49 protein-coding genes (1 of these 49 cut by a window edge) are annotated in these 56,987 nt (G+C 63.2%); 32 read left to right on the top strand and 17 right to left on the bottom strand.

Features of this window, described 5'->3' with window-relative positions; genetic code table 11:
• The 10 genes from N4T19_RS16720 to N4T19_RS16675 all read left to right on the top strand — a co-directional run.
• Positions 1 to 979: the 3' portion of a LysR family transcriptional regulator gene (locus N4T19_RS16720; RefSeq protein ID WP_116925381.1), read on the top strand. 8 nt of this gene lie to the left of the window's left edge; 979 of the gene's 987 nt are visible here — the last part of the coding sequence; its start codon lies beyond the left edge, outside the window; its stop codon occupies positions 977 to 979.
• Between the two features lie 291 nt (positions 980 to 1,270).
• On the top strand, positions 1,271 to 2,389 hold the full coding sequence (locus N4T19_RS16715; protein ID WP_260718571.1) for a LacI family DNA-binding transcriptional regulator: 1,119 nt from the start codon (positions 1,271 to 1,273) through the stop codon (positions 2,387 to 2,389).
• A 118-nt stretch (positions 2,390 to 2,507) separates the two neighbouring features.
• Complete coding sequence (locus N4T19_RS16710; protein ID WP_116925379.1) at positions 2,508 to 3,179, top strand: amino acid ABC transporter permease; 672 nt, start codon at positions 2,508 to 2,510, stop codon at positions 3,177 to 3,179.
• Between the two features lie 18 nt (positions 3,180 to 3,197).
• Positions 3,198 to 3,839 carry an amino acid ABC transporter permease gene (locus N4T19_RS16705; RefSeq protein ID WP_260718570.1) on the top strand — a complete coding sequence of 214 codons (642 nt, stop codon included), beginning with the start codon at positions 3,198 to 3,200 and terminating at the stop codon, positions 3,837 to 3,839.
• Between the two features lie 184 nt (positions 3,840 to 4,023).
• A complete protein-coding gene (locus tag N4T19_RS16700; protein WP_409935120.1) occupies positions 4,024 to 4,815 on the top strand; it encodes a transporter substrate-binding domain-containing protein in 792 nt (263 codons plus the stop codon).
• A gap of 303 nt (positions 4,816 to 5,118) precedes the next feature.
• Positions 5,119 to 5,874 carry an amino acid ABC transporter ATP-binding protein gene (locus tag N4T19_RS16695; protein WP_021027999.1) on the top strand — a complete coding sequence of 252 codons (756 nt, stop codon included), beginning with the start codon at positions 5,119 to 5,121 and terminating at the stop codon, positions 5,872 to 5,874.
• A 151-nt stretch (positions 5,875 to 6,025) separates the two neighbouring features.
• Positions 6,026 to 6,838 (top strand): sugar phosphate isomerase/epimerase family protein, encoded by an 813-nt coding sequence (locus N4T19_RS16690; RefSeq protein WP_260718569.1) that lies wholly within the window; start codon positions 6,026 to 6,028, stop codon positions 6,836 to 6,838.
• 49 nt (positions 6,839 to 6,887) lie between these two features.
• Positions 6,888 to 7,838, top strand: a complete 951-nt coding sequence (locus tag N4T19_RS16685) for a sugar kinase (protein ID WP_182344387.1) — start codon at positions 6,888 to 6,890, stop codon at positions 7,836 to 7,838.
• Between the two features lie 23 nt (positions 7,839 to 7,861).
• Positions 7,862 to 8,851 (top strand): 2-hydroxyacid dehydrogenase, encoded by a 990-nt coding sequence (locus N4T19_RS16680; RefSeq protein ID WP_182344385.1) that lies wholly within the window; start codon positions 7,862 to 7,864, stop codon positions 8,849 to 8,851.
• A 114-nt stretch (positions 8,852 to 8,965) separates the two neighbouring features.
• Complete coding sequence (locus tag N4T19_RS16675) at positions 8,966 to 9,712, top strand: siderophore-interacting protein (protein ID WP_260718568.1); 747 nt, start codon at positions 8,966 to 8,968, stop codon at positions 9,710 to 9,712.
• A gap of 9 nt (positions 9,713 to 9,721) precedes the next feature.
• Here N4T19_RS16675 and N4T19_RS16670 read toward each other — a convergent pair whose 3' ends face one another.
• Positions 9,722 to 10,597 carry a GntR family transcriptional regulator gene (locus N4T19_RS16670; protein ID WP_232539490.1) on the bottom strand — a complete coding sequence of 292 codons (876 nt, stop codon included), beginning with the start codon at positions 10,595 to 10,597 and terminating at the stop codon, positions 9,722 to 9,724.
• Between the two features lie 242 nt (positions 10,598 to 10,839).
• On the opposite strand from N4T19_RS16670, the gene N4T19_RS16665 reads away from it, so the two are divergent.
• The 9 genes from N4T19_RS16665 (at position 10,840) to N4T19_RS16625 (ending at position 20,894) form a co-directional block, all read left to right on the top strand.
• Positions 10,840 to 11,991, top strand: coding sequence for a C45 family autoproteolytic acyltransferase/hydolase (locus N4T19_RS16665; RefSeq protein WP_260718567.1), 1,152 nt, complete (start codon positions 10,840 to 10,842; stop codon positions 11,989 to 11,991).
• A gap of 5 nt (positions 11,992 to 11,996) precedes the next feature.
• Positions 11,997 to 12,941 (top strand): ABC transporter permease, encoded by a 945-nt coding sequence (locus tag N4T19_RS16660; RefSeq protein ID WP_116925371.1) that lies wholly within the window; start codon positions 11,997 to 11,999, stop codon positions 12,939 to 12,941.
• Positions 12,938 to 13,756: an ABC transporter permease gene (locus tag N4T19_RS16655; RefSeq protein ID WP_116925370.1), complete on the top strand. Its 819-nt coding sequence runs from the start codon at positions 12,938 to 12,940 to the stop codon at positions 13,754 to 13,756. The genes N4T19_RS16660 and N4T19_RS16655 overlap by 4 nt, the downstream gene beginning before the upstream one ends.
• Positions 13,753 to 15,429: a dipeptide ABC transporter ATP-binding protein gene (locus N4T19_RS16650; protein ID WP_260718566.1), complete on the top strand. Its 1,677-nt coding sequence runs from the start codon at positions 13,753 to 13,755 to the stop codon at positions 15,427 to 15,429. Before N4T19_RS16655 ends, N4T19_RS16650 begins: the two co-directional genes overlap by 4 nt.
• 28 nt (positions 15,430 to 15,457) lie before the next feature.
• Positions 15,458 to 16,321: an alpha/beta hydrolase family protein gene (locus tag N4T19_RS16645; protein WP_260718565.1), complete on the top strand. Its 864-nt coding sequence runs from the start codon at positions 15,458 to 15,460 to the stop codon at positions 16,319 to 16,321.
• A 51-nt stretch (positions 16,322 to 16,372) separates the two neighbouring features.
• The gene (locus tag N4T19_RS16640) at positions 16,373 to 17,935 is read left to right on the top strand and encodes an ABC transporter substrate-binding protein (RefSeq protein WP_260718564.1); all 1,563 of its coding nucleotides are present in this window, start codon (positions 16,373 to 16,375) and stop codon (positions 17,933 to 17,935) included.
• Between the two features lie 89 nt (positions 17,936 to 18,024).
• Positions 18,025 to 19,461: an amidase gene (locus N4T19_RS16635; protein ID WP_182344372.1), complete on the top strand. Its 1,437-nt coding sequence runs from the start codon at positions 18,025 to 18,027 to the stop codon at positions 19,459 to 19,461.
• Positions 19,462 to 19,473: 12 nt separating this feature from the next.
• The gene (locus tag N4T19_RS16630; protein ID WP_116925365.1) at positions 19,474 to 20,109 is read left to right on the top strand and encodes an FMN-binding negative transcriptional regulator; all 636 of its coding nucleotides are present in this window, start codon (positions 19,474 to 19,476) and stop codon (positions 20,107 to 20,109) included.
• Entirely contained in the window at positions 20,106 to 20,894 is a 789-nt protein-coding gene (locus tag N4T19_RS16625) for a peptidoglycan DD-metalloendopeptidase family protein (RefSeq protein WP_260718563.1), read from the top strand. The genes N4T19_RS16630 and N4T19_RS16625 overlap by 4 nt, the downstream gene beginning before the upstream one ends.
• Here N4T19_RS16625 and N4T19_RS16620 read toward each other — a convergent pair whose 3' ends face one another.
• Both N4T19_RS16620 and N4T19_RS16615 read right to left on the bottom strand, forming a co-directional pair.
• A complete protein-coding gene (locus N4T19_RS16620) occupies positions 20,895 to 21,194 on the bottom strand; it encodes a hypothetical protein (protein WP_116925363.1) in 300 nt (99 codons plus the stop codon). It abuts the gene before it with no gap.
• Positions 21,195 to 21,265: 71 nt separating this feature from the next.
• Positions 21,266 to 21,514 carry a DUF2061 domain-containing protein gene (locus N4T19_RS16615; RefSeq protein ID WP_260718562.1) on the bottom strand — a complete coding sequence of 83 codons (249 nt, stop codon included), beginning with the start codon at positions 21,512 to 21,514 and terminating at the stop codon, positions 21,266 to 21,268.
• 352 nt (positions 21,515 to 21,866) lie between these two features.
• On the opposite strand from N4T19_RS16615, the gene N4T19_RS16610 reads away from it, so the two are divergent.
• From N4T19_RS16610 to N4T19_RS16595, 4 genes are all read left to right on the top strand, one after another.
• Complete coding sequence (locus N4T19_RS16610; RefSeq protein ID WP_260718561.1) at positions 21,867 to 23,426, top strand: DUF4178 domain-containing protein; 1,560 nt, start codon at positions 21,867 to 21,869, stop codon at positions 23,424 to 23,426.
• A 68-nt stretch (positions 23,427 to 23,494) separates the two neighbouring features.
• Positions 23,495 to 23,713 carry a DUF350 domain-containing protein gene (locus N4T19_RS16605; RefSeq protein ID WP_021027983.1) on the top strand — a complete coding sequence of 73 codons (219 nt, stop codon included), beginning with the start codon at positions 23,495 to 23,497 and terminating at the stop codon, positions 23,711 to 23,713.
• A gap of 353 nt (positions 23,714 to 24,066) precedes the next feature.
• Complete coding sequence (locus N4T19_RS16600; RefSeq protein ID WP_052330132.1) at positions 24,067 to 25,554, top strand: polyamine aminopropyltransferase; 1,488 nt, start codon at positions 24,067 to 24,069, stop codon at positions 25,552 to 25,554.
• A gap of 42 nt (positions 25,555 to 25,596) precedes the next feature.
• Positions 25,597 to 27,318, top strand: coding sequence for an FAD-dependent oxidoreductase (locus N4T19_RS16595; RefSeq protein ID WP_260718560.1), 1,722 nt, complete (start codon positions 25,597 to 25,599; stop codon positions 27,316 to 27,318).
• Between the two features lie 141 nt (positions 27,319 to 27,459).
• On the opposite strand, the gene N4T19_RS16590 is transcribed toward N4T19_RS16595, so the two are convergent.
• Positions 27,460 to 28,452 (bottom strand): Bug family tripartite tricarboxylate transporter substrate binding protein, encoded by a 993-nt coding sequence (locus N4T19_RS16590; protein WP_260718559.1) that lies wholly within the window; start codon positions 28,450 to 28,452, stop codon positions 27,460 to 27,462.
• 236 nt (positions 28,453 to 28,688) lie between these two features.
• On the opposite strand from N4T19_RS16590, the gene N4T19_RS16585 reads away from it, so the two are divergent.
• The gene (locus tag N4T19_RS16585) at positions 28,689 to 29,474 is read left to right on the top strand and encodes an enoyl-CoA hydratase/isomerase family protein (RefSeq protein WP_116925358.1); all 786 of its coding nucleotides are present in this window, start codon (positions 28,689 to 28,691) and stop codon (positions 29,472 to 29,474) included.
• A gap of 34 nt (positions 29,475 to 29,508) precedes the next feature.
• On the opposite strand, the gene N4T19_RS16580 is transcribed toward N4T19_RS16585, so the two are convergent.
• The 7 genes from N4T19_RS16580 to N4T19_RS16550 all read right to left on the bottom strand — a co-directional run bounded on the left by N4T19_RS16580 (position 29,509) and on the right by N4T19_RS16550 (position 35,980).
• A complete protein-coding gene (locus tag N4T19_RS16580) occupies positions 29,509 to 30,324 on the bottom strand; it encodes an amidohydrolase family protein (protein WP_116925357.1) in 816 nt (271 codons plus the stop codon).
• Positions 30,321 to 30,896 carry a carboxymuconolactone decarboxylase family protein gene (locus tag N4T19_RS16575; protein ID WP_182344362.1) on the bottom strand — a complete coding sequence of 192 codons (576 nt, stop codon included), beginning with the start codon at positions 30,894 to 30,896 and terminating at the stop codon, positions 30,321 to 30,323. The genes N4T19_RS16580 and N4T19_RS16575 overlap by 4 nt, the downstream gene beginning before the upstream one ends.
• 76 nt (positions 30,897 to 30,972) lie before the next feature.
• Positions 30,973 to 31,941 (bottom strand): LysR family transcriptional regulator, encoded by a 969-nt coding sequence (locus N4T19_RS16570; RefSeq protein ID WP_116925355.1) that lies wholly within the window; start codon positions 31,939 to 31,941, stop codon positions 30,973 to 30,975.
• 33 nt (positions 31,942 to 31,974) lie between these two features.
• Positions 31,975 to 32,829 carry an alpha/beta fold hydrolase gene (locus N4T19_RS16565; RefSeq protein ID WP_260718558.1) on the bottom strand — a complete coding sequence of 285 codons (855 nt, stop codon included), beginning with the start codon at positions 32,827 to 32,829 and terminating at the stop codon, positions 31,975 to 31,977.
• A 4-nt stretch (positions 32,830 to 32,833) separates the two neighbouring features.
• Positions 32,834 to 33,859, bottom strand: coding sequence for a Bug family tripartite tricarboxylate transporter substrate binding protein (locus tag N4T19_RS16560; protein ID WP_260718557.1), 1,026 nt, complete (start codon positions 33,857 to 33,859; stop codon positions 32,834 to 32,836).
• 79 nt (positions 33,860 to 33,938) lie between these two features.
• Positions 33,939 to 35,006 (bottom strand): mandelate racemase/muconate lactonizing enzyme family protein, encoded by a 1,068-nt coding sequence (locus N4T19_RS16555; protein WP_260718556.1) that lies wholly within the window; start codon positions 35,004 to 35,006, stop codon positions 33,939 to 33,941.
• 5 nt (positions 35,007 to 35,011) lie between these two features.
• Positions 35,012 to 35,980 (bottom strand): Bug family tripartite tricarboxylate transporter substrate binding protein, encoded by a 969-nt coding sequence (locus N4T19_RS16550; RefSeq protein WP_260718555.1) that lies wholly within the window; start codon positions 35,978 to 35,980, stop codon positions 35,012 to 35,014.
• A 175-nt stretch (positions 35,981 to 36,155) separates the two neighbouring features.
• On the opposite strand from N4T19_RS16550, the gene N4T19_RS16545 reads away from it, so the two are divergent.
• From N4T19_RS16545 to N4T19_RS16530, 4 genes are all read left to right on the top strand, one after another.
• Positions 36,156 to 37,394 (top strand): CaiB/BaiF CoA transferase family protein, encoded by a 1,239-nt coding sequence (locus tag N4T19_RS16545; RefSeq protein WP_116925351.1) that lies wholly within the window; start codon positions 36,156 to 36,158, stop codon positions 37,392 to 37,394.
• A 71-nt stretch (positions 37,395 to 37,465) separates the two neighbouring features.
• Positions 37,466 to 38,071, top strand: a complete 606-nt coding sequence (locus N4T19_RS16540) for a glutathione S-transferase family protein (protein ID WP_260718554.1) — start codon at positions 37,466 to 37,468, stop codon at positions 38,069 to 38,071.
• Between the two features lie 146 nt (positions 38,072 to 38,217).
• Positions 38,218 to 38,955, top strand: coding sequence for a hypothetical protein (locus tag N4T19_RS16535; protein ID WP_116925349.1), 738 nt, complete (start codon positions 38,218 to 38,220; stop codon positions 38,953 to 38,955).
• 355 nt (positions 38,956 to 39,310) lie between these two features.
• Complete coding sequence (locus tag N4T19_RS16530) at positions 39,311 to 39,529, top strand: hypothetical protein (RefSeq protein ID WP_260718553.1); 219 nt, start codon at positions 39,311 to 39,313, stop codon at positions 39,527 to 39,529.
• A 677-nt stretch (positions 39,530 to 40,206) separates the two neighbouring features.
• On the opposite strand, the gene N4T19_RS16525 is transcribed toward N4T19_RS16530, so the two are convergent.
• Together N4T19_RS16525 and N4T19_RS16520 are read right to left on the bottom strand one after the other, a co-directional pair.
• Positions 40,207 to 40,665, bottom strand: coding sequence for a hypothetical protein (locus N4T19_RS16525; protein WP_260718552.1), 459 nt, complete (start codon positions 40,663 to 40,665; stop codon positions 40,207 to 40,209).
• A 360-nt stretch (positions 40,666 to 41,025) separates the two neighbouring features.
• Entirely contained in the window at positions 41,026 to 45,264 is a 4,239-nt protein-coding gene (locus N4T19_RS16520) for an RHS repeat domain-containing protein (RefSeq protein WP_260718551.1), read from the bottom strand.
• 502 nt (positions 45,265 to 45,766) lie between these two features.
• On the opposite strand from N4T19_RS16520, the gene N4T19_RS16515 reads away from it, so the two are divergent.
• Positions 45,767 to 46,609: a siderophore-interacting protein gene (locus N4T19_RS16515; RefSeq protein WP_260718550.1), complete on the top strand. Its 843-nt coding sequence runs from the start codon at positions 45,767 to 45,769 to the stop codon at positions 46,607 to 46,609.
• A 13-nt stretch (positions 46,610 to 46,622) separates the two neighbouring features.
• On the opposite strand, the gene N4T19_RS16510 is transcribed toward N4T19_RS16515, so the two are convergent.
• The 3 genes from N4T19_RS16510 to N4T19_RS16500 form a co-directional block, all read right to left on the bottom strand.
• Positions 46,623 to 47,096, bottom strand: a complete 474-nt coding sequence (locus tag N4T19_RS16510; RefSeq protein WP_182344344.1) for a lysozyme inhibitor LprI family protein — start codon at positions 47,094 to 47,096, stop codon at positions 46,623 to 46,625.
• Between the two features lie 41 nt (positions 47,097 to 47,137).
• On the bottom strand, positions 47,138 to 49,813 hold the full coding sequence (locus tag N4T19_RS16505) for a penicillin-binding protein 1A (protein ID WP_409935208.1): 2,676 nt from the start codon (positions 49,811 to 49,813) through the stop codon (positions 47,138 to 47,140).
• A gap of 311 nt (positions 49,814 to 50,124) precedes the next feature.
• Positions 50,125 to 50,913 (bottom strand): 3-hydroxybutyrate dehydrogenase, encoded by a 789-nt coding sequence (locus N4T19_RS16500; protein ID WP_182344342.1) that lies wholly within the window; start codon positions 50,911 to 50,913, stop codon positions 50,125 to 50,127.
• 199 nt (positions 50,914 to 51,112) lie between these two features.
• Between N4T19_RS16500 and N4T19_RS16495 the strand changes: the two genes are divergently transcribed.
• The 3 genes from N4T19_RS16495 (at position 51,113) to N4T19_RS16485 (ending at position 52,900) form a co-directional block, all read left to right on the top strand.
• Complete coding sequence (locus N4T19_RS16495; protein ID WP_021027176.1) at positions 51,113 to 51,583, top strand: FKBP-type peptidyl-prolyl cis-trans isomerase; 471 nt, start codon at positions 51,113 to 51,115, stop codon at positions 51,581 to 51,583.
• A 115-nt stretch (positions 51,584 to 51,698) separates the two neighbouring features.
• Positions 51,699 to 52,259: a GNAT family N-acetyltransferase gene (locus N4T19_RS16490; RefSeq protein ID WP_116925345.1), complete on the top strand. Its 561-nt coding sequence runs from the start codon at positions 51,699 to 51,701 to the stop codon at positions 52,257 to 52,259.
• 278 nt (positions 52,260 to 52,537) lie between these two features.
• Positions 52,538 to 52,900 (top strand): HPF/RaiA family ribosome-associated protein, encoded by a 363-nt coding sequence (locus tag N4T19_RS16485; RefSeq protein ID WP_021027174.1) that lies wholly within the window; start codon positions 52,538 to 52,540, stop codon positions 52,898 to 52,900.
• A gap of 3,458 nt (positions 52,901 to 56,358) precedes the next feature.
• On the opposite strand, the gene N4T19_RS16480 is transcribed toward N4T19_RS16485, so the two are convergent.
• A complete protein-coding gene (locus N4T19_RS16480; RefSeq protein WP_260718548.1) occupies positions 56,359 to 56,889 on the bottom strand; it encodes an acyloxyacyl hydrolase in 531 nt (176 codons plus the stop codon).
• Positions 56,890 to 56,987: the final 98 nt, after the last annotated feature.

Genomic DNA, 56,987 nt, shown 5'->3' with positions numbered 1-56,987 from the left:
GCCTGCCCGCCCTCCCGTGTTTGCCTCCCCGCCCCACCCCCCAGCTGCAGCCCGCCGTGCCCGCGCGGTGCTGGGCCAGCTCAGCGATATGGATTTGCGGCTGCTGCAGGTCTTCAAGAGCGTGGTGGAATGCGGGGGCATGTCGGCCGCTGAGCTGGAGCTCAACATTGGCACGTCGACCCTGAGCCGCCACATGAAGGACCTGGAGACCCGCCTGGGCATGGTGCTTTGCCGGCGCGGGCGCGCGGGCTTTGCGCTGACGCCGGAGGGCCACCAGGTCTACGAGGCCACCTTGCAGCTGCTGGGCGGCGTCGATCTGTTCCGCAGCCGCATTGACGATATCCATGCCCGCATGGGCGGCAATCTGGAGATCGCCATCTTCGACAAGACGGTGAGCAACCCGCAGGCCCAGATCCACCGCGCGATTGCGCAGTTCCACGGCCAGGCGCCGGATGTGAACCTGCAGTTGCATGTCAGCTCGATCAACGCCATTGAGCGCGGCCTGATGGATGGGCGCTTTCATGTGGGCATCATCCCGGCGCACCGCAGCTCGGCCAGCCTGGTCTACCGCGATCTGTTTGCCGAGAACATGCAGCTGTACTGCGCTGCCGGCCATGACCTGTGGGAGCAGGCGCATGAAGACCTGGACTGGGAGCAGCTGCGCAGCTACCCCTTTGCCGGCCTGGGCTACCACTCGCCCAATATGGAGCTGAGCCACAGCGTGCGCCTGCCGCGCGCGGCCACCGGGTTTGACCAGGAGTCGATTGCCACCTTGATTTTGTCCGGGTGTTTTTTGGGCTTTCTGCCGGACCACTATGCCGCCAGTTTTGAAAACCAAGGTTTGATGCGGGCTGTGCGGCCAGAACGCTTCCAATACCGCTGCCAATTCGTGGCCATGTGGCGCTTATCGCCTGCGCCGAGCCGTGTGGCGCAGGCCTTCATCGACTGCCTCCTCAACGCCCACACAGCACTTGACTAAGTTGCTATGAAATTAACTTATCCACAGAAACCGGCTTCCCGGTGTGCATTTCTTCTCTAGAGGGAGATTGCAGGGAGTTTCTCACGCAACAACGGGAACATTGCACAAAATTATCCACAGGGTGAGAATCGGAAAACTGCCGCTTTTGTACTGCAGCAAACGCCTGGTGCCAACCGGGCCCCCGGGGTCGCACCTGCGCGACTGCCTCCCTCCGCCCGCAGGCCGGCCAATGCGGCAGGCGTGCGGTTCGGCGCTACCATCGCTACCGTAACGACCACCCTGGACTGCCCCGTGCCCAAGCCTGCGCCCCCTGCCACTCCCCAGCGCCCCAGCCCACCGGGCGCAGCCAAGCCTGCCGCCCCCAAGGCCCGGGCCACGATTGCCGATGTGGCGCTGGCGGCCCAGGTCTCCAAGGCCACGGTGTCGCGCTACCTCAATGGCCGCACCGACATCCTCACCCCCGACATGGCCAAGCGCGTGCAGGAGGCCATTGCCAGCCTGCAGTACCGGCCCAGCCCGATGGCGCAGGCGCTCAAGCATGGCCGCACGCGCCTGATCGGCCTGGCCGTGGCTGATGTGACCAACCCCTTCTCGGTGGCGGTGCTGCAGGGCGCAGAAAAGGCCTGCCAGGCCGCTGGCTACCTGCTGGTGCTGTTCAACCTGGGCAATGAGGCCGGGCGCGAGCGCGATGCCATGCATGCGCTGTCGGCCTACCAGCTCGACGGCATGATCCTCAACCGTGTGGACACCAGCGCCCAGCTCTGGCAGGACGCGCAACTGCACGGCAAGCCCATCGTGCTGGTGGATCGCTTCCAGGAAGGGATGGACGCCGATTTTGTGACCGTGGACAACCCCGGCGTGGTCCAGATCGCGATGGACCACCTGCAGCAGCAAGGCTTTGACGAAGTGCTGCTGGTGACCGAGCCGATTGCCGATGTGAGCTCGCGCACCGCGCGCCAGCAGGCCTTTGCCCGCTACCTGCAAGGCCAGGCTGGCACGCGGCGCGGCAAATCCGCCGGCATGCAGGGCAATGTGTGGGAGAGCACACCGCACAACGCCAGCGCCTTGCAGCAGCACCTGCAGCAGTGGCAACAGCAGGCGCTGCAAACGGGCCGCCACCCCGCCGTGCTGGCCGGCAATGCCGTGGCCAGCCTGCGCGTGGCCACCGCCGTGCACGCGCTGGGCTGGGTGCCCGGGCGCGAGCTGGGCATCATCGGCGTGGACGAGACCGACTGGGCCGCGCTGGTGGGCCCGGGCCTGAGCACCGTGGCCCAGCCCACCGATGCACTGGGCCAGGCGGCAGCCACCTGCCTCATCGAGCGCATCCAGGGCCTGCAAAGCCCCGCCCGCACCGTGGAGTTACCAGGCACCATCATTGTGCGCGGCTCGACAAAATCTCCAAACCATTGATTCACAACCACTAAAAACAGCGTTACGCACCAAACTAGGGCAAACCCTAGTAATCGTTCCGTAACCTTGCGCTAAACTGCGGCGCTACTGAAACCGGTTTCAAAAGCGCCGCATCGCCATGAACTACACGTTCCAATTCGACCAGGTCCTGGCAGCCTGGCCGCAGCTATTGCAGGGCACCTGGGTGACCATCCAGCTGTCTTTTCTCGCCATGGTCATCGGCCTGGCCGTTGCTATCGTCTGCGCCTGGGGCAAGACCTCCGGCCCGGCGCCGCTGCGCTTTGTCATCAATGCCTATATCGAGCTGATCCGCAACACGCCCTTTTTGGTGCAGTTGTTTTTCTTCTTCTTTGCGCTGCCGGCCATCGGCCTGCGCTGGTCGCCGCAAACCGCCGCGCTGGTGGCCATGGTGGTCAACCTGGGCGCCTATGCGACCGAGATCATCCGCGCCGGCATCGAGTCCATCCCCAAGGGCCAGATCGAAGCGGGCCTGGCACTGGATCTGAAGCGCTGGGAGATCTTCCGCTTTGTGATCCTCAAGCCCGCGCTCAAGACCATCTACCCGGCGCTGACCAGCCAGTTCATCCTGCTGATGCTCAGCTCGGCCGTGGTGTCTGTGATCTCGGCCGACGACCTGACCTCGGTGGCCGCCAACATCCAGTCCGAGACCTTCCGCAGCTTTGAGGTCTACATCGTCGTGGCCGCCATCTACCTGCTGCTGTCGCTGGCCTTCAACCTGCTGTTCAAGCTCATCTACCAGATGGCCTTGAACTACCCAGACCGCCGATAAGCCCCCTCGGAGAGAAATATGCGTACTTTTGGTTGGCCCGAGTTGTGGTTCATCGTGGAAGCGACCAAGTGGACCGTGGCCCTGTCCCTGATCGCCTTTATTGGCGGCGCCCTGGTGGGCCTGGTGATTGCGCTGTCGCGCACCTCCGAGAACGGCCTGGCGCGCGGCATTGCCACCGCCTTTACCCAGATTTTTCAGGGCACGCCACTGCTGCTGCAGCTGTTCCTGGTGTTCTTTGGCGCGCCCATTCTGGGCTTTGAGATCAACCCCTGGGTGGCAGCCGCTGCTGCGCTGATTTTGAACAGCGGCGCGTTCCTGGGCGAAATCTGGCGCGGCTGTATCCAGGCGGTGCCACGCGGCCAGTGGGAAGCGGCCGAGGCCTTGTCGCTGTCCTACTTCTGGCGCATGCGCGCCGTTGTGCTGCCCCAGGCGATGAAGATTGCCGTGGCCCCCACCGTGGGCTACCTGGTGCAGATCATCAAGGGCACGTCGCTGGCGGCCATCATCGGCTTTACCGAGATCACGCGTGCCGGCCAGATCATCAACAACGCCACCTTCCAGCCGATGCTGGTGTTCGGTGTCGTCGGTGCCGTTTACTTCATCCTGTGCTGGCCGCTGTCCCTCTGGGCGGGCCGCCTTGAGAAGCGCCAAGCCAGATGAACACCCCGCTGAGTCGCTTACGCGCCTTCCCCCCAGGGGGGACGACGCCCTTGCTGCGGGGCGGCCCTTGCTCGGCGTCCCGCCGATGGGCCCTGCTGCAACAACGCGGGTGCTTCTGACGATAGGCCTGTATTCATTCCTTTTCCCTTCTTGCTGCGTTATTAAACCCTTAGGAGACATGAGCATGCAGATTTCCCGCCGCACTTTCACCTCCGCTGCTGCCGCCCTGGCTGCCAGCGCCCTGTTGCCCCTGACCGCATCGGCCCAGTCGCTGGCCGATCTGAAGAAAAAGGGCAAGATTACGATCGGCATGCTGGTGGACTTCCCGCCCTACGGCATCCTGAACGGCAGCAACCAGCCTGACGGCTACGACGCCGATGTGGCCAAGCTGCTGGCCAAGGAATGGGGCGTGACCGCCGAGATCGTGCCCGTGACCGGCCCCAACCGCATCCCCTTCCTGCTGACCAACAAGGTCGACATGCTGATCGCCTCGCTGGCCATCACGCCCGAGCGCGCCAAGCAGGTGCTGTTCTCCAAGCCTTACTCGGCCGCATCGATCGTGCTGTTTGGCGCGACCAAGACCGCCATCAAGGGCCCGGAAAACCTCAAGGGCCTGCGCGTGGGCGTGGCACGTGCCTCCACCCAGGACGTGGCCGTCACCAAGGCTGCGCCAGAAGGCACGCAGATCCGCCGCTTTGACGACGACGCATCGGCCATGCAAGCGCTGCTGTCGGGCCAGGTCGATGCCATCGGCTGCTCGGTGACCGTGGCGGCCCAGATCGCCAAGCGCGCACCTGCTGGCCAGTTCGAGAACAAGTTCCAGCTGCTGCAGCAGAACATGGCCGTGGCCCTGCGCCCAGGCCAGGACGAAGTGGCCGAAGCCGTGAACGCCTTTATCGCCAAGAACACCGCCAATGGTGAGCTCAACAAGCTGTACCAGAAGTGGTTGGGCGCTGACCTGCCAAAACTGGACTAACCCAGAACGGGCTACCCCCTGAGGTGCTGCGAGCCTTCCCCCAGGGAGGCTCTGCAAGACCCTCGCCCCATGGGATGGACGCGGATCGGGATGAGACGCAAGGCGTCTTTTGCAGTCAATAGCGAGCTATTGACAAGGAAGACAACACAGCGAATCGCCCGAGCCCGCGTTCAGACCAGGGCAGGGAGTTTTGCAGAGCCTCCCTAAGAGGGGGACGACGGCACCGCTGCGGGGCGGCCCTTGCTGGCTGTCTCTTAGCTCGGGCATGCCAGTGTTGCAATCATCTTGAAAAACGACTGCTTTATGACGACCCCTTCGCAAGCACCCATCATTCGCCTCCAAGGCGTCGAGAAATGGTATGGCAACTTCCAGGTGCTGACCGATATCAACCTCGACGTGCGTGCCGGCGAGCGTATCGTCATCTGCGGGCCTTCGGGCTCGGGCAAGTCGACGATGATCCGCTGCATCAACCGGCTCGAAGCCATCCAGAAGGGCCAGATCACCGTGGACGGCACGGACCTGACGGGTGACAGCAAGGCGATCGACACCATCCGCAAGGAAGTGGGCATGGTGTTCCAGCAGTTCAACCTGTTCCCGCACCTGACGATTGTCGAGAACTGCATGCTGGCGCCAATGCGCTCGCGCGGCCTGAGCAAGGCCGAGGCGCAGGAGCGCGCGATGCACTACCTGACGCGGGTGCGCATTCCGGACCAGGCGGACAAGTACCCCAGCCAGCTGTCGGGCGGCCAGCAGCAGCGCGTAGCGATTGCCCGCGCGCTGTGCATGGCCCCCAAGATCATGCTGTTTGACGAGCCCACCTCGGCGCTTGACCCCGAGATGGTCAAGGAAGTGCTGGACACCATGATCGGCCTGGCTGAAGACGGCATGACCATGCTCTGCGTGACCCATGAAATGGGCTTTGCCCGCAGCGTGGCCGACCGCGTGATCTTCATGGCCGACGGCAAGATCATCGAGCAAGGCCCACCGGCCGCGTTCTTTGACAACCCGCAGCACCCCAAGACCCAGCAGTTCCTGGGCCAGATTCTCAGCAACCATTGATGGTGTGGCGGCGCGGGGGGCGCGCCAGCGCCACGCCCCTGGGCCCGTACAACGCCCATGCCGCAACCGAACACTGTGCACCACGACTTCCTTGATCGCTGCTAGCGCCCCGCCGGCCGGCGGGCGCCAACGGCCACTACAGATAACAACCATGGCCTTGTCTTTGCAAAACGCGGGCTCGCCCGCGCTGATCTCCCTCACCTCCTTTGGCAATGCCGAAGTGCGCCGCCACGGCCAGCTCTACTTTGCCCGGCTCTCGCACCGCGCAGGCGCCAACGGCTATGAAGTGCGCGAAGAGCTGCTGCTGAATGCCGCCCAGGAACTGCCCGCGCTGGCCGCCTATGGCCGCGCGCACCAGCTGGACCTGGTCTACTCCTGCCCCCAGCCGCTGTTTGCGATGGACGGCAGCCTGAACACCGCCGCCGTGCAACACGCGATAGCCGCCAGCCATACCTTGGGCGCCACCTGGCTCAAGATGTCGATCGGCGGCTTTGCCAGCCAATCGGTCGCACATTCGGCCCAGGGCTTTGCGGCGCTCAAGAGCGCCATCGATGGCGCGGGCCTCACCTTGCTGATCGAGAACGACCAGACCACGGCCGCCGGCACCGTGCAGGCACTGCAGCGCTTCTTTGCCGCTGCCGATGCCGCTGGCCTGAGCTTGCCGATGACCTTTGACATGGGCAACTGGCACTACCTGGGCGAATGCGCGCTGCAAGCGGCCCAGCTGTTTGGCAGCCGCGTGGCCTATGTGCATGCCAAGGGCGTGCAACGCCTGCCCGCCAAATGGGTGGCCGTGCCGCTGGCTGAATCGGCAGCGGCCTGGCGCGCCATTTTGCGCGCGCTGCCCAGCGATGCACCCCGCGCCATCGAGTACCCGCTGATCGGCGACGACCTGGTCGCCGTCACCCAGCAGGAGCTGGCCGTGCTGCGCGACGCCACGGCACTGCAGGCCAAGGCCTCCTGATCAGCTCCCAACAAACCAACAGCTACCAGCACCCAAGAGAGACACGGCCATGACCACCAAGACCTTTGATGTCGCCACCTTTGGCGAAGCGATGATGCTGCTGATTGCCGACCGCGCCGGCCCGCTGGAGAACGCCGAGTTCTTTACCAAGCGCATTGCAGGCGCCGAGATCAATGTGGCCACCGGCATGGCACGCCTGGGCTTCAACACCCACTGGGCCAGCCGCCTGGGTGCCGATTCGATGGCGCGCTACCTCATCAACCAGATGAAGAGCGAAGGCGTGCACTGCGAGCATGTGGTGCTGGACCCGGCGCAAAAGACCGGCTTCCAGATCAAGGGACGCAGCGATGACGGCAGCGACCCACAGGTGGAATACCACCGCAAGGGCTCGGCCGCCAGCCTGATGACCCCGGCCGACATCGATGAGCCCTGGTTGGCCTCGGCCCGCCACCTGCACGCCACCGGCGTGTTTGCCGCGATCTCGCAGACCAGCCTGGCCACTGCCCAGCGCACGCTGCAAATCGCCCGCGCAGCGGGCAGCACCATCTCCTTTGACCCCAACCTGCGCCCCACCCTGTGGCAGGACGAGGCCACGATGCGCCGCGAGATCAATGCGCTGGCTGCCGGCGCGGACTGGGTCTTCCCCGGCCTGGCCGAAGGCGAGCTGCTGACCGGCCACAAAACGCCTGAAGCGGTGGCCCGGTTCTACCGCGACCAGGGCGCAAGCCTGGTCGTCGTCAAGCTGGGCGAAGCAGGTGCCTACTACGATGACGCCCAGGCCGGTACCGGCTATGTGGCCGGCTGCCCGGTCGAGAAGGTGGTGGACACCGTGGGCGCCGGCGACGCGTTTGCGGTGGGCGTTATCAGCGGCCTGCTCGACGGCCGCTCGGTGGCCGATGCCGTCAAGCGCGGCTGCTGGATTGGCGCGCTGCAGGTGCAGGTGCTGGGCGACTCCGAAGGCTTGCCGACCCGCGAAGCTTTGACCGCCGCCGGCTATTGATTTCAACGCATCCAGGAGCAGCAATGAGCAGCAACCGCCACCAGATTTTGGTTTTTCGTGAACTGCCCGAGGACCAACTGGCCCGCCTGCAAGCCGCGCATGACGTGACCGTGGCCAACCCGCGCATCGCAGCGCAGCGCGATGCGTTTTTTGCAGCGCTGCCCCAGGCCCAGGCACTGATCGGCTCGAGCTACCCGATCACCGATGCGCTGCTCGATGAAGCACCGCAGCTGCGGGTGATCTCCAGCATCTCGGTGGGGGTGGACAACTACCCGCTGGCATCGCTGCGCGAGCGCGGCATTGCGCTGTGCCACACGCCTGGCGTGCTGACGGAGACGACGGCCGACACCATCTTTGCGCTGCTGATGGCCACCAGCCGCCGCATTCCGGAGCTGGCGATGTATGTGCGCTCGGGCCAATGGCAGCGCAATATTGGCGAAGAGCTGTTTGGCTGGGATGTGCATGGCAAGACGCTGGGCATTCTGGGCATGGGCCGCATCGGCATGGCGCTCGCCCGGCGCGCGGCGCTGGGCTTTGGCATGCGCGTGCTCTACAACAACCGCAGCGTGGTGCCCGAGAGCGAATTGGGCACGCTGGCCGGCCAGGTGCATTATGTGGCGCGCGATGCGCTGCTGCGCGAGGCAGATTTTGTCGTCTCCGTGGTGCCATCGACCCCCGAGACCAAGCACCTGCTGGGGGCTGACGCCTTTGCGATGATGAAGCCCAGCGCCATCGTCATCAACGGCTCGCGCGGCGCGATCGTCGATGAGGCCGCCTTGCTGCATGCGCTCGATACCGACCAGATCCGCGCAGCCGGCCTGGATGTGTTTGCCACCGAACCGCTGCCGGTCGAATCGCCCCTGCGCACCCATGCCAAGGTGGTGGCGCTGCCGCATATCGGATCGGCCACGCACGAGACGCGCCACGCGATGGCCGAGATGGCGACCAGCAACCTGCTGCAGGTGCTGGCGGGTGAGAAGCCTGCAGGCGGGTTTGATCTGAGCCAGGCCTGAGCTGAGGGAGACGGGCCAAGCGCAGGAGCGCCCGCATAATGGCCGCTCGGCATTCTGGTGTCCAGCACGGCGCCAGCGGCCACCCACTTTCTCGTCTTGTCTCCTGACTGCGGCATGCCTTCGACTCTCCAGGTTCTCTCCCTCGCCTCCCCCTCTGCCGGCTACCGCCGCATCCGCTTTGCCGGCGCGCAGCTGGCGCCTTTTTGCCAGCACGACAACATCCACTGCCGCCTGGTGTTTCCATCGCCGCAACGCGACGGCGCCAGCAGCACACGCGTCTACACCGTCCGCGCCTTCGATGCCGATGCGCAATGGCTGGAGATCGATTTCTTGCTGCATGCCGATGCCGGCCCGGGCGCCTGCTGGGCCCAGCAGGCGCAGGTCGGCGACTGTGTCGAGATCCTCAAACCCGGTGGCCGCACGGCCCGCATTGCCGACTGGATGGTGCTCGCTGGTGACGACAGCGCGCTGCCCGCACTGGCCCGCATCGCAGAGCGGCTGCCTGCCAGCACGCGCGGCCATGTGGTTTGCGAGATAGCCGACCCGCAGGACGCGATCGACATACGCCTGCCACCCGGCATGCAGTGGCATTGGCTGTACCGCGCAGGCGCAGCTGCAGGCACCGGCGAGCAGCTGCAGCGGGCGGTGCAAGCACTGGATTGGAGCGCCGCACAAGCCATTGAAGGCGCCAGCCGCTTTTTATGGGTAGGCGCCGAGTTTGCCACCGCGCAGGCGCTGCGCGCCTGGGCAGTGGACAGCCTGGGGCTGGGCAAGCAGGAGCAGCTGATCGTGGCCTACTGGCGCCGGGGTATGAGCGAGAACGAGCTGCGCGCGCCCAAGGCGGACCTGGAAAAAACCTAGACCCTGTTTTTAGATCTCCGCCGAGCGCGAAATATGCCGGCGCAGCAGCGCCGCGGCATAGTCGGCATCGCCTTCCTTGAGCGCCTTGAGAATGCCCAGGTGGTCGGTGCAGGCCTGGCGGATGTGCTGCTCGCTCAAATGGCTGAAATGCGCAAACTCCGAGATCTTGCGCAGCGAGTTCTGCCGGCGCACCGACTCGATCAAAAAGCGGTTGCGCGACCAGGACACCAGGGTTTCGTGGAAATTCGCATTGGCCTTGAACCACACATCCTGGCGCAGCTGCTCAACGGGCATCTGCAAGATATCTGACTGCTCGCGGAACAGCTGCTGCAGCTGCTCGGGATCGGGCGCAAAGTCCGCCATCTTGAGTGCGCCGCACTCGACGATGAGCCGAAAATCATAGCTCTCATGCACGGCCTGGGGGTTGTCCAGGCTCTCGGTAAAACGCCAGCCATGGCCGGGCAGGCGCTCGGTCAGGCCCTCGGCGGCAAAGCGCATCAGCACGCGGCGCACGGCGCCCCGGGTCACGCCAAACAGCTCCACCAGCTGCGCCTCGGAGACTTCGCCGGCCAGCTGGCCGCTGGCGCGGTGGTTCATGATCTGGCTGTACAGCGCCTCGGCCTCAGAAGGGGGCACCAGCTGTTCCAGCGCATCGTCGCCATCGGGAACGCGTTCGACCCGAAAACCCCGGCCCGGGTGGTAGGCCACCAGGCCCTGGGCCGTCAGCAGCATCAGCGCCTGGCGCACCGGCGTGCGCGAGACCTTGAGCTCATCGGCCAGGTGCAGGTCGGAGATGCGGTCGCCCACGCGCCAGCGGCCGCCATGCATCAGCGCCGTCAGCTGGCGCGCGACGTCGATCTGCAAAGAACTCAGCGATTGCTTCAAACCGATTCTCCCCTGGGTAGTGCTGCTGCGGCCCGCGCCTGCGCAATGCGGCGGCAGTGGCGGTGGCGCGCAGCATCTTGTTTTTGCCGGCCAGCCCCGAGCATACGCGCCAGGCTTCCCGTCTTGGCAGCATCCTTCATCGTAGTTTCCCTAAGTTTTGTTTGATTCTATAAAAAACAAATTGACAGTCAATGACCACGAAATTAATGTATTAAAAGTTCACAAAACACAAAAGGAAAAAGATGTCGCCGTTTCCACTCGTCACGCTGTCTGGCGCCCCCCAAGCCCGTGGGCGCCAGTATGGCGCGGCGCTCAAAGACCGCATTGCCCGCAGCGCAGCCCTCTACGGCGGCGCGCTGGAGAAGTACGGCATCAGTGCCGCACACAAGGCCGCGCTGATCGCCGAGTACGCCCAGAAGATCGCCGCCTTTGACGAGAACTACCTCGAAGAAATGCGCGGCATTGCCGAAGGATCGGGCGTTGCGCTCGACGACATCGTGATGATCAATGCCCGCACCGAGGCGGTGGCCCTGGCGCGCGCCCAGTCCACCAAGCCCGTCGATGACGAGCTGGACGACGGCTGCACCGGCGCCATGCTGCTGCCCGAGCGCAGCGCCTCGGGCAACCTGATCCATGGCCAGAACTGGGACTGGCGCGCCGAATGCGCCGAGACAGGCGTGGTGCTGCGCGTGCGCCAGGACCATGGCCCCGACTACCTGACCTTTGTCGAAGCCGGCGGCCTGGCCCGCAGCGGCCTCAACGCCGCAGGCATCTCGATCACCGCCAACTACCTCGAATGCGAGCGCGACTACACCAAGCTGGGCATTCCGCTGGGCCTGATCCGCCGCAAGGTGCTGGAGCAGGAACACTTTGCGCTGGCCGCCAAGGCGGTGGCCACCACGCCCAAGTCCTGCTCCAACAACATCATGGTGGCATCGGCCGCCGGCTTTGGCATTGACTTTGAATGCGCGCCCGACGAGGCCTTCCCGCTCTACCCCGAGGACGGCATGATCGTGCACGCCAACCACTGGGTCAGCCCGGTGGCGCTGGCCAAGCTGCGCGACACCGGCATCCCCCATGTGCCCGAGAGCTTTTACCGCGACTGGCGGGTGCGCAAGATCCTGCAGGAGCAAGGCCGCCTGCTGACGCGCGAATCGCTGAAGAAGGCGCTGTTTGACGACTTCCTCTCGCCGTATGCGGTATGCCGCCCACCGCGCCCCGCCGATGGGGGCAACCTGACCGCCACCGTCGCGATGATCGTCATGGAGCCGGCGCTGGGCATCATGGAGATCGCGCCGCTGCCGGCCATCAACCGCCAGTTCACCACCTACCGCCTGCATGGCGATGGCGCGGCTGAACCTTCTGCCGCCGCCGCTGCGGCGCTGGAGCACTGAGCGCCATGTGGAAATTCGCTGCCACCCGCATCGGCATGGCGATTCCGACCTTGGTGATCGTGGCGCTGGCCGTCTTCATTCTGGTGCGCCTGATCCCCGGTGACCCGGCAGCGCTGATGCTGGGTGACTCGGCCGATGCCGCATCGCTGGCGGCCCTGCGCGAGCAGCTGGGCCTCAACGCCAGCCTGCCCACGCAGTTCCTGGTCTGGTCCGGCCATGTGCTGCAGGGCGACCTGGGCCAGTCCATCTCCAACCGCCAACCGGTCGCCGCGCTGATCTGGGAGCGCTTTGCCGTCAGCGCCCAGATCGTGCTGCCTGCCGTGCTGCTGGCTACGCTGGTCGCCGTGCCGCTGGGCATGCTGGCCGCCTGGCGCCAGGGCCGCCTCACCGACCTGGCGCTGGTCGCCACCGCCACCTTGCTGCTGTCGCTGCCAGCCTTTTGGATGGGGCTGCTGCTCTTGATGTTCTTCGCGCTCAAGCTGGGCTGGTTTCCGGTGGTCGGCTTTGTCGCCTTTGGCGAGAACCCGCAGCAGGCGCTGCTCTACCTGGTGCTGCCCATCACCACCTTGCTGCTCCATGAGATCGGTGTGATCCTGCGCATGACCCGCGCTTCCACGCTGGAGGTGCTGCACCTGGACTACATCACCCATGCCCGCGCCAAGGGCCTGAGCGAGATGACGGTGATGCTGCGCCATGCGTTCAAAAGCGCCTTTGGCCCCACCTGGACCCTGCTGGGCCTGATTCTGGGCAACCTGCTCGCCGGGGTGGCGGTGATCGAGACCGTGTTCACCATTCCCGGTCTGGGCCGTCTGCTGGTTGATGCGATCTTTGCCCGCGACTATCCGCTGATCCAGGGCTGCCTGCTCTTCATCGCCAGCATCTATGTCCTGGTGAATCTCTTTGTGGACCTGCTCTACCCCATCTTTGACCCCAGGGTGGCCGCATCATGAACCGCCGCTCCCTCTCCTTCTGGCTGGGCGCTGGCCTGGTCTCCGTGGTGGTCGTCGTGGCCTTGCTGGCCACGTTCTGGACGCCGTATGACCCGCTCAAGCTGGACTTCAAGACCCGCCTGGCAGCGCCCGGCTGGCAGCACTGGATGGGCACCGACGAGCTGGGCCGCGATGTGCTCAGCCGCCTGATGCGCGGCACGGCCACCAGCATCCGCATCAGCCTCAGCACCGTGTTTCTGGCCACCTTCTTTGGTGTTCTGATTGGCGCGCTCAGCGGCTACCTGCGCGGCTGGCCCGACCGCATCCTGATGGCCATCAACGATGCGCTGCTGGCCTTCCCGGGCCTGTTGATGGCGCTGGGCCTGCTGGCGGTGTTTGGCGCCAGCACCAGCGGCATCATCATCGCGCTGGCACTGGCCTATGCGTCATCGGTGGTGCGGGTGGTGCGCGGCACGGTGCTGGGCCTGCGCGAGCGTGATTTTGTGCGTGCCTCGCGCGTCATGGGCAACTCCGAGACCTACACCTTGCTGCGCCATGTGCTGCCCAACTGCATTGCACCGGTGATCGTCATGGCCACCTCCATGTGTGGCTGGATCATCCTGGCCGAGAGCTCGCTGAGCTTTCTGGGCCTGGGCGTGGCGCCACCGGCACCCACCTGGGGCAACATGCTGGCGGGCAGCCGCTCCTATGTCAGCCAGGCGGCCTGGCTGGCGATTTTCCCAGGGCTGGCGATCTCGCTGGCACTGCTGGGCATCAACCTGCTCGGCGACGCCCTGCGCGACCGGCTCGACCCACGCATGCGGAGGCGCGTATGACCCCATCCCCTACCCTGCTGCAGATCCAGAATCTGAGCCTCTCGGCCGGCGCCGGCAAACTGGTGGTGCGCAATGCATCGCTGCAGCTGGCCGCTGGCGAGATTGTCGGCATCGTCGGCGAATCGGGCTCGGGCAAGACCATGCTCAGCCGCGCCGTGATGCGGCTCACGCCCCATGCCATCAGCCGCAGCGCGGGTGACATCCTGCTGGACGGCCAGTCACTCTACGCGATGAACGAGCGCCAGCTGCGCGCTGTGCGCGGCCCGCGCGTGGCCATGGTGTTCCAGGAGCCAATGACCTCGCTCACGCCCACCCTGAGCATTGGCGAGCAGCTGCTCGAAGGCCTGCGCATGCACCTGCCCCAGGCGCGCGAAGAGCACATGCCGCGCATCCACGCGATGCTCGAGCGCGTGGGCCTGCGCGATACCCAGCGCATCCTGAGCGCGTTTCCGCATGAGTTCTCGGGCGGCATGCGCCAGCGCATCATGATCGCCTCGGCCATGCTGCTGCGCCCGGCGCTGCTGATTGCCGACGAGCCCACCACGGCGCTGGACGCCGTGGTGCAGCGCGAGGTGATGGAGATGATGCTGGAGCTGACGCGCGAGAACGGCACCGCTGTGCTGCTGATCAGCCATGACCTGCCGATGGTGGCCCGCTACGCGGACCGCATGGTGGTGATGAAGCAGGGCGACATCGTCGAGACCGGCCCCACCGCCCAGGTGCTGGCCGCCCCCGCGCATGACTACACGCGCCAGCTGCTGCGCACCCTGCCCCAGCGCCGCGCACCGCGCCAGATCGACCGCACGGCCCCGCTGATGTCGGCCCGCGACCTGGTGCTGGAGTTTGGCGGCCGCCAGCGCTGGTTCCGCAAGGGGGCACCGGCGCGCGTGCTCAAGGGCATCAGCCTGGATATCTTCCCCGGCGAGGTGGTGGCCGTGGTCGGCGAATCGGGCTCGGGCAAGACGACGCTGGGCATGATCCTGTCGGGCCTGCTGCAGCCCACCAGCGGCAGCCTGCGCTACAAGGGCCAGCCCTTGCTGCCGGGCAGCCCGGGCTTCAAGGACTACCGCTACAACTGCCAGATGGTCTTCCAGGACCCCTACTCATCGCTCGACCCGCGCATGACGGTGCAGGCCCTGGTGGCCGAGGCGCTGCGCATGGCCGAGGGCCTGAGCGCCAGCGACAAGCGCGAGCGCGTCCAGCAGGCGCTGGCCGATGTGGGGCTGGGCGGCGATTTTGCGACACGCTACCCGCATGAGCTCTCGGGCGGCCAACGCCAGCGCGTGGCCATTGCCCGGGTGCTGGTGCGGCGCCCCGCGCTGATGATTGCCGACGAGGCGGTCTCTGCGCTCGATGTGACGGTGCGCGCCCAGGTGCTGGACCTGCTGGCCGAGCTGCAGCAGCGCTATGGCTTCTCGTGCCTGTTCATCAGCCACGACCTGGGCGTGGTCGAGCAGATTGCCGACCGGGTCATCGTCGTGCAAGGCGGGGTGATTGCCGAGCAGGGCACGCGCGACGCCGTGTTTGACCAGCCGCAGAACCCCTATACGCGCCAGCTGCTCGATGCCATCCCGATGCTGCAGGCAACGCCCGATGGCGGCGTACACCTGCGCTGGCGCCATGCCGAGGGCCGGACCAACGCCCCTGCGGACAACGCCGCCTACCCTGCCTAAAAATTCAGCAATTTACCTGGAGTCCTCTATGTCATCCCTTCCCGCCCGCCAGGGCCACGGCATCAAGCTGAGCTACTACGACTTTGGCGCCACCACCTTTTTTGCCAGCCAGTTCGACCAGCGCTTCAGCTACTGCCTCTACGTGCCCAAGAACTACAGCGAAAGCGAGGACAAGCTCTATAACCTGGCGGTGATCGTGCACGGCACGGGCCGCACCGCCAGCCAGTACCGCGACCGCTTTGCCGACTTTGCCGACCGCAATGACTGCATCGTGCTGGCGCCGCTTTTCCCCGCCGGCATTGGCGTGGCGGGTGACCTGGCCAACTACAAGCGCATTCTTTTCCATGGCATCCGCTATGACCAGGTGCTGCTGTCCATGGTCGATGAGGTGGCGGCCAAGTACCGCGTGCGCAGCCAGCGCTTTTTGATGTATGGCTTCTCGGGCGGCGGCCAGTTCTGCCAGCGCTTTTTTCTGCTGCACCCCGAGCGCCTGCAGGCCGTCTCGATTGGCGCGCCGGGCGTGGTCACCCTGCTCAACACCGACTACGACTGGTGGGTGGGCGTGCGCGATATCGAGCAGCGCTTTGGCCGCACGCTCAACCTGGCCGCGATGCGCGAGGTAGCCGTGCAGACCATCATCGGCACGGCCGACACCGCCACCTGGGAGATCACCATTCCGCGCGACAGCGCGCTGTGGATGGATGGCGCCCAGCTGCAGGGCGACAACCGCATCGAGCGCATCACCGCGCTGGCCGACAGCTTTGCCGCGCATGGCATCCGCGTGCAGCGCGACACCATGCCCGGCATTGCGCACGAGCCCTTCAAGGTCATCGAGCCGGTCGAGGCCTTCTTGCAGCAGTGCCTGCGCACGCCGCAAGCTGCCTCGGTGTAAGAACCTGTTCCAAGCCCCCACGCCACCGTCCCCACCACCACAAGGAAGACCATGCCCACCAGCCGCTCTCTTTGGTCGCCCGCGCTGCTTGCCGCAGCCTGCGCGCTCAGTGCCCACAGCCAGGCCGCCGGCGCCCCCGATATGCTGCGCGTGGCGCTGCATGCCGATATCGCCAGCGTCAACCCCGGTGTCAACCGCGACGCCAACTCCGACATGGTGATGGCCCATGTGGTCGAGGGCCTGGTGGCCTATGGCGAGGACCTGACCATCAAGCCCATGCTGGCCAGCAGCTGGAAGGCCAATGACGACAGCACCAGCTACGACTTCAAGCTGCGCCCGAATGTGCGTTTTCACAATGGCAAGACCTTGTCGGCCGCCGATGTGGTGTGGAACTTCAAGCGCTACCTCGATCCCAAGACCAACTTCCAGTGCATCAACCGCTACAACGGCAAGATCGGGCCGGCGCTGCAGGAGGTGAAGGCGGTCGACGCGCAGACCGTGCGCTTCAGCTTCTCGGCGCCTGCGCCCAACTTCTTGATGACCCTGGCCACCATACAGTGCACGCCCTGGATCATCCATCCTGACTCGGTAGCTCCCAACGGCAGCGTCAGCCAGGTGATCGGCACCGGCCCCTATAGCTTTGCCGAGAAGCAGACCGGCCGCTACACCGAGCTCAAGCGCTTTGCCGACTACAGCGCGCTGCCCGGCGCGCGCGATGGCTATGCCGGCAACAAGCAGGCCAGCATTGCTACCTTGCGCTTTGTCACCGTGCCGGACGCCAGCACCCGCTCCAACGGCGTGCTCTCGCGCGACCTCGATGTCATCGACGATGTGGACCCCGACACCATCAAGGTGCTCAAGGACAAGGGCGTGCAGGTGGAGGTGCAACCCACCCCGAGCTGGGTGGTGCTGCAGCTGCAGACCGAGGCGCCGGCGCTCAAGGATGTGCGCATGCGCCAGGCGATTGCCAAGGCGCTGAGCCTGCCCGATGTGGCCGAAGCCGCTGGCAAGGGCCTGTTCACGCCCAACCCCTCGGTGATATCGCCGCTCAGCCCCTACTACGACCAGCGCAGCAAGGCCTGGCCCGGCTATGACCCGGTGGGCGCCAGCGCACTGGCCAAGCAGGCGGGCTACAAGGGCCAGCCCATCACGCTGCTGGTGGCCAACCGCCAGGAGCGCGTGCAGCTGGCCACCATCTTGCAGGCGCTGCTGGGCTCAGCCGGCATCAACATCGACATCAAGGTGCGTGACTGGGCCTCGCAGCTCGATCTGTACGGCAAGGGCCAGTACGAGCTGGCCATCTTTGCCTACTCGGCGCGGCTCGATCCCTTGCTGATGTATGAATCGCTGATCGGCGACAAAAAGGCCGAACCCACCCGCCAGTGGGACGATGCGCAGGCCTCGGCCTTGCTCAAGCAGGTGGCGATGGAGCGCGACCCGGCCCGCCGCAAGGACCTGTTCAACCAGCTCCATGCGCTGATGGCCAAGGAGGTGCCGATCATCGGCCTGTACAACCTGCCCGTCGTCACCGCGATGGCGCCCAGCATCAAGGGCTACAAGGGCTGGCCCGCCGGCACGCATCGCTTCTGGGGCGTGATCCGCGCCGCGCCCTAAAGCCGCCTCTGCGCGTGGCCAGAACTGCCTGGTTCTGCCACGCGCCCGCCTCTTTCCCCGCATTCCGCTCTCTGCGTTTCACACCCTGTATGTCTTTTTCTGCAACCGACTACCGCCTGGCCGACGCCACGGCACTGGCCCAGGCCATCCGCGCTGGTGCGCTCACACCCCAGGCAGCCGTGGACCATGCCTTTGCCGCCATCGAGCGCTGCAACCCCCAGCTCAATGCCGTGATCCTGACGATGCGCGCGCAGGCCGAGGAGCAACTGCGCCAGCTGCCGGCCGACGCGCCGCTGCGCGGCGTGCCGGTGCTGCTCAAGGACGACTGCCCCAGCTATGCCGGCGCGGCGATGTCCTATGGCTCGCGCGCGGCGCTGGGCCATGTCTCGACCACTGACCACACCCTGGTAAGGCGCTACCAGCAGGCGGGCATGGTCATCGTCGGCAAGACCAATCTGCCCGAGTTCTCGGCCAATGTGGCCACCGCGCCCAGCCTGCATGGCCGCACCCTGAACCCCTGGAGCGCGGCACACAATGTGGGCGGCTCCTCGGGGGGCTCGGCCGCCGCGGTGGCCGCGCGCATGGTGCCGCTGGCCTATGGCAATGACGGCGCGGGCTCGATCCGCATTCCGGCAGCCTGCACGGGGCTGTTTGGCCTGCGCCCCTCGCGCGGCCGTGTGGCCTGCGGCCCCGTCTCCAGCGAGAACTGGGGCGGTCTGGTGAGCCACCATGTGCTCACGCGCAGCGTGCGCGACTCGGCCCTGATGCTGGACCTCACTGATGCGCTGGAGCCCGGCTCGCTCTATGCCGCGCCCGCCAAGGCCGAAGCCTTTAGCCAGGCGCTGCTGCGCCCGCCCGGGCGGCTGCGCATTGGCGTGCTGCAGGATGCGGACCCGGCCCAGGCGCTGGATGGCGACATCCTGCAGCGCCTGCAGGACACGCGCCGCCTGCTGCAGGAGCTGGGCCATGCGACCGAAGAGGCGCACTGGAACTTCTCGCACAGTGATCTGGCCGCTGCTTTTAGCCGCATCATTGCCGCCTACACCGCGCTGGAAGTGGATGACCTGGTGCGCAGCACCGGCAGGCCAGCGACGGCGGAGTTCTTTGAACCGGTGAACCTGGGCCTGGCCGAGCAAGGGCGGCGTCTGGGCGCTGTCGAGCTGTTGGCCGCGCGCAATACCTGCAACAGCATCGCCCGGCGCCTGGGCGAGATGTTTGGCCGCTATGACCTGCTGCTCTGCCCGGTAATGCCGACCCTGCCCCAGGGCCTGCAGGCGCTCGATGTGCGCCAGCCCGATGCGCAGCACTTCATGCAGGAGTTCATGGATGCGACCGTGTTCACCCGCCCGGCCAATGCGGCCGGCGTGCCCGCGATGAGCGTGCCGCTGTGGCAAAGCGCCAGCGGCCTGCCCATGGGCATGCAGTTCATCGCGCCCTATGGCGCAGAAAGCCGGCTGCTGCAGTTGGCCGCGCAGCTGGAGCAGGCCCTGCCCTGGGACCCGCGCCTGCCCCCCGTCCACGCTTGATTCCAGACCCCTATGCTCTACACCAAACCCTATTACCAACCCCAGCAGCCCGCGCAGATCAAGGAGCTGGTCGACCGCGTGGTGCTGGGCACCCTGGTCACGCCGCACAGCGAAGGCGTGGCGCTGTCCCACCCGGTGTTCCGGCTCGACACCACGCGTGGCGCACTGGGCACCGTGGTCTCGCACGTGGCATCGGCCAGCGACCATGTGCGCTTTCTGCGCCAAGGGCTGCCGAGCATCGCCATCCTGATGGACCCGGGCGGCTATATCTCGCCGTCCTGGTACCCCAACTACCCGCAGCGCGACAGCGCGCCGACCTGGGGCTTTCAGGTAGTGCACCTGCATGGCACGCCGCGCATGCTCGAAGAAGATGAACTCGTCGCCCACCTGCAGGACCTGGTAGGCCATATGGAGCGTGGCCGCCGCTGCCCCTGGGACAGCAGCGAGCTGGGCCCCGGCGGCATGGAGCGGCGCCTGCCCGGCATTGTGGGCTATGAGATGCCGGTGGTGCGCTGTGAAGCCAAGTTCAAGCTCGGCCAGGACGAACGCCCGGCCGACATGCGCGGCGCCGTCGAGCGCCTGCGCGAGCAGAACCAGCATGCGCTGGCCGATACCATAGAGCAGCACTGCCAACTCCAACAACCATGACCACCCCAGACAAACAGACCGACCCCATCGCCGATGCCATTGCGCGCCACCACAGCGGCCTCAGCGCCGTGCCGGAGGCCGCCGCCTTCCATGCCTGGGTGGCGCAGCAGCGCGGCAGCTGGAGTGGGCTGCTGCCCGGCCTGGCACAGGCGCGCATGGGCCATATCGATTTCCGCAGCCCGGATTCGGCCGTGGCCGCCGCCAGCGCCAGCATGGACCGCGAGAGCGCCATCCGCGCCTATGAGGACCTGCAGCAGCGCCAGGGGTTTGAGATGGGTGTGGGCCACTGGATGGAGCAGCGCTGCGTCTACCAAAGCAGCAACTACGCATCCACCCGCCTGGCGGGCGCGATGCGCGACTGCCACCTGGGCTTGGACCTGTTTGCGCCCGCAGGCACCGCGCTGCGGCTGCCGCTGGCCGCAGAGGTGGTGGTTGCGGAGGTGCGTGATATCCGGCTGGACTATGGCGGCATGCTGGTGCTGTGCCACCAGGGCCCTGCACACCCTCAGTTTTTCAGCATCTGGGGACATCTGAGCCATGCATCGGCCCGGCGCTGGCAGCCGGGCGATCAGATTGCCGCAGGTACCGAGTTTGCCCAGCTGGGCGACTTTGCTGAAAACGGCTGGTGGCTGCCCCATCTGCACCTGCAGCTGTGCCTGCTGCGCCTGCCCGACTTCAGCGACGCACCCGGTGTCGGCGAGCAGGCCTTTGCGCCGGTCTGGCAAGACATCTTCCCCAACCCGGCGCCGCTGCTGCGCGCCGATGATGAGGCGCTGCGCAGCTAATTACTGTGCGGCTGGGTCGCAGCGCACCTGGTTCATATAGATCGAGCAGTTGTACTTGTTGCCCTGAAAGCTCGCCTGGTAGCGCGTCGATTCGCGCTGGCGGTCAAAGCCAAAGACCTGCACATGGGCCTCGGTGCTGCTGAAGTAGTTGGCGGTTTTCTCGGCGATCACCTGGTCCGACAGCACCGCATTGCTGCCAATGGGCGCCACCACATCGCAGCCCTGCAAGGCCAGCACGGCCACGCACAGGGCGGGCCAGGCGGCCAGGGGCAAAGACTTGCGCAAGATGGAGGGGGTCATGGAGGCATCCTGTAGGTAGCGGCAATGCGCTACTGTCTCACATCCCGTCGGTCCTGTCAGGAGGTGGTGCGTCAGGCTGCTTGCGCTTCGGCAGGCACGGCAGCCGAGCGCGCATTCCAGCGCTGCCATGCCTTTTCATGGAAGAAAAAGGCAAAGGCCTGCACCGTGGGCTCGAGCAAGCTCAACGTGAGCGAGGCAATCAGGTTGCCGGTGACAGCATAGGCCACCATCGCGGCCACCGTGATGTGGATCAGGTAGTAGCTGGCGGTCTTTTTGAGGGTTTGGCGGTTGTTCTGCAGGCTGCGGCGGAGGGAGGACATGGCGGGCTCTTTCTTGCAATGAGGGCCACTAACACACCCCTTGATACGTCGTTGCCTGGCCGGCCGCGCCAAGCCTTGCCGTACTACTGTACTGTCTGCGGCTTGGCGCCTAGTCTCAACCGCAAACCTTTGGTTTGCTGGGTCGTGTTAGCGGCCCTAAATCAATGACAGTGCTGTAAATGATATTTATTAGCAATGGCAAGGGCCAATGAATCCTCGCTAAAAACAGCATACGTCAGCGCAATGCCTGCCGTCACGGGCAGGCGGCCCGCGCGCCAAGGCCTGCGCTATGATGCGGTGCGGTTGCCGACCGGGCGACGTAATAACACCTCCATAACAAGCCAGACGACCTATGACGACGGACCAGCAACGCAGCTATACGGCACCCTGCCCGGGCTGCGGTGCACCTGTGGAATTTTCCAGCGCCCAGTCTGTATTTGCCGTCTGCCCGTATTGCCACAGCTCCATCGTGCGCAATGGCGATATCTTGAAGCGCATCGGCAAGATGGCCGAGGTCTTCAACGACTACAGCCCGCTCAAGCTGAACCAGACCGGCCAGTTTGCCAAGGGCAGCCAGGGCAAGCCGGAGGGCTTTCGCCTGGTGGGCCGGCTGCAGTACAAGGGGGAGACCGGCAGCTGGAACGAATGGCTGGCACTGGGCGACAGCGGCGAGACCGCCGTCATCAGCGAGGACAACGGCCAGTTTGTGCTGAGCCGCGCGAGCCAGGCCCCCACCAAGAACCTGCCCCCCGCCGACCGCTGGCAGCCGGGCCAGCGCATTGCGATCAGCGGCGTGCAGTACAGCGTGACCAGCGTGGTGCTGGCCCAGCTGATGGCGGCCGAGGGCGAGATGCCGCACCAGCCCGAGCTGGGCAAGCCCTTTACCGTGGTGGAGCTGCGCACCGAAGACGACAAGGTGCTGTCCATCGACTACAGCGAGCAGCCCCCTGCCGTCTACCTGGGCGCGCCGGTGCTGCTGGGCTCGCTCAAGATTGCAGGGCTGCGGCCCACGTCCACCAAAAAGGACCAGGGCCGGCACTTCAACTGCCCGCGCTGCGCGGCGCGTGTCGACATCAAGCTGGACACGACCCAGGCCCTCACCTGCCCGAGCTGCGGCTCGCTCATCGATGTCTCGCAAGGCATTGGCGGCGAGCTGCGCGCGGCGATGCAGAAAGACCCGGTCAAGCCCCTGGTGCCGCTGGGCAAGATAGCGACGCTGGCCGGCAGCAAATGGCAGTTGGTGGGCTTTCAGCACCGCATGGGGATCGAACCCGATGACGACGAGTACTTTGGCTGGGATGAGTACCTGCTCTACCACAGCCAGCAGGGCTTCCAGTTTCTGGTCAACAGCAGCGAAGGCTGGAGCCTGGTCAAGACGCTGACCGGCGCGCCCGACTACCGCGCAGGGCGCAGCACGGCGACCTGGAAGCAGCAGACCTACCAGCTGCAATCGCGCTACCGCGCCGAGACCACCTATGTGCTGGGCGAGTTCTACTGGCCAGTCGCCCGGGGCGACAAGACCGACAATGTGGACTTTGCCCGGGGCAAGGATGGCGCGCAGCTGCTGAACCTGGAGCAAAGCGCGCGCGAGCTGAGCTGGTCACTGGGCCGCAAGATGACGCCCGAGTCGGTCGCAGCCGCCTTTGGCATGAGCGACCAGCTGGCGCTGTTCAAGCCCGAGACCAGCAGCTTCACGGTGCCCAAGCTGGGCTGCATGCCCATCATCATTGGGCTGTTCCTGCTGTTCTTTTTGCTGATCTGGTTGTGGCCCAAGGGCTGCGATACTGCGCTGGAGCGGCGCAAACTGGCCGCCGACCCGACCTATGTGAGCAAGTGCAGCACCAGCACGGGCAGCGGCCGGTCGTCGAGCGGTTCCTGGGGTGGCTACAGCTCCGGCGGCAGCCACAAATAAACAATGGCTGGCAACAGCACTGCGCAGAGCCCAACCCGGGCGCGCATTTGACGAAGGAGAGAGTTGTGATGGATTTGGAATGGTTCCGCCCTGCGGCGTTTTTTGGCTCCATCCTGTTCGCCATGGTGGGCGTGGTGGTCTTCTGGCTGTGCTTTCTGATCATCGACAAGATCACCCCCGTGGACATGTGGGCCGAGATTGTGGAAAAGCAGAACCTCGCGCTGGGCGTGGTGGTGGCGGCGATGAGCCTGGGCATCAGCATCATCGTGGCAGCGGCCATCGGCTAGCGCCTGTTCGTGCCACGCCAGCTGCTGCGGCTGGCATGGCCACTACCGCCGTCGCCCGTTGATGATCGCTGTTGGCCACGGATGGCCGCTGCTGCAGCGCCTGGCATCTGCGCGGGCGATTGGCCCTTTTTTCCTGTTAGCCCACGCTGCTGGTGCCCGCGCGCCTGGCACCGTCCCTGCACTGTTCGCCCGTGTCGACCTCCAGCCCTGACAACCCCTCTGCCAACGCTTCCCCCCCAGCATCGCCCAGCCCGCGCCCCGATGGCGCTTTAGGCAGCGATCACGCGCTGGAGTTTGGCCACGCCGCCCTGCCGGAAAGCGGCGTGCGGCGCGCCAGCCCGCTGGAAGTGGCGATGCTGTTCAGCGTCTTTGTGGTGGCGGCCTGTGGCCTCTTGTACGAGCTGGCCGCAGCGGCGCTCGCGTCCTACCTGCTGGGTGATTCGGTGCTGCAGTTCTCCACCATCATCGGCACCTATCTGTTTGCGATGGGCATCGGCTCCTGGCTGTCGCGCTACCTGGTGCGCGAGCTGCCGGCGCATTTTCTGCGCATCGAGCTGATGGTGGCGCTGGTGGGCGGGGCCTTGCCTGCCGTGCTGTCCATCATCAACGCCTATGTGCCCAGCGCCTTCCACTGGATGCTGTATGGCACGGTGCTGGTGGTGGGCACCCTGGTGGGGCTGGAGATACCGCTGGTCATGCGCATCCTCAAGCGCAATGTGGTGCTGCGCGATCTGGTATCGAAAGTGCTGACCTTTGACTACCTGGGCGCGCTGGCGGTGTCGCTGGCCTTCCCGCTGCTGCTGGTGCCGCACCTGGGCCTTATCCGCACCGGGCTGGTGTTTGGCCTGCTGAACGCCTTGGTGGCGGTGTGGGCGCTTTTTCTCTTCAAGGAAGAGCTGCGCCGCTTTGGCAGCCATGTGCTGGCCTGCGGCCTGGTGATTGCCGCCTTGCTGGGCGGCCTGGTGGGCGCCGAGCGGCTGACGTCGCTGACCGAGGACCACTTCTACCAGGAGCCCATTGTGCTGACCCGCACGACGCCCTACCAGCGCATTGTGGTGACCCAGGGCAAGCGCGGCGCGCGCCTGTACCTGAACGGCAACCTGCAGTTTGCCCAGAGCGATGAATACCGCTACCACGAGGCCCTGGTGCACCCGGTGATGAGCCGCTTTGGCGCGCCGCGCAAGGTGGCGGTGTTTGGCGGTGGCGACGGCATGGCCGTGCGCGAAGTGCTCAAGTACCCCTCGGTCGAATCGGTGACCCTGGTCGAGCTGGACCCGCAGATGACCGACCTGTTCCAGAACGTGCCGAGCATGCAGGCGCTCAACAGCAATGCCTTGAACGACCCCAAGGTGCGCATCATCAATGCCGATGCCTTCCAGTGGCTGCAGAAGGCCGACGAGGTGTTCGATGTGATCATCGTGGACTTCCCCGACCCGACCAATTTTGCAGTGGGCAAGCTGTTCACCAACAGCTTCTACGCAATGCTGAGCCAGCATTTGGCGGCCAGCGGTTTTGCGGTGATCCAGACCACCTCGCCGCTGATTGCGCGCGAGAGTTTCTGGACCGTGGTGACCACCGTCGAATCGGTGGGCATGCAGGCCACGCCCTACCACGCCCATGTGCCCAGCTTTGGCGAATGGGGCTTTGTGATTGCCAGCCGCCGCCCCTGGAGCCTGCCGACCACCTTGCCCGAAGGCATGCGCTTTTTGAGCCTGCCCAGCCTGCCGCTGTTGTTTGACTTTCCGCCCGACATGGCGCGGGTGCCGACCGAGGTGAACCGCCTGTCCAACCAGGTGCTGGTGCACACCTATGAGCGCGAATGGGGCAAGGTGGCGCACTGACATGATGGCCTGCCACCCTTGCCCACTGCGGACCGCCCAGTGATGCAGCGCCGCTCCGTCCTGAAAGGCGCCGCGGCGCTGGCTGGCAGCAGCGCGCTGGCCGGCTGCAAGCCCGCGCCACCCAGCACCAGCACAGCCCATATCCAAGGCGGCTTTGTGGGCCAGGCCTGGGAGCGCGGCCATGCGATGCGCGACCGCCTGGCACAAGGCCTGCCGCTGCCCGCGCCCAGCCGTACCCACCGCGTGCAGGTGCTGATTGCCGGCGGCGGCATTGCCGCGCTATCGGCCGCCCGCGCCTTTCGCCTGGCAGGCGCCAGCGATGTGGCCCTGCTGGAGCTGGAAGACCAGGGCGGCGGCAACAGCCGTGGCGGCACGGTGCAGGGCCTGCGCTGCCCCTTGGGCGCCCACTACGTGCCGGTACCTGGCGACAGCGCGCCCGAGGTGCAGGATCTGCTGGAAGAACTGGGTGTGCGCCAGCGCGTAGCTGGCCGCTGGCAGTACAAGGACGAGTACCTGTGCTTTAGCCCGCAGGAGCGCCTTTTTATCCATGGCGAATGGCAGGAAGGCCTGCTGCCCACGCAGGACGTGGCCGCCAGCACCATCGCCCAGTACCAGCGCTTTGCCCAGCTGGTGGACAGCGCCATGCGCGCGCAGCCCTTCAGCATGCCGGTGATGCGCAGCTGGCAGGCCCAAGGCGGCCTGGCCCCCGCCCACCAGGCGCTGGATGCGATCCCTTTTGACACCTGGCTGGCCCAGCACCAGCTGGACGACCCGCTCCTGCGCTGGTATCTGGACTATGCCTGCCAGGACGACTTTGGCGCCGGCTGCGTCCAGGTATCGGCCTGGGCGGGCCTGCACTACTTTGCCAGCCGCCACGGCTTTCAGGCCCCGGGCATGCCAGACGACGCGCACGACAGCGTGCTGACCTGGCCGCAGGGCAATGGCTGGCTCAGCGAGCAGCTGAGCGCCCCGGTGCAGGCCGCCGGCTGGCTGCACAGCGGCCACACGGTGATGCGGATCGCCGAGACGCGCCAGGGCGTGGAGATCGACAGCTTCAACCACGCGAGCCAAAGCATGGAGCGCTGGCAGGCTGCGCACTGTATCGTGGCGCTGCCGACCTTTATCGCGGCCCATGTGGTGCAGGACCCGCCCGACTTTCTGCGCGCCGCCGCGCAGGCATTGGATTGGGCACCCTGGCAGGTGACCAATGTGCATATCCGCGCCCCACTGCGCGACCGCCCCGGCGCCGAACTGGCCTGGGACAATGTGCTGTACGACGATGTGGCCCACGGCGGCCTGGGCTACGTCAACGCAGGTCACCAGCGCCTCAATGCCATGCAGCAGCTGCCCACGGTGCTGACCTGCTACCGCGCCTTGGGCGGCAACGCGCCTGGCGCCAGCGCCCGCAGCGCCCGCCAGCAACTGCTGGCCCAAACTTGGGAAGCCGCCCGCGACCAAACCCTGGCGACGCTTGCCCGCGCGCACGCCGACATCTACGAAAAAACCACCCATGTCGAGGTCATGCGCTACGGCCACGCGATGGCCATTCCCCGCCCCGGCACCCAAACCGTGCTGAGCCGCATCGGCCAGCCCGCCACCAGCGCCAAGCGCCCAGCGCGGATCAACGGCGAACGCCTCCAAGCCCTGCCCACCCCGAGCACCGGCCGCCTGCATTTTGCGCACAGCGACTGGTCGGGGTATTCGGTGTTTGAGGAGGCGTTTACGCGGGGGTTGTATGCGGGGGCGGCAGCGGTACGGGGGTGATGGAGGCAGCTGCGCATGCACATTGGGAGCCATGCCTCACGCCGGCAAGTGAAGCGCATGGCTGAGATGCAGCAGGCGCTGGTAAGCTCCTTTGCTCACAAAAAAAGCAGGGGTTCTTCTACCGGACGCGAGGCGTCCCGATCAATCTGCCTGGACTTTTGCCGACTTGACCACCGCCTCCCATTTCTTGCGGTCTTGGGCGATGGTCTTGGCAAACTCCTGCGGGCTGCTGTACAGCGGCTGGATGCCGTAGGGTTTGAGTGAATTTTCCATCGACGGCTCGCGCATCACCTTCACCAACTGACGGTTGAGGTAGGACACGATCTCCGGAGAGGTCCCGGCCGGCGCCAAAACGCCCAGCCACAGCGAGACGTCATAGTCTTTGAAGCCTGCAGTCTCAGCCATGGCCGGCACCTCCGGCATGGCCGGCATGCGCTCACGTGACGTCACCGCCAGCGGGCGCAGCTTGCCGCTCCTGGTGTACTCGCCAAAGAGCGACGCGGTATCGAAAGTCATGTCGATGCGCCCGGCAATCAGGTCGGGAAGCCCGGCTGAGCTGCCCTTGTAGGGAACATGCTGCATGTCCACCCCGGCGATCGATTTGAACAGCTCGCCCGACAGGTGGCTGCTGGTGCCGTTGCCCGCAGAGCTGAAACTCAGCCCACCCGGCTTCTTGCGCGCCAGCGCCACCAGCTCGGCCACCGATTTTGCGGGCACCTGCGGATTCACCACCAGCAGGTTGGCAGTGACATGCGTCAGGCCCACCGGCGCAAAGCTGGTGGCCGGATCGTATTTGAGGTTGGGATAGAGGCTGGGATTGATGGTCAACACGCCCATCGTCGAGTACAGCAGCGTGTAGCCATCCTTGGCGGCATTGGCAACAGCCTCGGCACCAATGCTGCCGCCTGCGCCCGCCTTGTTATCCACGATCACCGGCTGCCCCAGCGCCTCTGCCAGCTTCTGTGCCATACCGCGCGCCATCTGGTCGGTGGCGCCGCCTGCCAGGAAAGGCACAACGAGGCGGATGGGCTTATTCGGGTAGCCACCCGGGCCCTCATCCGCCTGCACTCCAGTCACTGCCACAGCGGCCAAAGCGGCCAAAGCGAATCCGGCGATGAATTTCTTGCATTGCATTTGATGTCTCTCCATTTCTTATGCGCTGTATTGCCACGGCGGACCAGCACTGCTCCGAGTGTAGGCACAGCACAGCCCAATACCAGCCAAGCTGCGGCAAGGCTGGCATGCATCCCGAGACATAGCGGCGGTGCCTGCATCGCTCCAATGCGCATAGCAGAAGTGATGCTGCAGAGCTGGCTGGCACAGGGGGGCATTGGATAGACTGATCCTTTGCCATCACCAAGAGAAGAGACATGAGCGACTGGAAAGAATTGACGCAGTTGAGCGTGGAGGTCAGCGACCATATTGCCGTGATGACGCTCGACAGCCCCCCGGTGAACGCCCTGACGCGCACGCTCAATGACGAGCTGACCTGGGCGTTGGATCGGGTCTCGGAAATGGACGAGGTCCGCGTCGTGGTGCTCACGGGGGCTGGCAAAGTGTTCTGCGCCGGCGCGGATCTCAAGGGCCGGGCCGATGTCATCAAAGGCCCCGGGGACCTGCTGGCGCACTCGCGGCGCACGCGCGAGTGCTTCCATGCGATCCGCGAATGCGCCAAGCCGGTGATCTGTGCGATCAATGGCGTGGCGCTTGGCTCAGGCCTGGCGATGGCTGCATCGTCCGACCTGCTGCTGTGCTCGGACAAGGCATCGCTGGGGCTGCCCGAGGTGGATGTGGGTTTGCTCGGCGGCAGCCGCCATGCGATGCGGCTGTTCAACCATACCCAGCTGCGCCACATGATGCTCACGGGCTACCGTATGCCCGGCGCCGAGCTGTACCGCCTTGGCATCGTTCTGGCCTGCACCACTCCCGAAGAGCTGATGCCCACCGCGATGAAGCTGGCGGCCGTCGTCGCCTCCAAAAGCCCGGTGTCGACACGCATGGGCAAGCACACCATGAATGTGGTCGAGGACATGAGCCTGCGCGATGGCTACCGCTATGAACAGGACATGACAGCGCAGATTGCCAAGACCGACGATGCCAAGGAAGCGCAGCTCGCGTTCAAGGAAAAGCGCGCCCCGGTTTTCACCGGGCGTTGAGCGCAGGCGGCGCGCATGGCGCGCCCCCACCTCGTCAGTCGTAGAGTCGCGTCGGGTTGTCCTGGAGCACCTGGCGCACCGCTGTGTCGCTCCCGGACCATTGCTTGAAGGTTTCCAGCAGCTGCCCGGCATCGGGCTCAGGCGTCACACGCAGGTGCGGCCAATCGCTGCCCCATACCAGCTGCTCGGGGTTGGCCTCCAGCAGCAGGTCGTGAAACGGCCGGGCACGCTCCAGGTCGGCATCGCCTAAGACGTTGCGGTAGGCGCACAACTTGACCCACACCGTGCCCTCCTCCAGCAAAGACAGCAGTTGGCGAAAGCCGGGCGCATCCACGCCCGCGGTGGCATCGAAACCGCCCATGTGATCGATGACCACCGGCACCGGCAGCTGGCGCAGGCGCGGCGCGATATCGGGCAGCACTTGGCAGTCGGTCCACAGCTCGGCATGCAGTCCTTCGCTGGCCAAGGTAGCAGCCATGTCTTCCAGATCCTGCAACGACGCACTACCGGCGAAGTTGCCGCTGGCGCTGCGTTGGCTGAAGCGCGCCGCACGCACGCCACGCGCGCGCAGCCCGCGCAGGCGCTCCGCGGCATGGGGGCGCAGCACGGCAACGCCGCGCAGCTGCGGCAAGGCGGCGAGCGTGTCCAGCAGCAAGCGGTGGTCTTCCCCATAGGCGCTGGGCTGCACGAGCACGCCGTGGGTCAGGTCCAGGCGCCCCAGCAGCGCCAGATAGTCGGCCTGCAGGGCTTCGGGTGGCGTATAGCTGCGGTCCTCGTTCAGCGGATAGCGCGCGTAGGGGCCGAACAAGTGGGCGTGGCAGTCCCAGCCCCGGGTGATCGCATCGCTCATGGCCTATTTCCTTGGTGTTGGGGCAAGGGGAATGCCGGCTGCTGGCCTTCGGGCAACGGAATCTCGTGGGCATTGAGCGTCATCGCCACCATGGTGTAGTAGCCGACCAGCGCCGTCAGCTCCACCACAGCGCGCTCGCCAAACACCTCCAGCGTCGCCGCGTAGGTGGCATCCGAAACCGAGCGCTGCTGGTTGAGCTCCAGCGCGAACTGGTACACCAGCTGCTCCTCCGGCGCGCGAAAGGGCGGCGGCGTCTGGGCCAGCAAGGCTTCGAGGATATCGACCTCGATGCCGATCTTCTCCGATTCGCGCCGGTGCGCATACCACTCGAAGGGAGACTGGCAGGCGCGACCCGTCACCAAGATGGCGATCTCCGACTGCCGCTGCGTCAGGCTGGTGCGGTAGCGCAGCAGCGCACCGAGGGCTTGCCAGCAGTCGGCCAACTCGGCGTTGTGCAGCGCCGCGCGCAGCGGGCCCTCGATCTTGCCGCGCGGGCCGGACACGACCTTGTCGTAGACCTGGCGCTGAGCGGGTGACATGCTCTCTGGGGCGGGTAGGGAAATGCGGGGCATGGGTCTCCTTCGTATGCAGGTCATGGATTTCACCATGCATCCCGGCCGTCTCACCCCCCTGAAGCCGGCAAAGCTGTTATGCCTGCAGCGTGGATCGCCACATGCCGGCGTGCGCCTGTTCATCGACGATCTGCGCGATCTGCCGCGCCACGGCTGACGCCGCGCGGCCCGGGCCCTTGTTGCGGGCAAAGACCATGGAGACGATGCGCTGCAGGGGAGGATTGACGATGCGCGCGGCGCTGAGGCTGCCGTCTTGCACCTCGCTCCAGACGGCATGGATCGGTAGCACGGTGTAGAGCCCCTCCTGGGCGACCAGAGAGCGCATCAGCGGCAGCGAATCGGCTTCGATGACAGGGACCAGATTCATGTGCTCCTGGCGCGCCAGCGCATCCAAGGTCGTACGCAGGCCATTGGGAGCACCGGGCAAGATGAAGGGCAGATCGTGCAGCGCAGAAAAGTTCACCTCTGGTGCCGAAGTCAGCGCATCGCCTGCCGGACCGATCAGAAAGCTCTCCACGCTGGCCAGCGCCTGCTCCTGCTCGGGCACCGCATGGCTGTATCGATAGAGAATGGCGATGTCCACGCGCGCATCGGCCAGCCATTCCTCCACCTGGCCGCTCGAGCCTTCGAGGATCTTCAGGTGGATGCCAGGAAACTGCGCCCTGATCTGCTGGAACAGCCGCCCGACGATAGGTCCGGAGATGGAGGGCAGGGAGCCCACCGTGACACGCCCGGCGGGCTCGCGCGCCTCGCCGCGGATCTCGACTTCGAGCTGCTCGGCATCCGCCAGCAGGTTCTTCACATGGGGAAAGATGCGCTCGCCCACATCGGACAGTGTCACGCCGCGCCCGGTGCGGTTGAACAGCCGCGCGCCGCAGTCGCGCTCCAGCGCATTCAGTTGGCGGCTCAGCAGGGATTGATTGCTGTCGAGAAAAAGCGCGGCCCGCGTCAAGCTGCCAAGCTCGGCAATGGCCAAAAACGTGCGCCATTTTTGCAGGTTGGAGGCGATGTCGAGCTGGAGTGTGGTGGCTTTAGCGCTGCACATGGAATCGGAAAGAGGCATCAGGACAATGGCTGATTAAACCCCATGTGCTGCGCCTGCGCCGCGTCCGCCCCCCTCCGGCAGCAGGGCCATCCAGCGCGCGATTGCGCCAGCCACCGCGACGGGTTGCTCCACCACCAGCGCATGGCTGGCCTGGTCGATCACCTGCACCGTCACCCGCTGCGCGCCCAGCAGGTTCTGCAGCTCCGAGCGGCTTTCCGGCGGGCGCCAGGGATCCTGAGCGCCTTGCAGGTCCAGCAGCGGCGCATTGGCCACCGTCCACCAGCGGTCCTTGGCCGGCACCGTGCCGGCCGCGCGGTAGATCGCCCGCAAATCGGGGTGCCAGCCTTCAAGCCAGGCCCTGGGGTCGTTGCCCGTGGCAAAGAAGGCGCGCTGCAGATGGGCGATGCGCAGGGCATCGGGCTGGCTGGGGTCGGAGGCGATGTCCAGCGATTCCGCCATGCCTGCCGGAAACACCCGCGCTGCGGCCCCCGCTACGACCACGCCGCGCACGCATTGCGGGTGGTCCATATCGGCCACGCGCGCGATGAAATGGCCAAACGCATGGCCGACCAGCACTGCGCTGCCGCCGCCCAGCGCCTCTACGGTGTCGATCACGTCCTGCGCTAGCGCGTGAAGTGTGAGCTGCCTGACGGGCAGCGTGGTGCGCCCCATGCCGCGTGGCTGGGGCCGCAGCACGCGGTGACCGAGCAGCGCCAGCTGCCGCGCCAGGGGGTCGAAATCCAGCGAATCGCGCTGCGACGACGGTAGCAGCACGATGGCCGGGCCCACGCCGTTCTGCGGAGCATCGATCACTACATCGATCTCGCCATCACCGGTGCAGACCATCTCACGGCAGTGCAGCACCGCTGGGGGGATCGTCGCGTTCATGGCATCAATCCACCGTCGCGCCGGACTGCTTAACAATGCTGCGCCACTTGGGAATCTCGCTGCGCACCAGCTGGGCAAACTCTTCGGGGCTGCTGGAGGTCGGCTCAATACCCAGTTGGGTGAGCTGTTTGCGCAGCTCGGGCGTGGCCATGGCACGCACCAACGCGGCATTCAGTCTGTCGATCACGCCTTTGGGTGTGCCGGCTGGCGCCATGACGCCCAGCCAGTTCGAGACGTCGTAACCGGCCAGCCCCGACTCGGCCAGCGTGGGAATGTCCGGCAGCGAACTGAGCCGGGTACGTGATGTCACGGCCAGCGCGCGGGCCCGTCCGCTGCGGATCTGCTCTTCGTAAACGGTGTAGGAGTCAAAGGTCATGTCGACCCGGCCAGCCAGCACATCGGTGAGCAGCGGCGCACTGCCCTTGTACGGAACATGCACCATCTTCACCCCGGCAAGGTCATCGAACAGCGCACCCGACAGATGGCTGGAGCTGCCGTTGCCAGCCGAGCCGTAGGTCAGCACGCCAGGCTTGCTTTTTGCCAGCGCAATCAGCTCCTTGACCGTGCGCGCCGGCACCGCCGCGCCCACCACCAGCACCCGCGGGGTGGTGTGCGTCAACGCCACCGGCGCGAAGTCCTTGACCGGGTCATAGCGCAGCTTGGCATACAGCGCCGGGTTGATGGCCTGTGTGCCCATGGTGGCAAAAAACAGCGTATAGCCATCGGCAGGCGCACGAGCTACCAGCTCCGCAGCAGTCACGCCGCCAGCGCCTCCACGGTTTTCAACGACCACCTGCTGTCCCAGCTCGGATCCCAAGCGCTGCGCCATGCCGCGCGCCATCATGTCAGCGGCGCCACCGGCGGGGAAGGGCACCACCAGCCGCAGTGGCTTGTCGGGAAAGCCTTCAGCCCTTGCCAGGGACGGCACAGCGGCGTACAGCGCTGCTGCCGCCAGCGCCAGCAGCAACGGGCGTCGGCCTATGCCTGCGGCAGCGCTCGCAGGCGCAGCCAAGTTTTGCGGAAATGTCATGCCGGCTGTCTCCTCGTTATTGAAACCCTGCCACCGGGCAATCTGGGTTCTACCGTCTGGGGTGGTCTTTCGCGCAGTCTCAGCTACGCCAGCCCACGCCGCAGCCCTGCCCCTTGGGCAGTGTCAGGATGCCGTCTTGCACTGGCAGCGGCGTGAACGGGTCGTCTTGCAGATGCAGATGCTCCGACAGCTCGCAGGCATAGGGAAGCGCCTTTGGAATGCATGCCGCCTGCAGTGCCATGGCCTGCATCAGCGCCGGCCCGAACGCCGCACCGATGCGGCAGGCCACCTGGCCGCCCTCGCAGATACGCACGGCTTCGAGGAAGTGGCGCAGCCCGCCAAGGTTGGTGACCTTGAGGTTGATCACATCCACCACGCGTTCGGATACCAGCCTGAACACATCGCGCACGCTCTGCGCGCTCTCGTCAGCCTCGATGGCCACCGGCAGCGTCCGCGTCAGCAGGGCCAACCCGGCGATATCGGCCGCAGGCACGGGCTGCTCGATCAGCGCGATGTCATAACGCTCCATTTTGGAGAACGCGCTGATCAGCTGCTTGGCGTGGTACGACTGGTTGGGGTCGAGCGTCAGCGCCACATGCGGCCCCACTGCCGCGCGCACGGCGGCAATGCGCTGGATGTCGGTCACCGTATCGCCCGCCAGCTTGAGCTTGAGCTGCGAATAGCCTTCGCCCGCCAGCCTTGCCGCGATGGCCGCCATTTCGTCAGGCGACTTGATTGGAAGAATGCGCGACAGCGCGACGCCATCGCGCATCTTGCCACCCAGCAGCACATGCACCGGCACGCCCAGGCGGCGTGCCAGCAGGTCATGCAGGGCCATATCGATGCCGGCCTTCACGGTGGGGTTGAAGGCCAGTGTGGCATCCACCTCTTCCATGATGGAGGCGATGTCGTCGGCACGCCGACCGATCAGCCGTGGCGCGAGGAACTCCAACGCCGCCAGCGCGCCGGCGCCATGTGTGGAGATCGCGGGTATCGCATGCACATAGCCAAGGCCGATGTGACCGTCCTCGTCCTGCAGCTGCAGCACCGCCCCTTCAAGGCGCGGCACCTGCGCGCGTGCAAACTTCCATTGCGGATCAGCCAGCCCCTGGATGCAGGGCTTGACCAAAGCGTGGGTAATCTTCATCGCGTTCAGTCCAGCGTGATCTTCGCACTGGTGATCACACCGCGCCATTTATCAGACTCGGCCTGCATCAGGCTGCGGTACTCCGCTGGCGTCGAGGTGGCAGCGATCGCGCCTTGCTTGAGAAACCGCTCCTTCATCTCCGGCGAGTTGATGGCCGCTACGGCTGCTTCGCGCAGCTTGGTCTGCACGCCGGCAGGAAGGCCCTTGGGCGCAATCAGACCATAGGTGGTCTCCATCAGCACATTCGGCAGCCCCAGCTCCACCGTGGTGGGAACATCGGGCAGCTGCGGTGCGCGCGTCTTGCCCGCGACCGCCAGCACCACCAGGTTGCCATTGGCGGCAAAGGGCAAGATAGGCAGCAGATCCACCATGGTCATCTGCACCTCGCCCGACAGTACCGCGCTGATGGCAGGCGCCGCGCCCTTGTAGGGCACATGCACGATGGCTGCGCCCGTCTCCTGCTTGAACAGCTCAAAGCCGATATGCGGCGTGGTGCCCGCACCTGCGGAGCTGTAGTTCAGGGTATTGGGCGCGGCCTTGGCCTTGGCAATCAACTGCTCCAGCGAGGTGATACCGGACTTACGGTTCACCACGATCACGCTGGGTATGCGCGCCGCCAGCGTGAGAAACTCCAGGTCGTCGAGCGAGTAAGGTACTTTCGTCAGGTTGGGCATGCCGGCCAGCGGGCCCGGCGCGACCAGCGCAAATTGGTGGCCGTCCGCTGGCGACTTGGCGGTGGCATCGACGCCAATGGTGCCGCCCGCGCCCGCCCGGTTATCAACTACCACCGGCTGCCCCAGGGAAGCTGCCATCTTGGTTCCGATCATGCGCGCGATGGCGTCGGTCGGGCCGCCAGCCGCATAGGGAACGATGAGCTTGAGCGGCTTGGTGGGCCAGTTGTCGGCCCACGCGTGGCCGCTTGCGAGCAAGGGGCCGATAGCCGCCAAGAGGCTGGAAAAAGTACGTCTATGCATGGTCGTTGTCTCCTTTTGCACCAGTCTATGCAGAGCCTTGCGCCCAGGTAAGACCCTTGCATCGCAAGCCTGCTATGTGCCTTGAAGCATCTCAGCCTTGCGCGCGCACCGGCTAGGCGCACTGCCAATGCCGCCCTAAAGTCCAGGCATTGCATAGCTGACTGGAGTCTTTCTGATGACCAATGCCAAAGTGGCTTCTGGCCCGTTGTCGCACCTGCGGGTGCTCGACCTGAGCCGTATTCTTGCGGCGCCCTGGGCTGGGCAGATCCTGGCCGATCTGGGAGCTACGGTCACCAAGGTGGAACGCCCGGGCGCCGGCGACGACACGCGATCCTGGGGCCCACCCTTTCTCAAGGATGCCGAGGGCAAGGACACCAAGGAAGCCGGCTACTACCTGGCGGTGAACCGCGGCAAGCGCTCGATCACCGTGAGCCTGGACACTGCAGAAGGACAACAGATCGTGCGCGACCTGGCCCTGCAGTCGGACATCGTGCTGGAGAACTACAAGGCCGGCACACTCGCGCGCTATGGCCTGGACGAAGCCAGCCTGCGCAAGATCAATCCACGGCTCATCTATTGCTCGGTCACTGGATTTGGACAGACCGGTCCGCGCCGCGACCAGCCCGCCTATGACTTCCTGATCCAGGCCATGGGTGGCCTGATGAGCGTTACCGGGGAGCGCGACGGCCAACCGGGCGGCGGCCCGCAAAAGGTCGGTGTGCCCATCGTCGACCTGATGACCGGCATGTATACCGCGGTGGCAGTGCTCGCGGCCGTGGCGCGCCGCGATGAAAGCGGCGTTGGCGAATCGATCGACATCGCCATGCTCGATGTACAGGTGGCGATGCTGGCCAACCAGGCCATGAACTACCTGGTGTCCGGCAAGACGCCTCAGCGCAACGGCAATGCGCATCCCAATATACAGCCGCAGGATGTCTACGCCTGCGCTGATGGCGACGCCATCCTGGTGGTCGGCAACGACGGGCAGTTTGCCAAGTTGTGCGATGTGCTGGGCCACGCCGAGTGGGCCCAGGACGAACGCTTTGCCACCAACGCACAGCGCGTGCGCAACATCACCGCCCTGTCGGCGATGCTGCGCCATGAATTGGCCCAGCGCCCGCGCGCCGAGCTGATAGCGGCGCTCGACGGCGCGGGCGTGCCCTGCGGCGCCATCAACTCGGTGCCCGACGTGTTCGAAGACCCGCAGGTCAAAGCCCGCGGCATGCTCCACTATGTGCCGCATCCCAGCGGCGTGCAGGTGCCGCAGGTGGTAAGCCCGATGCGCTTCTCCGAGACACCATTGCAGGAGCAAATGGCCCCACCGCTGCTGGGGCAGCATTCGCGCCAGGTGCTGGAGGAGCTGGGCTATTCGGCCGAGCGCATCGACCAGCTGCTGGCCAGTGGTGTGGTGTAGCCTCTGAACCGGCCAATGCCCCATGCGCGCCAGCGCCGGTGCGCTCTTCTGTCTTCACTTCCAGGTTTTCTATGCAACTTCACTGGTCCCCCAAATCGCCGTATGTCCGAAAAGTCATGATCTGCGCCCATGAGCTGCAGCTGACGCAGCAGCTGCAGCTGGTCCGCTCCGTGGCCGCGATGCTCAAGCCCAATGCCGTCCTGATGCAGGACAATCCGCTGTCCAAGATCCCGACACTGATCCTGGACGACGGACGGACGCTGTTTGACTCGGTCGTCATCTGCGAGTACCTGGACGATCTGGCCAGCGGCTCGCTGTTCCCTCGGGAAGGCGACGCCCGCTGGGCGGCGCTGCGCTGGCATGCGCTGGGTGACGGCCTGCTCGATGCGCTGATTCTGTGGCGCAACGAGCGCGAGCGCGCCGTGCCGCTGGCGGCCCTATTGGCCGCGTTCGAGCACAAGACCCGCGCCAGCCTGGATCTGCTGGAGGGCGAGGTCCCGGCGCTGGAGGCGCGCGCCTTTGGCATCGGCCATCTGACCCTCGTCTGCGCGCTGGGCTACATCGATTACCGTTTCGACACGCTGGGATGGCGCGAACAGGCACCGCAGCTGGCGGCATGGTTTGCGAAGATGCAACAGCGCCCATCCGTGGCGGCTACCGAGCCGGTGGACGGCTGATCGCACGCAGTGTGTGGGACTCCATTTGTCTGAATCATCGCCAGGACGGAGGGCCTAGCAAACGGTTCATCGATACGGCTGGCTCGATTCCCGGTTCAAGGCCCCAAAATCCGAACGTAACGGCAATTTCATGGAGTGCTACTGCGATGGCCTACGCCAAGGAATTTTTTGATCTCCAGATCTACTTCGCCAGAAAGATCGCGGTACTGGCGAACCTGAAGCTGGAGACGGCCCTGCTCGACTACACGAATTTCTACGTCCGACTAGTGGGCGGTCGAGATTTCGACCCCCACCACCCCAGATGGATGGCCTACATTGCGGGGCTGAAAGACCATCCGGACCTTGGTGCATGGACCTACCATGTCTACACCCAGCGTCCGCACCTTGACCGTCCCGACTCGGTGATCGCAACATTCGGCTGTTTTTCGTATGCTTTGGGGGAGCCGGGTCAGATCAGGCTTCACTTCCACAACGACGACCACAGTTTGCAGGGACCCTTGAGCGACGAACGCATGGGGCTGCGCTTATCGGAGCTCGCTGCACTCGTGGCCCATGTTCGCGCCGAGCAACCATCAGCCAGGCAGATAGCGGGTGTCTCCTGGCTCTACCACTTGCCAACCTACAAGCGGCTGTTTCCTCCGCCTTACACCGCGCACGCAATGGTGGCCAGCAACCGATTTCGCAACATGCCACTGTGGGGCCAGTTTTTGAACCGCCACGGCGGCGTCCGAAAGAGCGCTGCGGCAGCGTTCCTTCAGCGGGTCGACAGTCAAGCCAGCGCAGACAATCCCGCACAATGCTTTCCGCTACTACCACTGGCCACTTCCGCACCGGTAGACGTCTTCCACGATTTCTACCAATCGCAACTTGCCACCAGGTTTTAGTGCAGCCAACACAAGCTTTGCCAGGCGACTCCATGGGCACATCCAGGTCACACGCCCAAGCCTCTCTGTGAATCGTTGCTTCACTGACCGCGCCCCTGCTCCTCGCGGTCCCCAGCCTTTAGCAACGCCCCGGCTTAGCCATGCGCCGACCAGAAATCGCCATCCTTCCCACCGTTCTCACCTGCGATTAGCCCGCTTGGCGCCAACCAGCCCGGCGCCAGCACCGCCCACCAACAAATGCTTGCCCAAGGCTGGGAAGCTGTGCGCAACCAAACCCAGGCCACCCTTGACCCGCGCACACGCCGACATTTACCAAAAAACCAGCAACGTCGAGGCCAGGCGCTAAGGCTACGCGATGGACATCCCCCGCCCCGGCACCCAGACCGTGCCGAGCCGCATCGGCCAACCCACCAACAGCGCCAAGCGCCCAGCGCTGATCAACGGCGAACGCCTCCAGGCCCTGCCCACTCCAAGCACCGGGCGTCTGCATTTTGCGCACAGTGATTGGTCGGGGTATTCGGTGTTTGAGGAGGCGTTTACGCGGGGGGTGTATGCGGGGGTGGGGGAAGGGTGACGGGTGCTTGGGAATCTGCGCCAAGTTCGGGTTCGGGTTGGCGCAGGCGCTGAGAGAAGCAGGAAAAACGGCTGCTGGCATCCCATCTGCACATGCCTCTCGCCGCATCCCAGAAAGCAGTGAACACACCACCGCCAAATGCTACTAGTCGAACGACTTCATTCTGAAGTCCGTTTGGTGGGTGTGTCAAAAATAGAAAATTGGCCTTTGAACTGAGCGCAGCCCTCTGTCCCTTTTCCCGGCTCCGGAAATCTGTAGACCCAAGCTACATCAACAACTCCAGCATCTGATTTCAGATCATTAAAGCGCTTGTATAAAGATACTTCTTGCTGCATAGAAGTATTTGCCTTAAGCACAAAAATCTCCGAGCGGTGTCCAAAGGCATATATAGGTCTAATCTCTGTTTTCGCCTCTCTGTATTTCGCAGAATAGTTTATTCCGAAACCGAATATGGACTAAGAAAGAAAATCGTAGAGAATGTCCAAGTCTCGGGACGAGATGCTATCGATCGAGACGACTAACACATCGTTATTTTTTGACTCAACGCTAACATGCACAGGGCACGGCTGAACCGATGCGCTTAAGCTATCCAGCGCCCATAAAAATTAATATCAATCGCCTTTATCATTAGCTCTCACATTTGCAGCATTAAAAATCCCACTTATGATTTGATAGTTTTATGTGGGAGGAGATTTGAGCACCCCCTCGAAACGACGGCAATGCTTTTCAAAAATCTCACTATTTGGAATACCGTATTCCCATGCAATTGAAACTCTATCAATAGAAATTCCAGAGTAAAGCGAGGATAAATAACCTATATCAACCTCACTAGATATTGAAGATTTAGGACCTAATTTTAAAACCAATGTATTTCGTCCGACTCCATGCACCTGTCGGATTCGTTTGCCGTCAACCGACACATGGAATTCCACACCGCCAGACAAAAGCACCCACGGTAGTCGGTCGTATTGAATTTCATGAGGTTTGCTCATGTTATTCTCGAGACCTAATTCAAGCCTTCCGTTACCTTTCTCTAACAAGATGAAATCTACTGGACAGCTACTATCAGATAAAGACGATCTGGAATACAAAATTATTGCAAGAAACAAAATTTTTCGCACAATATTTAAATTCATCATCTAGACTTATAAAGCATTTGACATAACCGGCAGTTATTAAATATGACAACTCTCATGCAGTCTTCAGAAATTAATTGATTACAGACATATTTTGTGACCGAAAAACATAATAATCATGATAAAAATAGCAATAGAGGCAAAAAGCGGCAAGGATAAAATCATCCATAACGAATTTTTATTATAGATTTCTTTTTTCCACAATTTAAACCATATTTTAGGCCAGAAAAATTTAGCCCCTGCGCTATTTCTATATTCATCACTCCTCAAAACACTTCTACTAGAAGAATATAATACAATCCATAGAGCAGTAATCAAAATAAAATAAATAGTTATGCAAACATTTTTCATACAATACAGTTAAAAAACTGGGCCCGTACAGATGGAAGCAGGGCCTTGCGCGGATATTAAAGAGAGTCTTACGCCTGCTTTTTTATTTAATTCAGATAAGGCCTCAGCTCCAGCATCAAGAGCTGCCAAACCTCCTATCAGAATATTTGCAGCTACACCAACAAAACCAGATGTCACAAAACCGATGCCAAGTGCATATATATTAGGACCGAAATCTTTAAATGCTTTTTCTTGAAGAGGTATTTTTTGATGGATATTCCACTCTTTAGATCCGCAATCCGTAACCAGTGTGCAGCGAACATCAATATTAATATACCCATTAGCATAAACGTGAAGCCTAATAAACTGCACATAACCCCACCAAGACCACGAAGGCGAAACAAAACTAAAGCCATCGATTCCATAGTCAACGATATTCAATTTAGGTTGACTGATCCACTCCCCCGTTACCTCGCTTAAGCCAGCTGGATCCATATAGCCTAAAACGTGCCCGCCCACATAATTGTAAAAATTAATACCCCCAAACACCCCAATTGGATCTTCTTGCAAATATCTACCGATATATCCCTCGTAATCTCTGTGGAAATTATAAGAATTTTGCTTCTCTGCGTCCCAATATTGACCTGGGAACCTCAAATTCACCAATACTAAATTTTCAATAATCTCCGTAGCACCAAACGCTTCAGAGATAATTTTCCAAGTCACAACGCCAGTCTTGTCAGTCGCCGTTTCTGGAGTCCCCAGATTACCGGTATGCAAATAGTGATAGCCGGTTTGGGAACTAGCTAAACCACTATTAACAACCTCCGCCTGCCAAACCGGATCCGTACTCCACAACCCCTGCTGCCCCGCAACCGGATTGAATCCATAAGCCCGTTGCAGCTTGCCATCCTTGTCCAGCTCTCCCATCAGCGCCTGCTCGCTGTAGATAAAGTAGGTCACCTGCGTGGCCGCGTCTTTGGTCACGCTCTTGCTGATTCTGCGGCCGAACGGGTCGTAGCGGTACTGCGCTTGCGTGCCGTCAGTGCTCTCGTAGGCGGTCAGCCGCTCAGCGGCGTTGTAGCGGTAGGTTTTGCTGTCCTCGCCGCTTGTTTCCTGCTGGGTATGGCCCTGCGGGGTGTAGCTCACCTGGGTGTCTACCGCAGGGCTTGGGCTAAACGGTGTTTTGCTGGGGTAACGGACCATTTGGTTGTCGGCGTTGTAGCTCCAGGCGCCCGGCTGGTGCGCGCTGCTGGTGCGGTTGCCTACGGCGTCATAGCCATATTGTTCGCTGGGCAGGCCCAGGCCCTGCAGGCTTTGGTCTGGCGTCGCCTGGGTGAGGCGGTCTAAGCTGTCATAGCCATATTGGGTGGTGCCCAGGTCGCTGTCGATCTGGGTGATATTGCCAGCCCTGTCGTATTGGTAGGCCTTGCTGGCGAGAACCTGGTTGCTGCCGTTCTTGACCTGGATGCTGGTGGGGCGTTGCAGGGCATCCAGCGCCAAGGATTTGGTTGCTCCTGGGGTTTGAATGACCGTGGGCATATTCCACTGGTAGTTTTGGTAGCGGATCTCGCTGCTGTTGGGTAGCGTGATGTTGGCGAGCTGCCCCTTGGTGTAGCTATAGGTTTGCGTGCTGCCGTCGGGGTAGGTGTGGCTAGCCAGTTGGCCGTCGCTGTTAAAGCTTTGGCCTGTGGTGAAGCTGAAGCTTCCAGATTCATCTACTTTTCCATACGTCGTTTGGCTTTGTGCTGTGCGCCCTTGGGCATCTTGGCTGTAGCTGGCGCTGCTGATAAGTTGGCCGTTGCCATCTTGCTGTTCGTAGGCAGCAAGGCGCCCATCGTTGTCGTACCGGTAGCTGGTTTTCTCATCCAGGGTGGTGCCGCCAAGCTGGTGTTGCGCTTGCGTCATGCGGCCGGCCGCGTCGTAGCTGTAGCTGCGGGTATTGCCTCCTGCATCGGTGCGCAAGATCAGTTGATGGGCAGCGTCGTAGCGGTAGGCAATGGCTCCGCCCATGGGGCGAATTTCTTTGGTCTGCTGTCCTGATTTGTCGTACTCGAACCGGTGGGTGTTGCCATTGGCATCCCTGAGGCTGGTCAGCTGGTCAAAGGCATCCCAGCTTTGTTTAGTGGCTTGCCCTGCGGGGTCCGTGCCCTTGATCTTTCTGCCCAGTGCATCGTACTCAACCAGCGTGGTCTTGCCTGCAGGATCGGTGCTCGCTACACGCTGGCCCAGCACATCATAGGTTTGGCTTTGTGTGCGACTCTCTCCGCCACCCAGGTGCTGGGTGGTCGCCGTTAGCCTACCCTGTTGGTCATACCGGTAGGTCTCTTTGTAGGTGGGGTACTGGGTGGCTATCAGCAGCCCTGCCTGCTCGGTATCATCTGCCCCGTATTCGTAGCTGGTGGTGTTGCCTGCAGGGTCCTTGGTGGCCTGAATGCGGCCTCTCGCGTCATAGGTGGTTTCTGTGACCAGGCCGCTTGGGCTGATCGACTGGATAGGCCAGCCATTGCTGTCATAGGCGGTTCTGCGGCCCGCGCCTTCGGTCTCGCCTGGTGCCAGGATTTCAATCACTCGGCCCCGCTGGTCGTAGCGGGTGACCTGGGTGTTGCCCATGGGGCTGATGACATGGGTGCGCCTGCCTCTCGCGTCATAGCGGATTTGGGTAGCGTGGCCCAATGGATTGGAGGCCTTGGTCACATTGCCAGCGGCATCCACCTCCAGGCTGGTTGTGCGGTTCAGTGCATCGGTCTTGCTGGTGGGGGCCCCGCGCAAGTCATACGCCATCGTTCTCGTGTGCCCCTCCCCATCGGTTTGGGCGGTCACGTTGCCCGCACTGTCGTACTGCCAGCTTTGGGTAATCGCATCCGCCTTGGTCGCATCGCCCGCGCCCTTTGTGCTGCTGGTGAGCTGGCTGTAGGGGTCGTAGGTGTAGAGGGTGGTGCGCTGCTCAGGTAGGCCTTTGGCCTCCACCCATTCGATGACATTGCCTTTGCTGTCATAGCGCCAGGTACTCACAACCCCCAACTGGTTGGTGTAGCTGCTCTGCCGTCCAAACACGGGCTCATACGTGTACTTCTCCACGCTGCCATCGGGATGGGTGATTTGCAGCGGTTGGTAGTTGCTGTCGTAGGTCGTGGTGGTGCTGTAGCCCCGGGCATTGGTGTATTTCTGGCTGTAAGCGCCATCCCATTGGTTGGAGGCGGTCTTTTTACCGTTGAAGGTGCGACTGAGCTCATTGCCTTGCAGGTCGTACTGGGTGACGGTGGCGTTGCCCCGGCAGTCGGTGTAGGTGACTTCAAACACCCGGCGCTCGCGCAGGTAGTTGTTGGCGCCCGTTGATGCGCAGCCACTTTGCCCGTCAAACTGGCCTACGCGTCCGCCGCCCCAGAGGTTGGCGAGCTTTTGCGTGGTGCCGCTGGTACCTGTGGGGTCGATGGTGACGCCCTTCTTGCCCAGGCTCAGCATGGGCTCGGGTGCGGGGATGCTTTGGATGTACTGGGCGCTGATCTTGAGACCCAGCGGGTCGGTGCGGCTAGTGATCTGGCCGTTGGCGTCGTACCCGTACTTCCAGGCGTTGCCCATGACGTCGGTGACCTGGGCCAGGCGCTGGCCTGCCCATTGGTAGCTGACGCTGCGCCCAGCCAGGTCTTCTATTCTTGTGATCAGGCCCCCTGCCATGGTGACGGTGTAGATGGTTTTGCCCCCGTGGTCCAGGATGCGGGCGCTGGTGGCGCTGTCGTAGGCGAAGCTGACTTTGACGCCGCTGGCGTTGGCATAGCTTTGGATGACGCCGTCTGCGCTGTAGTGGATGGTGTTGCCAAAGCGGTCGTACCACTGCCAGCCGGTGTGCTGGCCAGCTGCATCCTTGAGCCTTTTGATATAGACGGGGGCGTTGCCTTTGCTCTTGGCCATGTACAGATCGCTTTGGCCGCTGCGTTCGTAGAGCACTCCCACCCGCTCTATCACTTTGGCGTCGCTGCCCAGCGGATCGAGCTCAAAGCTGAGCGGTGCCCAGGCGGGGTTGAGCCACCAGCGCCCCTGGCTCCAGGAGCGGGCAATGTCCAAGCTGCCGCCCAGCACTTTGACGCTCAGGTCGGTGTTGCTCTCCTGGTACTCGCCATTGATCCAGTTGATGCGCGGCTCGCCGGCTTTGGCGACGGGGGTGAAGCCCAGCTCGGTGTTGGGTGCGAAAGCGCCGATGCCTGAGATGCCTTGAGCGGAGGCCCAAAATGCGCTCGACAGCAGGTAGGCAAACAGACTCCCTCGCATGGATGGGCTGGTAGCCCAGGTGATGGACGACCTTGGTGTTTGTAGCGTTCTTAGGCCGCAGTGCTTTGCGCTAGGCATATGTAGATCCCTCTTGCCCCTGTTTTTGGCTTTGCAGTGGTTCGGCGCAATCATGGAAGTAGCGCCAACCGAACAAAACACACAAGAACAAAACTATCAAAAAATTAATATCAATAACTTTTTGCATTTGATTCAGCAATGCTTACGCTGCGCTGACGAGTCAGTGGAATGCAACACAGACCAAGCCGAGAACGTAAGAGGCGCTGCCATCAGGACACGCTGTTCCGCGCCGTGCAGCAGCGGTGAGAGACCTCTTCATCAATCAAGGATGAAAGACAGCCAGCATTGCGCACACCCTCCTTCATTTGACAACCCCACCCCCGCCAAAGCCACACCCCAACCAGGGATTGCCACCCCGCCCTAGCAGCAGGAATGGTTCTCATTTAAGATAAAAGATATATCTTACACACGGAATGAACACACCATGCCCTTGCAACTGAGCCTTCCCACTTCCCCTTCCCCCGAGCTGTTGGCTGCGCGTGCGCCTGAGCGGGCGCGCCATGAGATCAAGCTGCGCCGCACCACCGTTGCATCGGTGGAGCAGCTGACGCCGCATATGCTGCGCATCCGTTTGCAGGGTGCTGACCTGGCGGGTTTTAGCAGCCTGGGCTTTGATGACCATGTGAAGCTGCTGTTTCCGGATGCCAATGGCGAGCTGCAGCTGCCGCCACCCGGCAGCGAAGGCCTGCCGCCCGCGATGCGCGAGGCGATGCGGGACTACACGCCCCACTCTTACGATGCGCAGGCGCAGACCTTGGCGATTGACTTTGCGGTGCATGAGGCCGGCCCTGCCACTGCCTGGGCGCTGCAGGCGGCCGCTGGGCATGCACTGGGTATTGCGGGGCCGCGTGGCTCCTTCATCGTGCCCACGGCGTTTGATGGGCACCTGCTGATTGGTGATGATGCGGCGCTGCCAGCGATCACGCGCCGCCTGCGCGAGCTGCCTGCCGGCACCCAGGCGGTGGTGGTGGTGGAGGTGAATGACGCAGCCGACGAGCAAAAGCTGGACAGTGCTGCCGACCTGCAGGTGCACTGGGTGCACCGCCAGGGCCAGCCAGCTGGCGATGCGCAGCGGCTGCTAGCGGCTTTGCGCCAGATCGATGCGCCAGCCGGCGATTACTACAACTGGGTAGCGCTGGAATCGACGGCCGCCAAGGCGCTGCGTGCAGCGCTGATTGCCGAGCATGGCGCCCACCCCAAATGGACCAAGGCAGCGGCCTACTGGAAGCGTGGCAGCTCCGGCGTGCATGAAGTCATTGAAGAGTGACCGCACACATCCATTATTCAGGATAGGCGCGCAGATAGCCCAGCAGTTGGACGATGCGCGCCTTGGTCAGGCTGTTGCGGTACTCGCTGCGCGACAGCGCTGAGGAGCTGCCAAAGTCCTGGGCGTTCCAGGTGCCGTCGATAAAGGCGGCCTCGGTGGTCATAAAGCTCAGCCAGTTGCGCTGCGCGGCGCGCAGCTTTTGCGCGCCGGTGGCGCCCACCTTGGCCATCAGCGCACGGTAGGTCTGGTTCAGCTCCACATCGAGTTGCTTGGCATAGGCGCTGCTGGCGCGCAGCATGTCTGCCGTCGTGTTCTGGTTGCCGATGGCCGCCTCCAGCGGCTGTATGCGCTGCTCAAACGCGGCCAGGCGGTCAGGGGCATCGGGGTTGTCCACGGCCATCGCGGCTGTTGATACCAATATGGCAGCGCCCAGGCAAGCGGCGCGCATCCATAGCCAGCGGGGCTGGCGGCGGTGGTTGAAGACCATGAACATCCTCCTGATGAGTGCTTAAAAAATGGGCAGCGGGATCAATTGACCTCGCTGGCCGCAATTCCTGCATTGCCGGACTGCGGCGCCGCCGTGCCAGACGGGGTGGCGCGGCGCCAGACCATGCCGCCATCGGCCGTGGGTACGGGTTGGCCCACGGTACCGGACGACACCGGCGAGACGACCACACCGCGCTCAATCGGCGGTGGGTTGCCCGCGGGCTGGCCCTGGGGCGCACTGGCGCTGCCGGGGAAGGCCGGGGCAGGAGAGGCGCTGGCCGGTGCCGGGTTGGAAGGCGCAGGGTTGGACGACGCGCCAGGCACCACGACACCGGGTTGCGGCTGGCTCGGATCGGCCAGGCGCTGCGCAGGCATCTGCGGCTGCTGCGCTGGAGATGGGTTGTTCTGGAACACGGGGTAGTCGCCCTCGCCGCTGGGGCCGCGCGGGCCCGCGCCGCCCTGGCCTATCGGCCGGGCCTCGGGGTCGTCGATGATGGGCGCATCACCAGGGTTGCCGCGATCGGGCAGCTCCTGCATCGCAGGGGGCTGCTCAAACGGATCGACCGGTTGCTTGTTGTCACCAAAGCCCAGCATCCAGCTGCGCAGGCGCTGCACAAAGGTGTTGTTCTCGGCCGGCATCTCAAAGCGGGCCTGTGCCTGCACCAGCTTGGCGCGCTGCGATGCGGCGGCCACCTCGGCCACCACAGGCAGTGCACTGTGGGCGCCCTGGCCCCAGTAGTCGTTCAGCTGCACACGGCTGTCGTTGAAGCCGACCCAGGCGCCGCCCACCCAGTCCGGGTGCGCCAGCATGAACCAGCCATCGGCATTGTCTTGCGTGGTGCCGGTCTTGCCCACCCAGTCCCCGCTGACGCCATAGCGCGCCACACCCCGGCCCGTGCCCTTGGTGATGACGCCGCGCATCATGTCGATCAAGGCGTAGGTCACGCCGCTGTCCAGTGCCACCTCCGGCGCGGGTGGCTCAAACTCGGCCAGCACCTTGCCCTCGCGGTCAGTAATGCGGGTGACCATGACGGGCGCGCGGTAGCCGCCGCCGTTGGCCAGGGTGGAATAGGCGGTCACCATCTCCTGCAAGGTGACCGGGCTGGTACCCAGCGCCAGCGACAGCACATCTTCAAGCTTGCTGTCGCGCACACCCAGCGCCCGCGCCAGCTTGGCCACCTTGGCGGGCCCCACCTTGGCCATCACCTGGGCGGTGATGGTGTTCTTGGAGTAGGCCAGGCCGTCGGCCAGGGTCATCGGTTGGTCAGAAGGCGGGCCGCCATCGGTGGGGCGCCAGAACTGCCCGCCGCCCAGCGGAATGCGCACGGCCTCATCCATCAGCTGGTCGGTGGGCAACGCGCCATCCTGCAGCGCTGCGCCATAGACAAAGGGCTTGAAGGTGGAGCCGGGCTGGCGGCGCGCTTGCGAGACATGGTCAAAGGGGTCGATGGCAAAGTCGCGGCTGCCCACCCAGGCCAGCACATGGGCGTTGCGTGGGTCCATGGCCATAAAGCCCACCTGCACGCGCACCTTGTCCTGGCGCAGGTTGGCCATAAAGTCGGCATCAGCCAGCAGGCGCTGCAGCGCTTCGTCCTTGTCCTGGCCATCGGCCACCGCCTGGCGGTAGACGGCGCTTTCGCGCACAAAGCTTTGCACCAGCGGGTTCTTGGCGGTCCACTGGTTGCGGTTGCTCCACAGGCCATTGGCGGTCACCTGCAACTGCCGGCCCTGGCGCACCACGGCCTGGTTGGCCCATTGCTGCACGCGCGAGTCGATGGTGGTCTGCACCACCAGGCCATCGGCATAGATGTTGTAGTCGTTGGCGTCGGCCCATTCGATCAGCCACTTGCGCAGCGCCTGCGCAAAATGCGGTGCCATGCCCACGGCCTCGTCCTGGCGCTCAAAATCCAGCTTGATGCCGCGTTTTTTGAGGGTCTCGAAATCCTGGTCGCTGAGCTTGCCGTGCTTGTTCATCTGCGCCAGCACGGTGTTGCGGCGCTGCTGGGCCCGCTCCGGGTTTTGCACGGGGTTGTAGTAGCTGGTGCCCTTGAGCATGCCCACCAGGGTCGCCGCTTCGAGCACGCTCAGCTTCTGGGCGGGCTTGTCAAAATAGGTGCGTGCGGCCATCTCGATGCCAAAGGCGTTGTAGAGAAAGGGCACGGTGTTGAGGTAGGTCTCCAGGATCTCGTCCTTGGTGTAGGCCGATTCGATCTTGTAGGCGGTCACGGCCTCCTTGAGCTTGCGGTTGAGCGAGCGGGCGCGGCCGATTTCCTCGGGGAACATATTGCGCGCCAACTGCTGGGTGATGGTGGAGCCGCCCTGGGGCCGGCCCATCGCCGTGTGCAGCACAGAGCCAAAGGTGCGGCGCCAATCGAGCGCGCCATGCTCATAAAAACGGTGGTCTTCGGTGGCGATCAGCGCGTTGATGACGTTCGGTGAAATGTCCTTCAGCGCCACCCATTCGCGGTTGGCGCGCTTGTACTGGGCCAGCACCTTGCCATCGGCCGACAACAGCTGGGTGGGGGCCTCGACCTTGTTTTTCTGGATATCGCCGATCGACGGGGTGAGCGGAATCAGCAGCAGCACATAGAGCAGCAGCAGCACCGGCAAGGCTGCCACCGCCAGCAACCATTGCTTTTTGCTGAGTGCGGCCAGCCAGGGGCGCAGGCGCCGGGCCAGCCCGGGCAAGGCGCCCGCTGCGCGGCGCAAGGTGTTCATCAAACCGGAGAGAAGGGGGATCGCCATGGAAGAAGTCTGCAAAGCCTGGGCCGGCAGCGCGCTGTCCGCACCGCTGCCTTGGCCAAGGCGCCATTGTCGGGCAGGCACGGTTTCCCCACCTGTCGGCTGTGCAAAGCAGACTGCAAACCATGTAACAAATGTAGGGGGCGGGCAAAAGCTATAGAAATGGGACAAGACCGAATTTCGAGCGTTTTGGCAGCATTAAACGGCACGTTGCAGAAGAATATTGCCTGCAGGTCTTGCCACCCCAGCAATACCGCCCCCGCAGGCCAGCGCGGGGCAGGCCAGCATCACTCCATGAACCAGCCGTGGCTCACGATCATTGACTGCCCCGTCAGCGCATTGGTGGGGAACGCCGCAAAGAACAGTGCCACGCGTGCCACATCGTCCACGGTGGTGAACTCGCCGTCGACGGTGTCCTTGAGCATCACGTTCTTGATCACATCGGCCTCGCTGATGCCCAGCTCCTTGGCCTGCTCGGGGATCTGCTTGTCCACAAGCGGCGTGCGCACATAACCCGGGCAGATCACATTGGCGCGTACGCCTTGCGGGCCGCCCTCTTTGGCGACGACCTTGGCCAGGCCTTCGAGGCCATGCTTGGCCGTCACATAGGGCGCCTTGAGCTTGGAGGCCTCCTTGGAATGCACTGAGCCGGTATAGATGATGCTGCCGCCACGGCCCTGCGCATACATGTGCTTGATGCAGGCGCGGGTGGTGAGGAAGGCGCCATCGAGCTGGATGGCCAGCATCTTCTGCCACTCCTGCAACGTAAAGTCCTGCACCGGCTTGACGATCTGGATGCCGGCATTGCTCACCAGGATATCGATGCCGCCATAGGCTTTCACTGCGGCTTCGACAGAGGCGTCGACCTGGTCTTCCTGCGTCACATCGACCGCCAGGCCCATGGCGGTGCCGCCCTTGCTGGCAATATCCTGGGCCGCCGCCTCGGCTGCTTCCTGCTTCAGATCGGCGATCACCACCTTGGCGCCCTGCTGCGCATACAGATCGGCGATGGCCTTGCCAATGCCACTGGCGCCGCCCGTCACATAGGCCACCTTGCCTGCGAGTTGCTGAACCATTTCTTCATCCTTTCGACCGGAAAAGCGGTCACAAATAGCCAGTCTCGCGCTGCGCTGCAGCATGCTGCCGTAGGAGAGCAAGCCGTTTGCATGACAATCACCAAACCCTTGGCGCTGCCCCTGCCATCCGGCAAGGCGCTGCGCCCACCCCGCCGCAGCCCCTACACTTGCGTTTTTGCCAGACTCTTCGAACAAGACCATGAACATCACCAAAGACTGCGCCGTCACCATCCAATACAAGGTGACCGATGCGCAAGGCAAACCGCTGGACAGCGGCAACCTCGCCTACCTGCATGGCGGCTATGAAAACATCTTCCCCAAGGTGGAAGCTGCGTTTGAGGGCCAGGCTGTGGGCTTTAGCACCAGCGTGGATCTGGCAGTGGAAGATGCCTTTGGCGTGCGCGACGAGAGCCTCGTGCGCGTGATCCCCAAGAGCGAGTTCCCACCGGGCGTGAAGGTGGGCGGCCAGCTGCGCGGCGCCAATGACCGCGGCGAGCCCCAGGCCTTCTATGTCAAGAAGATCAAGGGCCCGGAAGTGCACCTGGATGGCAACCACCCGCTCGCCGGCCTGGCGCTGCGCTTTAGCGGCAAGGTCGTCGATGTGCGCGCAGCCAGCGAAGAAGAGATTGCCCACCGCCATGTGCATGGCGCGCACGGCCACCACCATTGATACTGCCGCGTAGCGGGCCGGTGCAGTGCACGGCCCTCTTGGCGTTGTTGATCACCCCAGCGGCTCACGCAAAGGCCTAGCGTGCAGGCCGCTTTTTCATTGGAGCAGCGACCCCATGACCACCCTGATCGAGCCCCGAACCGCCCGCCTGCAGCTGCGCCAATGGCAGCCGCAGGACAGGGAGGCCTTTGCCGCGATGACGGCGGACCCCGAGGTAATGCGCTACTTCCCCGCGCCGCTGACGCGGGCGCAGAGCGACGCGATGGCAGACCGCTGCGAGGCGCTGATGGCCGAGCGCGGCTGGGGCGTCTGGGCGGTGGAGCGGCTGGAGGACCAGCAATTTATCGGCATCGTCGGCCTGCATGTGCCCCAGGCCGAGCTGCCTTTTTCTCCCTGCGTCGAAATCATGTGGCGCCTGGCGCGCCATGCCTGGCACCAGGGCCTGGCCACTGAGGCCGCGCGGGCGGCACTGGCCGTCGGATTTGACCATGTAAAGCTGGCTGACATCGTGGCCTTCACGACCACCAGCAACCTGCCATCGCAAGCACTGATGGAGCGCCTGGGCATGGAGCGCGACCTGGCAGGCGATTTTGCGCACCCTGCCTTGCCTGAGGGCCACCCATTGCGAGCCCATGTGCTGTATCGCTTGTCCGCTGCAAAATTCGCAGCAACCTAAACCTTGCACTGCGCGGCCGCCATGACCGGCTGCTGGGGATGGCTCGCCGCGTTTCAAGCCAACCGCCGCCCTGCCCCGCCGTCCGAGCGCGCACCCAGCAGGCTGTAGGACGCTTGATCTTTCTCAGGGCTTTTACGCATATTGACCATGTCGCAGCCTTTGTTGCAGTTTTGCGAGTTAGGATGTGATCAACAAGGTGCCGCAAGGCGATGGCCTTCGCTGCATCCGGTTGCTATAGCTGGGCTGCCGCCCAGCATGTTCGAGAAAGGAGCACATCCATGCAAGTTCAAGTGCACGCTGGTGACAATGTTCAAGGCGGAGAATCCCTCTCCCAATGGGCACAAACCGAGGTACAAAACAAGCTTTCGCGCTTCCGCGAATATGTGACCCGGGTGGAGGTTTACCTCACCGATGTGGACGCCCTGAAAAACGGCGGCAAAGGCAAGCGCTGTGTGATGGAAACACGGGCTACCGGGCGCCAACCCCTGGCTGTCAACGCCGAGGCCGAAAAGGTCGCCGAAGCCTTCAACGCAGCGCTGGAAAAACTGCACCGTGCTTTGGACACCGACATCGCCAAGATGCGCGACAAGAGCAACCGCGAAACCATTCGTACCGGCACCGATGAGGATGTCGAAGCCTAAGGGCTGAACCGGGCCAGCACCGCCCACCCTTCTGAGCAAAGCACCGCCTGGCGGTGCTTTTTTGCGTCTGAGGCTTGCTGTTTTCGCGGCCCTGGCACCCACCAGCTGCGTGGTTTGCAGCTCGGGCGCCGCGCAGTCGGTCGGTGCAGCGCAAGCGCTCGCAACACCACCCAAGCAAAAAAACTTCGCCAACACCAGACTGGCTGCGCCTACGCCGGCCCACGCGCTCGGCACTCGGCAATCCGCACCCAGCCCCTAGGCGCCAAGCGCCGGCCGCCTTGGCAGGGACCTGAATAACGCTGCAGCGCGCATGTCTGCCGGCGTACAGCGCCCATGGCAGAACACAAGGCAGCTACCGGCAGACAGAGGCGGACACAGGACAGCGCGAGCGCGCCTGCTCTGGCGCTGTGCCCTCCTCCAACGGCCCTCAATGCTGCCCTCCATCCGCAGAGTTCGAAAAAGCTTGGGGCACGAACGCAGCAACGCCGAATCACGGTCGTTCAAATCCACTGAATGCACTGTTCAGACCAGGCGTTCAGACGCCGAAAAACCAGTGGATATCTTCATGCACTCAGTCTATTGATTTGCACACAGCTTATGCACATTTGAAAAATTTCTCTGTCAAATTTTCTGACTGGGAAGATATCCACAGATAGATGTGACTTGAGAGAAGCTATGTTTGGAGTGGCTTCAGCAAATAAAAATAGCTATATGCCGCACATATGTCGCATAACTGCCCGCAATTTTCACTTAAATATCCGCATTGCTGAGCCGTAGGACTTGAGCATGGCATGCAATCTATACACATACTTTTCCACATTTTTTGATCTTTATCGCCTATTTATTAAGCATTTATACGATGGAAAGTTATTTCGTAAGCACTGTGCATAAGAATACAAGTGACTCGCTTTAAACAGGAAATTTACAGAACCCTGTGGGTAACTCGAAATTCTATGGATCAATTTATCCACAATCCATGCTACAGCCACCTTCACATGTCAACATGTGGATAAGTCATCCGGGGAAAAGTGCTTGTCGTTTTTATCGCATAAGTCCTTTACTTATCCACAAATTTGCGCCATCGTAGAGGGAGGCTCCTGCCATGCCTATGTGCATAACCCCCACCACCAGACTCTCATATGGTGAAATATCCCACGATGTGAGATATTATGCACAAGCACGATAAGGATAACTTGTTGAAAAAGCAAGCTCCCTTTTCGGCAGTTTTGCATAAAAATTAGGCATTCGTTCGTATATGCTCGCCTTGTAGTGCTGTCATTGATTTGAATTGAATCGCTTTTGATTTCAGTTTATTTGAATTATTCAAATTGAAATTTGGGCTTTGTCGTTAGGGGCCCAGGATCCAGCGCACTCCGGTCTGAGATGCCGTCAATCACCGTCATCGCCCTCTGCGCCAGCCGCTGGGGGCTGGCAGAAATCAGCCTAGCGCCATCCCTCGATCTGCGCTTGCGTCAGAAGGTCCCGGTCGAACGTGCTTGTTCGATGCCAAACACGTGCGCAATAGCCGGTGAATACCAAAACACTGCGTCGAAAGCGCCCGAATCAGCGACGCCCCTCGTTGCGCTGAGGGCGCGACGACCACCCGCGCGCTTGTTGGGCCTGGCGATGGCTGTTGACTGCATCGCTTGATCGCCTGGCACAGCAGAAACGAAGAAAAGACCGGTGCGGGCAAATACCGGAATGCGCCGATCCTCCCCAGCGGCGAGCTCCGCCAACCGTCGGCGCCGGACTGCCGTCCCGGCGCGACGCCACGATCCCATCAGGCGCGAGATGTCCACAGATGTGGCGCATCGCGGGCAGCGGCCTTCATCGCGGGTGTGAGGCGCACCACTGCCTATGCGAATGGCGCTGGTCCGCTGTTTTGCACATGCAGTTTTTGGAGGCCTGGCGAACGTCTCTTTGCCCAAAAGTCAGCCCCAGGCAGATGGCTTTGTATCCCTAAGCGGCCGTTGCTAGCCAGTAAGTTGTTGTTTTTATTGGGTATCTTTTTGGAAAGACGGTGGATCCTCAGCGGCCACCTCCGGAACCGATGGGAGGAGCCCCAAAAGAGCTGTGTATAACAATCGGTACAAGCCCCTAACAATCCCCTAGTTATCCACAGATAGAAGCCCGACCGCGAACTTGCTCCATTACCATGCACCGGAAATAGCGTCCGGTGTCCACAGACCAATAGTGCAGTAGATATTTGTTTTGTAACGATAAAAAACTTATCCACAATTCAATGGGCCAAACTCTCCGGCATCCAAAGTGGCCGATCGCCGCCTAGGTATTGTGGACAATATTTGCGGCCCAGAGTTTCCTGCGCATAGCAGTCCAGCGGGTGCTACTATTTTGTGCTGATCACTGAGTGATTGTGGATAAGTTATTAATTATCAATCACTTGGTGAGAATTTGAGATTGAAGAATGGCTGTGGATAATGCGCATGGTCGTATCAGCTTATCCACAGAAATATCCCAGATGCCGGACTTATCCACTTCGCAGTGACAAGGATGAAGGGGTACCATCAACATGGTTGGAAAAATTTCAAGCGGTTGACAGCATTAGGCTTAATGGACTTATCCACAGAAGGTGGGGCCCTTCTACTACTATCTACTATTCTTTTAAAGAAAATAAAAGAAAAACCAAAGGCAAGCTCGGCAAAGTTTCATATCTTGAAAATTTTCAGACTGTGAAAAGTCAAGCCTCTTTGGCAGAAGTGAGCGGGGCAGAGCAGTTCTCAAAATACGCAGCACATCACCTCAGCATCCCTCTCCCCTATGGACGAGGGCATCCTATAACTTGGGGTGCTTGGTCGCAGCACTGTCGTACTGACCCAGAGTTCGATCACACAGAGAGGGGCGCTGTGCGCAAATGCACAGCCCAGCATAGGTGTTAGCTATACTTTTGGATATGCGTGGCGAGTGCCGATGCCGCTTTGCGCGGCATATGGCGGGATGAGAAGGCGGCATTGATTGGTGCGGCTGCCGCCTAGGTGTCGTTGCGCAGCAGGGAACGCATCGCAGCGGATCGCCCCGCAGGCCCTGCAGATCCGTCCACCAGGCCGCTGGAGCCTGCCCAGGCGTTGATTGGCGCTGGGTAGAGGGGTCAAGCGGGGTTGGGAGTGGTTGGGGCCAAGGATGGCTTACACCGTCTCTGCCGGCCGTGAATGGCCGTGAGAGTGTTCTATAGCCTTGGTATCTTTTGGCAGGTGGTGGTCGTGCAATGGATCAAGGAGCTGGACCCTCATCTGCGATAACTGTATTTTTATACAGTCATCGGTATGGCTTCTTGCCACAGCCCGTTTGACCTGTAGCCCATTCGACACCGCCAGCCTCTCAAGCGCCGCTATGGCTGCGTAGAGGCCCCGAACGGCGTTTCCAGCCCATAACCCCTCAGACAGGCAAAAAAATACCGCCAGATGGCGGTATGAAGGGGAAGAGGGGGGGTTATGGGGCGATCAGAAGTGGCGCGCGTAGCGCAGCTGCACAAAGTTCTCGCCAGGGTTGGGACGCTTGATCGAGGCGTTAGACAGATGCTCCAGACGCACCGACCATTCATTCTCGCGGCGCATGCCGGTAAAGTAGCCCACGCCGATGTGGGTGCCGAAATTGAAAGCGGTCGAGAAGCGCTTGTCGCGGCTTTCATAGAGCTTGCTGGAGACATAACCGCCGAGGCCCGCTTCAACAAACCAGGGGTACTGGCTCTTACTGTGAAAGCGCATCGTGGGCACGAGGCCAACCACAGCAATGGTGCGGCTGCCTTCTTGCTCCATGCGGTCGGAGTTCCAGGCGGACAGGCTCATGTCCCAATGGGCGGTGACCGCATGGCCCCACCAATAGGTCTTCCAATCCATTGGGATGGTCGAGCCAATGGTGAGCGCACGCGCGTCACGTTCGGCAACCCCTGCTTGCAGGTACAGGGTGGGGCTGTTGCGCTTGTCGGCAAACTGCGCTTGGGCAGAGGCACTCCAGACAGTCAGCGCGCACAAGCCGATAGCGGAGAGGAGAGGGCGGTAATGCATTAAATAATGTTACACCTGGACCACAGCAGCTTTTGTCAGCAAAAGCAGGATGTTGTCTGTATGCA

The sequence above is a fragment of the Comamonas squillarum genome, from assembly GCF_025309455.1.
GTDB classification, from domain to species: Bacteria; Pseudomonadota; Gammaproteobacteria; order Burkholderiales; family Burkholderiaceae_C; genus Comamonas; species Comamonas squillarum.
This window is presented reverse-complemented; position numbering and strand designations above follow the sequence as displayed.

Excerpts from the sequence above, each read along its gene's own strand:
- N4T19_RS16565 (WP_260718558.1), bottom strand. The coding sequence starts at position 32,829 with ATGAACGCGACGATCCCCCCAGCGGTGCTGCACTGCCGTGAGATGGTC.
- N4T19_RS16690 (WP_260718569.1), top strand. The coding sequence starts at position 6,026 with ATGGCCTTGTCTTTGCAAAACGCGGGCTCGCCCGCGCTGATCTCCCTC.
- N4T19_RS16590 (WP_260718559.1), bottom strand. The coding sequence starts at position 28,452 with ATGCAATGCAAGAAATTCATCGCCGGATTCGCTTTGGCCGCTTTGGCC.
- N4T19_RS16545 (WP_116925351.1), top strand. The coding sequence starts at position 36,156 with ATGACCAATGCCAAAGTGGCTTCTGGCCCGTTGTCGCACCTGCGGGTG.
- N4T19_RS16680 (WP_182344385.1), top strand. The coding sequence starts at position 7,862 with ATGAGCAGCAACCGCCACCAGATTTTGGTTTTTCGTGAACTGCCCGAG.
- N4T19_RS16575 (WP_182344362.1), bottom strand. The coding sequence starts at position 30,896 with ATGCCCCGCATTTCCCTACCCGCCCCAGAGAGCATGTCACCCGCTCAG.
- N4T19_RS16500 (WP_182344342.1), bottom strand. The coding sequence starts at position 50,913 with ATGGTTCAGCAACTCGCAGGCAAGGTGGCCTATGTGACGGGCGGCGCC.
- N4T19_RS16525 (WP_260718552.1), bottom strand. The coding sequence starts at position 40,665 with ATGAATTTAAATATTGTGCGAAAAATTTTGTTTCTTGCAATAATTTTG.
- N4T19_RS16710 (WP_116925379.1), top strand. The coding sequence starts at position 2,508 with ATGAACTACACGTTCCAATTCGACCAGGTCCTGGCAGCCTGGCCGCAG.
- N4T19_RS16620 (WP_116925363.1), bottom strand. The coding sequence starts at position 21,194 with ATGACCCCCTCCATCTTGCGCAAGTCTTTGCCCCTGGCCGCCTGGCCC.
- N4T19_RS16585 (WP_116925358.1), top strand. The coding sequence starts at position 28,689 with ATGAGCGACTGGAAAGAATTGACGCAGTTGAGCGTGGAGGTCAGCGAC.
- N4T19_RS16615 (WP_260718562.1), bottom strand. The coding sequence starts at position 21,514 with ATGTCCTCCCTCCGCCGCAGCCTGCAGAACAACCGCCAAACCCTCAAA.
- N4T19_RS16705 (WP_260718570.1), top strand. The coding sequence starts at position 3,198 with ATGCGTACTTTTGGTTGGCCCGAGTTGTGGTTCATCGTGGAAGCGACC.
- N4T19_RS16505 (WP_409935208.1), bottom strand. The coding sequence starts at position 49,813 with ATGAACACCTTGCGCCGCGCAGCGGGCGCCTTGCCCGGGCTGGCCCGG.
- N4T19_RS16655 (WP_116925370.1), top strand. The coding sequence starts at position 12,938 with ATGAACCGCCGCTCCCTCTCCTTCTGGCTGGGCGCTGGCCTGGTCTCC.
- N4T19_RS16520 (WP_260718551.1), bottom strand. The coding sequence starts at position 45,264 with ATGCGAGGGAGTCTGTTTGCCTACCTGCTGTCGAGCGCATTTTGGGCC.
- N4T19_RS16540 (WP_260718554.1), top strand. The coding sequence starts at position 37,466 with ATGCAACTTCACTGGTCCCCCAAATCGCCGTATGTCCGAAAAGTCATG.
- N4T19_RS16570 (WP_116925355.1), bottom strand. The coding sequence starts at position 31,941 with ATGTGCAGCGCTAAAGCCACCACACTCCAGCTCGACATCGCCTCCAAC.
- N4T19_RS16495 (WP_021027176.1), top strand. The coding sequence starts at position 51,113 with ATGAACATCACCAAAGACTGCGCCGTCACCATCCAATACAAGGTGACC.
- N4T19_RS16695 (WP_021027999.1), top strand. The coding sequence starts at position 5,119 with ATGACGACCCCTTCGCAAGCACCCATCATTCGCCTCCAAGGCGTCGAG.
- N4T19_RS16535 (WP_116925349.1), top strand. The coding sequence starts at position 38,218 with ATGGCCTACGCCAAGGAATTTTTTGATCTCCAGATCTACTTCGCCAGA.
- N4T19_RS16560 (WP_260718557.1), bottom strand. The coding sequence starts at position 33,859 with ATGACATTTCCGCAAAACTTGGCTGCGCCTGCGAGCGCTGCCGCAGGC.
- N4T19_RS16610 (WP_260718561.1), top strand. The coding sequence starts at position 21,867 with ATGACGACGGACCAGCAACGCAGCTATACGGCACCCTGCCCGGGCTGC.
- N4T19_RS16665 (WP_260718567.1), top strand. The coding sequence starts at position 10,840 with ATGTCGCCGTTTCCACTCGTCACGCTGTCTGGCGCCCCCCAAGCCCGT.
- N4T19_RS16675 (WP_260718568.1), top strand. The coding sequence starts at position 8,966 with ATGCCTTCGACTCTCCAGGTTCTCTCCCTCGCCTCCCCCTCTGCCGGC.
- N4T19_RS16595 (WP_260718560.1), top strand. The coding sequence starts at position 25,597 with ATGCAGCGCCGCTCCGTCCTGAAAGGCGCCGCGGCGCTGGCTGGCAGC.
- N4T19_RS16685 (WP_182344387.1), top strand. The coding sequence starts at position 6,888 with ATGACCACCAAGACCTTTGATGTCGCCACCTTTGGCGAAGCGATGATG.
- N4T19_RS16605 (WP_021027983.1), top strand. The coding sequence starts at position 23,495 with ATGGATTTGGAATGGTTCCGCCCTGCGGCGTTTTTTGGCTCCATCCTG.
- N4T19_RS16600 (WP_052330132.1), top strand. The coding sequence starts at position 24,067 with ATGCTGTTCAGCGTCTTTGTGGTGGCGGCCTGTGGCCTCTTGTACGAG.
- N4T19_RS16485 (WP_021027174.1), top strand. The coding sequence starts at position 52,538 with ATGCAAGTTCAAGTGCACGCTGGTGACAATGTTCAAGGCGGAGAATCC.
- N4T19_RS16645 (WP_260718565.1), top strand. The coding sequence starts at position 15,458 with ATGTCATCCCTTCCCGCCCGCCAGGGCCACGGCATCAAGCTGAGCTAC.
- N4T19_RS16510 (WP_182344344.1), bottom strand. The coding sequence starts at position 47,096 with ATGGTCTTCAACCACCGCCGCCAGCCCCGCTGGCTATGGATGCGCGCC.
- N4T19_RS16550 (WP_260718555.1), bottom strand. The coding sequence starts at position 35,980 with ATGCATAGACGTACTTTTTCCAGCCTCTTGGCGGCTATCGGCCCCTTG.
- N4T19_RS16630 (WP_116925365.1), top strand. The coding sequence starts at position 19,474 with ATGCTCTACACCAAACCCTATTACCAACCCCAGCAGCCCGCGCAGATC.
- N4T19_RS16635 (WP_182344372.1), top strand. The coding sequence starts at position 18,025 with ATGTCTTTTTCTGCAACCGACTACCGCCTGGCCGACGCCACGGCACTG.
- N4T19_RS16700 (WP_409935120.1), top strand. The coding sequence starts at position 4,024 with ATGCAGATTTCCCGCCGCACTTTCACCTCCGCTGCTGCCGCCCTGGCT.
- N4T19_RS16490 (WP_116925345.1), top strand. The coding sequence starts at position 51,699 with ATGACCACCCTGATCGAGCCCCGAACCGCCCGCCTGCAGCTGCGCCAA.
- N4T19_RS16555 (WP_260718556.1), bottom strand. The coding sequence starts at position 35,006 with ATGAAGATTACCCACGCTTTGGTCAAGCCCTGCATCCAGGGGCTGGCT.
- N4T19_RS16580 (WP_116925357.1), bottom strand. The coding sequence starts at position 30,324 with ATGAGCGATGCGATCACCCGGGGCTGGGACTGCCACGCCCACTTGTTC.
- N4T19_RS16660 (WP_116925371.1), top strand. The coding sequence starts at position 11,997 with ATGTGGAAATTCGCTGCCACCCGCATCGGCATGGCGATTCCGACCTTG.
- N4T19_RS16650 (WP_260718566.1), top strand. The coding sequence starts at position 13,753 with ATGACCCCATCCCCTACCCTGCTGCAGATCCAGAATCTGAGCCTCTCG.
- N4T19_RS16530 (WP_260718553.1), top strand. The coding sequence starts at position 39,311 with ATGGACATCCCCCGCCCCGGCACCCAGACCGTGCCGAGCCGCATCGGC.
- N4T19_RS16515 (WP_260718550.1), top strand. The coding sequence starts at position 45,767 with ATGCCCTTGCAACTGAGCCTTCCCACTTCCCCTTCCCCCGAGCTGTTG.
- N4T19_RS16640 (WP_260718564.1), top strand. The coding sequence starts at position 16,373 with ATGCCCACCAGCCGCTCTCTTTGGTCGCCCGCGCTGCTTGCCGCAGCC.
- N4T19_RS16625 (WP_260718563.1), top strand. The coding sequence starts at position 20,106 with ATGACCACCCCAGACAAACAGACCGACCCCATCGCCGATGCCATTGCG.